Genomic DNA, 56,663 nt, shown 5'->3' with positions numbered 1-56,663 from the left:
CCCCGTCGTACAGGCGCGACACGGCGACCGACAGCACGAACTCGGCGGGCGCCGCGACGTCGAACTCGAGCAGGGCGGAGGCGTGGCGTCTCATGCCTCGATCCTGGCAGCCGCTGGCCCCTGCCGCGTGTCGCGCGTGTTACCACTCGGCGCACCGCCCGCAGGGCGGCTCAGTACCAGTTGACCGCCTGGCTGTGCGACCACGCGGCGCACGGGCTGCCGTACGCGCGGTCGATGTAGTCGAGCCCCCATACGACCTGGGTGGTCGCGTTCGTGGCCCAGTCCGAGCCGGCCGACGCCATCTTGCTGCCGGGCAGCGCCTGCGGGATGCCCGTCGCACCGCCGTTCGCGTTGTAGGCCTTGTAGTTCCAGCCGGACTCCTTCGTCCAGAGCGAGACGAGGCACGAGTTCTGGTCGGCGCCCCAGCCGTAGTCGGACGCGGCGAGTCGCTGCGCGGTGGCCTTGGCCCCGGCGACGGAGTTGCCCTCGGCCAGCGACGCGGCGGCGGCTGCGGCGGCAGCGGCCTCGGCGGCCGCCTTCGCGTCGGCAGCGGCCTTGGCGTCTGCCGCGGCCTTCGCCTCGGCGGCGGCCTTCTCCTCGGCGGCCTTCTTCTCCGCGGCGGCCTTGGCCTGCTTGTCGACCTCGGCGGCGGCGGCCTGCACGGTCTGCGCCGTGCTCGCGGCCTCAGCGACCCGGTCGTCGACCGCGTCGGCGTCGAGCGACCGGTAGTCGTCGAGTGCGGCCAGCGAGGTCTCGAGCGCGCTCGTGTCGACCTTGCCGGCGGACGCGGCGACGACCTGGTTCGCGATCGAGATCGTCGACTTCGCCTTCGCGTGGCTGAGCGACTCGGCGATCGCGGCCTCCTGCTCCTCGACGTCGGCCGCGTGGGAGGCGGCGGTCACGCCGGTCGCGGGCCCGGACGTCGTGTACACGGCGAAGCCGGTGCCGCCGACGAGGGCGACGGCGGCGATCGAGCCGATGGCGACCAGCTTGCGGCGGGCGGCCCGGCGACGCGCGGTGGCCAGGGCCCGGCGGGTGGGGGGCACGGCGGTGGCGGCGGTCTCAGGGGTGGGCGGGGCGGGGGTGGTGCCGGGTGTCTCGAGGGGCATGAGGTCCTAGTGCTCGGCCGACCCGCGCCTCCTCGGTGCTCGCGAGGAGTGCGCACCCCGGTTCTGACGACGGACTGGACACGTCGTCGACACCGGGGATCGGCGGTGGATTCCGTCGAGGCGGCTGAGCCTCGAGTCGTCCGCCCACGCTCCCGTGCGGACGGGCGTGCGCTCGGGCGAAGCGGCAAGTATGCAGAAGGTTCCTGATCATCCGCACAGAATCATCCTGCAGAGGGATGCGGGAGGCGCGGTGGAAGGATGCAGGAGGCGCGGTGAGGCACGACGGGGCGCCGCCGAGCAGGTCAGTGCCGGGCAGGTCAGTGCCGCTCAGGGCACCGCCGACCGGGTCAGTGCTCGCGCACGAACCGCGGCCCGTCGTACCCGTCGCGCTGGACGTTCGCGACGAAGTCGTCGAGCGGGCGCACCCAGAACGAGTAGTCGTCGTAGAGCTTCCGGTAGAAAACGAGCTGCTCTTCGGTCTCGCTGTGCCGCCCTGTGCCGACGACCTCGTAGAGCGCGCCCTTGAAGTGCCGGTAGATGCCGGGCGAGGGCGCGGCGCCGGGGGCGGGGTCGGGCTCGGGCTCGGAGACGGAGGTGGGCTCGGGGGTGATCGACTCGCTCATCACGATCACACTACGACCACCCCGCACGGACTCGACTACGGCTCAGGTCCGCGCTAGTTTCGACCCCGGCGAGCCGAGAGGTGCGGCCGCCGGCAGCAATGGCGCTGACGACGGCCGTGCCTCTCGGCGAGCCCTGCGCACGCTCGTCGCCTCGACGCGGAACCCCCGCATGAGCATCGAACCCCGACGTGACAGGGTGCGATGCTCACGCGGGGGTTCGACGTGGTGGGGTGGATCAGATGGCGGCGCGGATCTCCGCAGCGGCCGCGGCGACGTCGTCCGCACCGTAGATCGCGGCACCGGCGACGGCGACCTGCGCACCGGCGTCGCGGACCGAGCCGACCGACGACGCCTTGACACCGCCGGCGACGGAGAACGGCACGCCCGAGGCCTTGCCGGCCTCGAGCAGCTTCTCGAACGTGAAGCCCTCTTCGGCCTGCTCGTCGAGACCGGCGTGCATCTCGACGAACTCGGCGCCGAGCTCGACGACCTCCTTCGCGCGGGCGGCCTTGTCGCTGACGCCGATCAGGTCGACGACGATGCCCTTGCCGTGGGCCTTTGCGGCCTTGACGGCACCGGCGATGGTGCTGTCGCCGGCCACGCCGAGCACGGTCACCAGGTCGGCGCCGGCCTTGAAGGCCTCGCCCGCCTCGAGCTCGCCGGCGTCCATCGTCTTGAGGTCGGCGAACACGATCTTGTCGGGGTGCGCCTCTTTGATGGCGGTGATGGCGCGGAAGCCCTCGGCCTTGATCAGCGGCGTGCCCAGCTCGATGATGTCGACGCTCGGGGCGGCGGCGGCGGCGAGCTCGAGAGCGGCCTCGGTGGTCAGGGTGTCCATGGCGAACTGCAGCTTCATGTGGTGCTCCTTCTATGAGGTGGGGTGGAACGGGATCCGAGGAGGCGCGGTGCGACTACTCGAGGTTGGCGTGCCGCGGCCAGAGGTCGTCGGCGTCGATGCCCGAGCGCTTCCACAGCGAGTGGAAGATCGCGTCGCCGACCAGCACGACGACCTGCTCGAACAGGCCGCCCGCGTACTGCGCCGACGCGTCGCCCGAGCGGTCGAGCTTCTCGGCCGCGGGGACGATGACGACGGCGGTCGCCAGCTCGGCCAGGGGCGACGAGGAGGCGGTGGTCACCGCGGCGACGCGGGCGCCGGCCTCGGTCGCCGCCTCCGCCGCACGGACGATGCCGCCCGTCGTGCCCGAGCCGCTCGCCGTCAGCAGCACGTCGCCCTCGCGGATCGCGGGGGTGGTGACGTCGCCGACGACGTGCACGGTCAGCCCGAAGTGCATGAGGCGCATGGCCGTCATACGGAGGGCCAGGCCCGATCGACCGGCGCCGTGCACGAAGACGCGGTCGGCGTCGGCGAGCAGCCCCGCGACGGCTTCGAGACCGTCGGGGCTCGTCTCGATCACGGCGCGGAGGGCCTGGTCGACCTCGGCGCGCACGAGGTCGAGCGCGTCGGCGGGTGCGGCGGTGTCGCTGGTGTCTGCGGGAGGCATGGGTACCACCCTCCTCGCCCGCACCTCCTGATGCGCCGTGCATCCGACGGGGTGTGACTATCCGTTCGGGTAGGTGGGGTTGTGGAGGATAGGTTGAGGCCATGCCCGACACAGCCGCCGCAGCAGCCGACACAGCCGCAGCCGACACCGCCCAGCCCCTCGTCGATCTGCCGTCGCCCGCGAGCCGGTCGCTCGTCGTCGAGCACGCCCGGTCGGTCGCCGAGCTGGTCGACCGGCAGGCCCTCACCCTCGAGTCGCTGCTCGCGACGCTCCGGTCGTCGCGCCTCGACGACCGCGCCGCCCGCACCATGGCCATCGACATCGCCGCCTCGGCCATGGTCGAGATCCGCACCGAGACCGATCACCAGCGGTCCCTGCTGCTCGAGCCGGTCGTCGGGGCCTTCGCGCGCCTCCGGAGCGATCTGCGACCACTCGTCCGCTTCGGCGACCTCGACGTGCAGTTCGTCGAGCCTCCGGCGACGGGGCGCGCGCTGCCCGGCGAGGTCGCCCACGCCGCCCGCGCCATCGTGCGGAGCGCCGTGCTCGCCCTCGTCGACACCGGCGACGCGCGGCGCGTGCGGATCCAGTGGGACTGCGACGGGCTCAACCTGCTGATGAGCATCCGCGACGACGGGGCCGGCGCCCTCACCGTGCGCGACGACTCGCTGCGGCCCATCGCCGAGCGGGTCACGGCGCTCGACGGCTCGCTCTCGGTCGCCTCGACGCCGGGGTGGGGGTCGGACGTCGCCGTCTCGCTGCCCCTCGACCCGCCCGCCGAGAGCGGGACGCTCGACGAGACCGTGGCGCTGAGCGGGCGCGAACGCGAGGTGCTGCGGCTCGTGGCGTCGGGCGCGCGCAACCGGGCGATCGCCGACTCGCTCGGGATCAGCGAGAACACGGTGAAGTTCCACGTCTCGAACCTGCTGCGGAAGGCCGGCGCCCGCACCCGGGCCGAGCTGACCGCGCTGACGCGGTAGCGCGGGCCGCACCGGACTGCAGGAGGCGCGGTGCCGGCAGGAGGCGCGGCGCCGGCCGACCGCGCCGGCCAGCCGGCTCATCGCTACACCCGGTTTTCGGCGATACACCCCGATGAATGCGGGTGTCACGCCGAGAACGGGGTGTCGCGCGTGGGACCGGGTGTCGCGCCGGCGTGCGGGACGCGCAGCAGGCAGCGGCGCGCGGCGCTAGCGCTCGAGCTCGACGAGGCGGGCGCGGTGCGTGCTCCAGCTGCCGACCTCGGCGTAGCCGTCGCCCAGCAGCTCGCGCAGTCCCGACTTCGGCGACGTGCTGCCGTCGGCCGCGACGTACTCGACGAACCAGACCCGCGGAGCGTCGTCGAACCGACCGGCCGCGGCCGCCTCGGGCACCGTCAGCACGTCGTCGCGCCAGCCGTCGGCGTCGACGAACGGCGTCTTCAGCGTCACGTCGCGCAGCCCCTCGAACCCGTCGGGGTAGGTGTGCAGTGCGAGTCGCGGCTCGATCGACGGCTTGGGCGACTCGTCGAAGACGAGGGCGTCTCCGGCGACGGCGTGCTCGCCGACCAGGGCGCTGAGCTCCTGCCAGCCGGTCGCGTTCTTCGCGTACGGGCCGCGCTGGTCGAGCCACACGGGTGCGGCGAGCCCGACGACGACGGCGACGCCGAGGGCCGCGACGGCCGTCCGTCGCGAGGCGAGCACGTCGATGCCGATCGCGACGAGGATCGCCACGGCCGGAGCGCTGAACGACAGGTACCGGCCCGAGAACGCGGGCACGGCGAGGTTCAGCGCGAGCAGTGCCACCGCCGGCACGAACGCCAGGAGGAGCGCCGTCACCGTGAGGACGCCGCGCGGTGTCACCGAGAGGGCCGCCGACCAGCCGTCGCGGGCGCGGTGCAGCAGCCCGGCGGCGAGCGCCACGACGGCGACTGCGACGAGCGCCCAGGCGACGACGGCGAAGCGGGTGTCGCCGAACCACAGCTCGACGAGCAGGGCGCGCGGGCTGGTCGTGTCGCGCCGCGCGAGGAACGACACCTGCCCCCGCTGCGCCACCGAGAAGACGACGATCGGCGACACCGCGAGCAGCGCGACCACGACCGTCGCGACCCAGGCCCGCACGACGTCGCCGCCCTCGCGCAGGCGCGCCGCGCCTCCCTCGGGGTGCTGCGCCGCGCCTCCTGCGGGGATGCTCGCCGCGCCTCCTTCGGGAACATGCGCCGCGCCTCCTGCAGCAGCGGCCGGGCGGGCGTCGCGGGCCAGCGCGAGCAGCAGCAGCGCGTGCACGCCGACGATCAGACCGAAGTAGACGAACACGCCCACCCCCGCGCCGGCGAGCACGCCGTAGACGACCCAGTCGGCCCGGGAGGCGCGGTGCCGGGAGGTCACGATCCGCACGAGGGCCCAGGTGCTCCAGACCGCGAGGGCGGCCCCGATCGCGTACGACCGGGACTCGGTGCCCATCGAGGTGACGCGGGGCAGCACGGCCGCGACGATGCCGGCGATCACGGCGAGGCGACGGGTGCCGAGGCGGTCGACGAGGAGCACGACTCCGGCGACCATCGCTCCGACGGCGAGCGCCGAGGGCAGGCGGGTCGAGAAGGGGGAGGCGCCGAACAGGTCGATCCAGAAGTGCAGCCCCAGGTAGTAGAGACCGTGCACGGCGTCGATGTGCCCGACCATGTGGAACAGGCTCGGCAGGGGGCGCTGGGCCGACATGACGCTCGCGGCCTCGTCGCCCCAGAACGACGGGATCCACGAGCCGGCCGCGGAGATCGCCGCGGCCAGCAGGCCGAGCAGGATCGCGAGGCGGACCGGCGGGCGGGCGGTGGTGGCGGTGACGCTTGTGCTGCGGGCGCTGGTGGCGGTGCTGGTGCTGGTGGCGCTTGTGCTGCGGGTGCCGGCGCCGGCGTCGGCGCCGCGGGTGCTGCCGCCGGTGCTGGTGGCGCTTGTTCTGCCGGTGCCGGTGCTGGTGGCGTCGGCGCCGCGGGTGCTGCCGCCGGTGCTGGCGCCCCGATCAGCGCCGGCGGAGTGAGCCGAGGCGGGGGGGTCGGCGGCGGGGTGAGCCGATGCGGCGGCGCCCGGGGAGGGGGTCGATGCGGGGGTCACGGGTGCCTCTCCGACCCGGGGTCGGTCCGCGAGTCGCGGCCGAGGCGGCCGACGGGCACCCGCAGGCCGAGGGGCGGACCGCGGAGGCGGCGCCCGGCTCGTTCCGGACGGTCGACCGCACGAGACGGCCGCCGCCAGGGTATCCACGCCGGCTGCGGAGCTCCTGCGGAGCGCGCCTCCTCTGCGCTTCGCGGCCAGCGCCTCCTGCCGCGGTGCTCGCGCCGTGCGGCGACTCCCGCCCATGAACCGCGTTCGCGAAGAAGAACCGCGCTGTATCGCGGTTCATCTTCGCGAACGCGGTTCTTCGCGGGGCGGAGCAGGGCGGAGCAGAGCGAAGCAGGGCGAAGCAGGGCGGAGCCAGCACCGGCGGCGCCGCGCGCGCCCGCGCCGCTAGGCTCGGCGGATGGTCACCGTCGTGCTCCCCTGGCGTCCGCAGCCCAGCCGCATCGCGGCCTTCGAGGTCGTCCGCGACTGGTACGCCGAGGCCCTGCCCGACGCCGAGATCCGCACCGTCGACTCCCCCGACCCCGTCTTCAACCTGGCCCAGTGCCGCAACCTCGGCGTCGCGGCCCTCGCCGACGACGAGATCGCCGTCATCGGCGACGCCGACACCCTGCCCCAGCGCGAGCCCCTCCTCGCCGCGATCGACGCGGCCCGCGACAGCGGCCGCGTGCACCTGCCCTACACCGAGTATCACTGGCTAGGTCGGGAGGGGACCACGCAGGCGGCCGCCGGGACGCCCCTCGAGCAGTGCGACTTCGAGCTCGTGCGGGGGGCGTGCTCGGGGGTGTACGTGACCCGCGCCTCCTCGTGGCGGAGTCATGGCGGGCAGGACGAACGTTTCAGAGGCTGGGGCTTCGAGGACGCCGCGTGGTATCTCGCGCACAGCACGCTGCTGGGGGAGGCTCCGCGGCGGCACGAGGGCATGGTCTTCGCGCTGCATCACCAGGCGGAGGTGCGCGAGGGCCCGCAGTACGACGCGAACGCCGCCCTCATGGAGCGGTACCGCGAGGCCGCCGTCAGCCCCGAGGCGATGCGCGCGGTCGTCTTCGGCTGACGCCGCGCGCCCCGCCCAGCGCCGCGCCCCGCCCCGCGCACCCTGGTCAGAAGACGCCCCACTACGCCCGGTGAAGGGCCACTTCCGACCAAAGTGCGCCCAGCGCACCGCCCGCGCAACGCACCCTGGTCAGAACACGCCCCTCCGCGCCCACTGACGGGCCACTTCCGACCACCGTGGGCAGCGCACCGAGCGCACCGATCCGAGGAGGCGCGGGTCGCCCAGGTCAGCGCCCCGCGGTCAGCGCCGTCGCGGCTCGCACCCTCCCCGGCACCTCGTTCAGCGACGAAGCGAGCGCGGCCAGGCCCGCCGCGGCGTCGGGCGCGTTCTCGTGGAGGGCGAGCACGTGCCGCAGCGCCTCGACCAGCTCGCCCTCGGTGGCCGTGTTGGGCGGCAGCGCGACGCCGAAGCCGGTCCGCTCGAGCGCCGCGGCCCCCGCGAACTGGTCGGTCGAGAACGGCAGCACGACGAGCGGCACACCGGCGGTCATCGCCTCGGTCACGCTGTTGTTCCCCCCGTGCGTCACGGCCGCGGACGCCGCCCCGAGCAATCTGACCTGCGGCAGGAACTCCCGCACGAGCCAGTCGGACGGGATCTCGCCGAGGTCCTCCCGGGCGCCCGAACCCAGTGCGATCGCCGCTCGGACGCCGAGCGTGCGGAGCGCACCGGCCACGCGCCCGAGCACGTCCGAGCGCACCGAGAGGAAGCTCCCGAAGCTCACGTACACGAAGGGCTCGACGGGTGCGGCGGGTTCCTGTCGGCGGGGGCGGGTCAGCGCTGACCCGCCGCCGATGACGGGATCCCGCCGAACCGCCGCGCCCTGGGCCAGCCAGGCCTCGACCTCGGGGTCGGCGGGCTCGGTGCGCACCGCCGAGCCGAGCCATACGTGCGGCGGCAGGAGCTCCTCGCGCGCGGGGTCGGCCAGCTCGCCCGGGTAGTTGTAGAGCAGCAGCTCGCCGTGCTCGCCGAACGCGCTCGTCGACGGCGGCAGGTGCGGGGCCAGCTCGGCGAGCGCGGTGTTCCACTCGGCGGTGAACGACGCGTCGACCCGTTCGCAGAGCTCGCGCAGCCCCGCGATGCCGGCCGTTCCGTCGTCGCCCCGACCCGCGCCTCCTGCACCACCCGCGCCTCCCGCAGCACCGGCGCCGACACCCGCACCCGCGGCTCCCGCGGCACCCGCAGCGCCGGCACCGCCGGCCGCACCGCCGGCCTCCGCCGCGAACGCCGCAGGCCACTCCGGCGGGCAGCCGTAGACCTCGTCGCCGACGGGCAGCGCCGTCGGGTGCCCGAGCACGACGTCGGCGTAAGGCACTCCCCCGGCGACGAGTGCGAGGCGGGCGCTGAAGGCGAGGTGGTCGACGATGATGCGGTCGGGCGCGACCGACTCGACGACCGCGAGCACGGCGCGGGCGGTCTCGACGGGCTGCCACATGAGGTCGGTGAGCCGCTCGCGAGCCTGGTACGACAGGGTCTCGATCATGCCGACGCGGGTCGCGTCGAAGAAGCCGCGCAGCGAGGCGTCCTCGTCGGCGACCTGCTCCTCCGCGCGGATGACGCCCGGGTTCGAGCCGCGACCGAGCTGCAGGTGCGCTCGTTCGAAGCCGAACGACTCGACGATGGAGGCGGTGGCCGGCCCGGTCGCCACGACCACCCGTTCGCCGCGCTCGCGCCATTCGGTGGCCAGGGTCGCCAGCGGCAGCAGGTGCGAGGCGTAGTCGGGGCTGATGACGAGCAGGGTCATCGGCTGCTCACGCTCCATTCGCGTTGTTCGAGCTCGTCGTGGTGCACGGTCTCGTACACGCCGGTCAGTGCTCGGGCCATGGCCTGGATGGTGAACGACCGCTCGACGGTGTCGCGTGATCGGCCGGCCCGCGCCTCCGTCGTCTCGTCGCCCGCGGCCTCGAGCGCCTGGCCCATCGCGCTGCGGAGGGCGTCGACGTCCCAGGTGCGGGTGAGGTAGCCGGTGTCTCCCTGGCGCACGTAGGTCGACGGCCCGCCGCCCTCGGGCGCGACGACGAGCAGACCCGAGCCCATCGCCTCGAGCAGCGCGATGCCGAACTCCTCTTTGAGGCTGCCGCAGACGTAGACGCCGCGGGGGGCCGCGAGCCCGGGCACCCCGAAGCGCGCGGCGGCGACCCAGCGGGCGACGGTGTCGTTCGGGCGATGCCCGGGCAGCAGCAGGCCGGAGGCGCGGTGCCGGTCGGCGGGGATGATCCCGTCGATGAGGTCGAGCTGCTCGCGCTCGTCGGCGCTCGGGTGCCGCAGATCGCCGCCGATCAGCAGCAGGTTCGCCCGGTCGCGCAGCGGCCCGGCAGCGTCGGCGCCCGCACCGCCGCCGTCGGCCGCGCCCGCACCACCGCCGCGCGCACCTCCGCCGGCCCACGCCTCGACGATCGTCGCCATGCCCTTCACGCGGTGCAGCCGCCCGACGCTGACCAGCAGCGGCAGGTCGCGCCGCTCGGGCGGCAGGGTCTCGAGCAGCTCGCGCAGCTCGGCGAGCGGCGGGGTCGGCGGCAGCCCCGCGGCGTGCTCGGCGGCCTCGGACACCGCGCGGTCGACCACGTCGAGATCGATGCCCTCGGGCACGACCGTGTGGCGTTCGGGGTGGGCCGTGATGTCGATGCCGACCAGTTCGCGCATGTCGCGCTGCAGCTCGGGTCGGGGGAACAGCACGGTGTGCGACGCGTTGGCCGCGAGCTGCTGCACCAGTCGGGTGCGGAACCAGAAGTGCTCGCGCTCGTCGACGTCGCCGAAGGTCTCGCGGGTCAGACCGCCGGCGAGGTCGAGCGACTGGATGACGGCGTGCGGATCGGGCGCCACCGTGAACACCACGGGGATGTCCAGCTCGCGCGCCACGTCGGACGCCGCGAGACTGCCGACGTCGGCCATGCGCAGGTGCAGCAGGTCGACCCCGCCGCTCGCGCGCAGGATGCGCCGGATGCCGCGTCGGGCCGCGACCCGCAGCGGCCAGGCCGTGGCCGACGAGACCGGCTCGCTGAGCAGGGGCACCCGTCCGTAGGTGTGACCGGTCGTGGTGGCGGCGATCCGTTCGACGCTGTCGAGCGCCCCGGCGGCCGAACCGCGCGAGAGGGTGACCACGCGGCCGACGTGACGGGTATCGGGCTCGCGACCCGCGCCTCCTCGGCTGTCGGGCTCGGTCTGAGCACCGAAGCCCGCGCCGAAGCCGCCGCCCGCATCGGAGCCGCCGCCCGCGCCGAAGCCGCCGCCCGCGTCGGAGCCGGCCGACGCCCCGGCGGCGGAGCGCCCCGCCAGCGCGTCGCCGAGCCGCACGAGCAGCGTCGCGATCCCGCCGTTGTCGCCGCTGCCCGCCTGCGTCAGGTCGGCGTCGATGTCGGCGTGCAAAAACAGCTGGGCGACGGTCAGGTCGCCGGTCGGTGCGCGGAGCTCGTCGGGTCGTGCCGAGAGATCGACGACGGCCAGCCGTGCGACGTCGCCGAGGAACCCCTCGTGCCGCGCGAGCCCGTCGACCGCCGCGGCGACCGCGGAGTCGCCCTGCCGCTGCCCCAGCGCGGAGACCGCGGCGACCCGGACGCGCTCGTGCTCGCCGGGGTCGAGGGCGATGGTCAGCAGCGGCCGGGTCGCGATGGCGGCGCGTACCAGCCCGAGCGTCTCGACCAGCCGGTAGCGCGCATCGGGCTCGTGCACGCCGAGCAGCGCGCCCTCGAGCCCGACGGCGACGAGGGCGGGCGACGACGACGTCCACTGCTCGAGCGTGCGCTGCGCGACCATGCCCGTGAAGCCGCCCGTCGCGACGAGGCCGATCAGCCGCCCGATCGTGTCGTAGCGAGGGAGGCGCTGGCTGAGCGCCGAGGCGGCGTGCTCTCTCAAGAAGGTGCGGTCGCTCGACAGCAGCCCCGAGAGCACGACGTCGGCCGCATCGTCGAAGACCTGCGCGAGGGCGTTCGTGGCGGCGATGGCGACCAGCTGGTCGTCGCTCGAGAGGGCCGTGCGCAGCACGCGGATGGTGCGGGGCCCGCCGGTGCGGGCGGCGTCGAGGGCCAGCTCGTCGGCGAGGCGCATGGAGTCGACGAGACGCTCGGCCTCGTGGATCGCGTCGAGCGAGGTCTGGATCCCCATGTGGTGCCTCTCGAGGTCGTGTGCCGTGCCGCCGGTGCGTCGCGCCCGGACTCCCCGGGCAGAGGGGAGCCTATCGCCGCCCGGTGACACTCTCGCGCGGGCCCGATCCGCGCGGGCGCGGCCCCTGGCGGTGGGGCGGGTCCGTGTCATCGGCGGCGGGTCAGCGCTGACCCGCCCCGGAGGACACGAACCCGCCGCAGCCCGTGCCCGAACCCCCGCAGCTCGCGTCCGAACCCGCCGCAGCGCGTGTCCGAACCCCCGCTCCGCCGTCCGGTACCGTCGTCTCGGCGCGGAACCGCGACCCCCCATCACCACCCCCGGAGGCCCCGTGCGCATCGTCACCATCGGAGACGTCGGCGTCGTCGACGACATGATCCACATCGGCGACGAGGCCATGTTCGACGAGTTCGCCGCGCAGCTGCGGGCCCGCGGCGCCTCGATCACCGGGGTCTCGTCCACCCCCGCCGAGACCGCCTCCCGCTACGGCATCGAGGCCGTGCCCGCGCTCGATTTCTCGCCGGCCACGACCGGCGGCCGTGAGGGTCAGCTGGAGCGCAGGAGGCGCGTGCTGGCCGCCGCCGACGGCGACCGTTCCGCACTCCCCGCCTCCGACACCGCGTGGCAGGCGATCGAGGCGATCCGCGCCTCCGACGCCTTCGCCGTCGCCGGGGGCGGCAACATGGCGTCGCTCTGGCCGATGCACGTGTTCGAGCGGTCGACGCTCGCCGAGCTCGCGCGCCGCGCGGGCAAGCCGTACGTCGTGACCGGGCAGACCATCGGGCCCGTGCTCGACGGCGACGACCGCGCGCTCGTCGCCGAGCTGCTGTCGGGCGCCGAGCTGGTCGGATTGCGCGAGCGCGCCTCGTTCGAGCTGGTCCGCACGCTCGGCGTGCCCGAGTCGCGGCTGACGGCGACGATCGACGATGCGAGCTTCGTCGGGGTCGAGGCCGACGCCGCAGCGCCCGCAGCCGGCACCGCCACAGCCGCAGCCGCAGCCGCAGCCGCAGCCGGCACCACCCCCGCGGCCGGCACCGCCGCGCCCGCGGCCCCGTACTGCGCGGTCAGCCTCTCCGCCCACGTGGGAGCCGCCGACCGCACCCTGTTCGCGGAGGCCGTGGCGCACCTCCTCGATCGGGTCGTCGACGAGACGGGACTCGAGGTCGTCTTCCTCGCGCACTGGGCGTCGTTGCGGGCCGACGACGAGCGCGGCGACTCGCTGCTGCACCGCGCCGTGATCGACCGGATGACCCGGCCCGCCCGCGTCGAGCCGACCACCGACACCCCCGCCGCCGCGCGCTTCGCCCGGGAGGCGGCCCTGCACCTCACGAGCCGGTACCACCCCGCGGTCTTCGCCGTCGCGGCGGGCGTCCCCACCGTCGGCATCGCGGTCGACGACTACACGACGGTCAAGCTGACCGGGGCGCTGGCGAACTTCGGTCAGTCGAGCGTCGTCTCGGCCGAGCAGGTGCTGGCCGGCTCGGCGGACCGGGTCGTGCTCGACGCCTGGGGTGCGCGCGACGCGGTGCGCACCGCCTGGGAGGCGCGGGTCGACTCCGCCCGAACCGCCTCCGCCGCGTGGTGGGACCGCGTCGCCGCCGCCCTCCGCGCGTAGTTCGCGCCGCTCCCGCGCCCGTGCCGCGCCGCACCCGTGCCGCGCGTAGCCCGCGCCGCGCCGCTACACCCGCAATTCGGCGCTGCACCCCGGTAAATGCGGGTGTAGCGCCGAAAACGGGGTGCCACGCGAGCGAGGCGGCGGCGCGCCGGCTCGCGAGCGAGGCCGCGCCTCAGCCCCGGTCGAGCGTGATCGTGTCGCGCGCCCCCGCCGCGGCGTCCGCCGCCAGGGTGCCGGTGCGGGCGAAGTCGGCCCAGATCTGCCGCACCCGGCGCCCGCGGCGGTCGACGTCCTCCCACGAGCTCGAGCCGACCAGCCGGGTGTGCCCCCACGACTCGCGGCCGCCGAGCAGCAGCGGCACGTCGGTCACGTGGGCCGCACCGAACTCGGCGCCCTCGGGGGCCCAGGTCATCCGGTACCGGACGGCCCTCCCGCCGGAGGCGCGGTGCCGGTCGGCGAACGCCCGAGCGTCTCGGCCGTAGATCACGTGGGTCGTCCCGCCGACCAGCACCCTGCGGACCAGCCCGCCCACCACCGGCAGCGCGGCCAGGCGACGGAGCGCGGGGATGAACGCCAGGAACAGCCCGGTCTCCTCGCTCGTGGTGCCGATCAGCAGGTCGATCTGCGGGGCGACCCGGCGCCAGGCGGCATCGCGGTCGGCTTCGGCGGGCAGGGGCGCCTCGTCGTACTGGAGCCCGAACGCCATGCCGCCGCGCAGGCCGAACCGTCGTGCGGCCCGCTCGGCGACGGCCTGCCGGGCGAGCACCTCGTCGACTGGGGCGTCGCGCGACGGGGTGCCGACGGCGGCCACCATCGCGGCGGACATCTTCGAGCGCCCGGAGGTGATGCCGAGCGGGGCGCTCTGCACGATGGCCCGCTGGAAGAGCCCTGCGGCGCCGTCGCTGATCATCAGGTGGGCGATGGCGTCACCGCCCGCGGACTGCCCGAAGAGGGTGACGCGGTCGGCGGCGCCGCCGAACGCCTCGATGTTCGCGTGCACCCAGCGGAGCGCCTCGAGCTGGTCGAGGAGCCCGAGGTTGGCGGGGATCCGGTCGCCGTCACCGAAGAAGCCGAAGAGGCCGAGGCGGTAGGTGACGGTGACGACGACGACGCGCTGCTCGGCGACGAGCGCGCGGGGGTCGTAGACGGAGAGGTCGCCGGCGCCGGTGACGTACGAGCCGCCGTGGATCCACACCATGACGGGCAGGCGCTCGCCCGGGCGGAGGTCGACGGGGAGGGTGACGGAGAGGAACTGGCAGCTCTCGTCGGCGACCATGCCGTCGGCGGCGCCTTCGATGAGGGCGCTCAGCGTCTCGGAGGGCAGCTGCGGAGACCCGGGCGAGCGGTCGAAGGCGAGCACGGGCTCGGTCGAGGGCGGCACCGGGCGTGGTGCGGTGAAGCGGTCGGACTCGGCGTAGCGGATGCCCGTCGCCCGCACGACGTCGCCGTCGACCCGGCCGACGATCGGGCCGGCCGGTGTCTCGAACCGTCGCCGCGCCTCCTCGGGGATCGATGCTGCAGGAGGCGCGGTGCGAGAGCTCTGTTCGGTCACCCCGCCACGCTAGGCCCGCCCCCTGCGCCCGGCCCGCGAGCCGCCGCCCCGGCCCCGATCCGCCAGGTGGATCGAGTGGTCAGAAGATGTCCTTCAGGCTGAGCGGAAAGACAACTTCTGACCACTCGAGTGCGAACCCGCGAGCCCGCGAGCCCGCGAGCCCGCGAGCGGACCCCTACAGGCCCCGCGCGAGGCGGTGGTACGCGGCGTTCCAGGCGACCTCGTGGCGGAAGTCGCGGATGCGGGTGTCCTCGTCGATCACGAGCAGCTCGGTCTCGACGATGCGGGCGAGGTCCTCGAAGGCCTCGAGCCCGACCGCGGTCGACATGACCGTGTGGTGGGCGGCGCCGGCCGTCAGCCACGCCTCGGCCGACACGGCGAACGACGGACGGGGCTTCCACACCGCGCGCCCCACCGGGAGGTTCGGCAGGTCCTCGTCGGGGTCGACCACGTCGACCACGTTGACCGTCAGGCGGAAGCGGTCGCGCACGTCGCTCATCGCGACGACGACGGCCGGGCCGGGGTCGGCGGAGAAGACCAGGCGCACCGGGTCGTCCTTGCCGCCGATGCCGAGCGCGTGCACCTCGAGGGAGGCGCGCCCCGACGTCAGCGCCGGGCTGACCTCGAGCATGTGCGCCCCGAGGATCTTCTCCTCGCCGGGCACCAGGTGGTACGTGTAGTCCTCCATCAAGGAGGCGCCACCCGGCAGACCGGCGCCCATCACGTTGGCCGCACGCACCAGCACCGAGGTCTTCCAGTCGCCCTCGGCGCCGAAGCCGTAGCCCTCGGCCATCAGACGCTGCACGGCGAGACCGGGCAGCTGCTTGAGCGCACCGAGGTCTTCGAAGTTCGTCGTGAAGGCGCTGAACCCGCCCGCCTCGAGGAACGACCGCAGACCGATCTCGATCGCCGCCCCGTCGCGCAGCGACTGGTGACGCTCACCACCGGCGCGCAGCGCCGGGACGACGTCGTACTCGGTCTCGTAGACGGCGACCAGCGCGTCGATCTCGGACTCGGTCGCGGCGGCGACGGCCTCGGCCAGCTCGTTGACGCCCCAGGTGTTGACCTGCACGCCGAAGGCCAGCTCGGCCTCGGTCTTGTCACCCTCGGTGACGCCGACGAAGCGCATGTTGTCGCCGAAGCGCGCCAGCTTGAGCGAGCGCATGGCCGAGGCGCCGGCCGCCGCGCGCATCCACGTGCCGACCTGCTTCTGCACGCGGGGGTCGCTGACGTGACCGACGACCGTCTTGCGCGGCACTCCGAGGCGGGTCTGCATGTAGCCGAACTCGCGGTCGCCGTGCGCGGCCTGGTTGAGGTTCATGAAGTCGAAGTCGATGTCGGCCCAGGGCAGCGCCACGTTGGCCTGCGTGTGCAGGTGCAGCAGCGGCTTGCGGAGGGCGTCGAGCCCGCCGATCCACATCTTGGCGGGGCTGAAGGTGTGCATCCACGCCGTGACGCCGATGACGGAGTCGTCGAGGTTGGCCTCGAGCATCGTGCGGCGGATCGAGTCGGCGTCGGTCAGGACGGGCTTCCAGACGAGACGCACGGGCACGTCGGAGGCGGCGGCCAGCTCGTCGGCGATCGCCTTCGACTGGTCGGCGACCTGCTTCAGGGTCTCTTCGCCGTAGAGGCCCTGGCTGCCGGTGAGGAACCAGACCTCCTTCGAGGCGAGGAAGGCGACGGGGTCGAGGGTGTCGTTCACGAGAGTTCTCCTGCTGGCGCTTGGCCGTAGACGTTCTGGTACCGGTCGAACAGAGCGTCGATGCTCTGCTGAGGGATGGGGATGGGCTCGCCGAGCTGGCGGGTGATGTGCACGGTGCGGGCGACGTCCTCGGTCATGACGGCGGCCTTGACCGCGTCGCGGGCGTCCTTGCCGATCGTGAAGACGCCGTGGTTCTGCATCAGCACGGCGCGGCTGCGGTGGCCGGTCAGCGTCTCCACGATGCCCTCGCCGATCGACTCGTCGCCGATGATGGCGAACGGCCCGACGGGGATCTCGCCGCCGAACTCGTCGGCCATCGCCGTGATCACGCAGGGGATCGCCTCGCCGCGGGCAGCCCAGGCCGTCGCGTAGGTCGAGTGCGTGTGCACCACTCCCCCGACGTGCGGCATGTTGCGGTAGACGTAGGCGTGCGCGGCGGTGTCGCTCGACGGGCTGCGCTCGCTGCCCGGGGTGCCTTCGAGCACGGTGCCGTCGAGGCGGCAGACGATCTGGTTCTCGGGGGTGAGGTCGTCGTAGCCGACGCCGCTCGGCTTGATGACGAAGAGGTCGGTGCCGGGCACGCGACCCGAGACGTTGCCGCCCGTCCAGACGACGAGGTCGTAGCGCACCAGCTCGGCGTGCAGCGCCGCGACGTCCTCGCGGGTCGCGTCGATGGCGGCCTGCGTCGCGCGATCGATCCAGCCGCTCATGCGGAGGCCTCGATGCTCGCGTCGGCGGCGGTCTGCTCGACCGAGTCCGCGCCTCCTCGGCCGTCGCCGTCCGACCCGGGAGCAGGAGCCGAGGAGGCGCGGGTCGCCTCCCGACGCATCGCCCGCAGGCGGTGCATCACGTCATTGCCCCCACGACCGAACCAGTCGTGCAGCAGCAGGTACTCGGCGTAGAGCGCGTCGTAGGCGTCGGCGTTCGCGGGGTCGGGCGTGTAGGTGGCCCGCTCGACGCTGCCCATCGCCTCGGCCGCGGCGCGGATGTCGGCGTACGCACCGGCGGCGACCGCGGCGTGGATGGCCGAGCCGAGGGCCGGGCCCTGCTCGCTCGTGATCGTCGAGATCGGCAGACGCAGGACGTCGCTGTAGGTCTGCATCAGGTGCTTGTTCTTCAGCAGACCACCGGCGGCGATGAACTCGGTGACGGGCACGCCCGACTCGTCGAAGGCCTGCACGATGCGGCGCGTGCCGAAGGCGGTGGCCTCGAGCAGCGCGCGGTAGCCGTCGGCGGGCGAGGTGGCCAGGGTCTGACCGACGATGACGCCGCTCAGCTCGTGGTCGACGAGCACCGAGCGGTTGCCGCTGTGCCAGTCGAGGGCGACGAGACCGTGGGCCCCGACGGGCTGCTCGTAGGCGACGTCGGTGAGGTGCTGGTGCACGCTCTTGCCGGCGGCCGCGGCCGCGTCGACGGCCGACTGCGGCACCTGGTTCTTGACGTACCAGGCGAAGATGTCGCCGACGCCCGACTGCCCGGCCTCGTAGCCGTAGAGCCCGTCGACGATGCCGCCGTCGACGACGCCGCACATGCCGGGCACCTCGGCGAGCTTGTCGCCGTTCATCACGTGGCAGGTGCTCGTGCCCATGATGGCGACCATCTGACCGGGCTGCGTGGCCTTCGCGGCGGGGGCGGTGACGTGCGCGTCGACGTTGCCGACCGCGACGGCGATGCCCTCGGGGAGGCCGGTCCAGCCGGCGGCCTCGGCGGTCAGCGTGCCGGCGGCGTCGCCCAGCGCGCCGATCTCGTGCACGACCTTCGTCTCGGCGAAGTCGGCGAAGTCGGGGTTCAGCGCACCGAGGAACTCGCGGCTCGGGTACTCGCCGTCCTGGTAGATGCCCTTGTAGCCGGCGGTGCAGGCGTTGCGGACGTAGCGCCCGCTCAGCTGCCAGACGATCCAGTCGGCGGCCTCGACCCAGTGCTCGGTCGCGGCGTAGACCTCGGGGTCCTCTTCGAGCAGCTGGAGGCCCTTCGCGAACTCCCACTCGCTCGAGATGAGCCCGCCGTAGCGGGGAAGCCAGCTCTCGCCGCGCTCGGCCGCGAGCTCGTTGATGCGGTCGGCCTGGCCCTGCGCGGCGTGGTGACGCCAGAGCTTGACGTAGGCGTGCGGGTGGCCGGCGAACTGCTCGAGCTCGTTGAGCGGCGTGCCGTCGGCGGTGGTCGGCACCATGGTGCAGGCCGTGAAGTCGGTGCCGATGCCGACGACCGACGCGGGGTCGACGCCCGCGGCGGCGAGTGCCTCGGGCACGGCCTTCTTCAGCACGTCGACGTAGTCGGACGGCACCTGCAGCGCCCAGTCGGCGGGGAGGCGCTCACCCGTGCCGGGGAGGGTCGTGTCGACGACGGCGTGCGAGTACTCGTGCACGCCGGTGCCGAGCTCGGCCCCGTCGGAGACCCGCACCACGACGGCTCGGCCGCTCAGCGTGCCGTAGTCGACGCCCACCACGTAGGTCTCGGCGGGTGCGGCTGAGCCGGGGGCGGTCGGGGGAGCGTGATCGACCATGATGACCTCTTCGTCGTCGGGGTGGGCGGAGTGATCCGCACCGAAAGTGAGCGCTCACATCATGCCATGTGAGCGCTCACTCTCGCCACCCCGCGCCCGGCTCCGCGCATCGATGCGACTCATTCGGCCGATCGGACGGGGCCGACCGCGCAGAACGAGTCACCTCGACGACTCACGCGCAAGCCGCGCCTGTCTCCGCGCGTCGATGCGACTCATTCGGCGGATCCGACGGGGCCGACCGCGCAGAACGAGTCACCTCGATGGCACAGCGCAGCGGCGCGCAGCGCGTCAGCTGTAGTCGTGCCCGGCGACGCCCGTCGCGCGGTAGACGACCGGGTCGGCGTCGGCGGTCTCGGGGTCCAGCTCGTACGTGATGTCCTCGCCGTCGGCCGCGCCGGGCCGGGTCAGCGACTTGACCGGTGCGCCGTCGATCGGCTGGAGCTGCTCGGTCGACACCTCGGCGCCGTCTTCGCCGACGAACGACGCGGTGTACGTCGACTCGTCGCTCATGCCTGGACGTCTCCGCGCCATGCGCCCGTCTCGGAGCCCTTCGACTCGATGAACTCCTTGAAGTTCTTGAGGTCCTTCTTGATGGCGTGGTTGTCGGCGCCGAGCGTGTTGCCGATCTTCTCGAGGAATCCCTCGGGGGTCCAGTCGATCTGCACGGTGATGCGCGTCTCGGAGTCGCTCAGCTTATGGAACGTGACGACGCCGGCGTGGTCGACCTCGCCGCCGGTGCTGTTCCAGGCGACGCGCTCGTCGGGGTGCTGCTCGGTGATCTCGGCCTCGAACGTCTTCTCGACCGGTCCGACCTTGACCTTCCACACCGTGAGGGTGGGCGTGGTCTGGGTGATCGACTCGACCTCGTCGAGGAACTTCGGGAAGTCCTCGAACTGGGTCCACTGGTTGTAGGCGACGCTGACGGGCACGCTGACGTCGACGGTCTCGATTGCTTGCGACATGTTTCGTCCTTCGTTCTGCTGGAGGTGCTCGGTCTGCAGTGGACGGTAGGTCCGCGCCCGGCGCCGCGTCCGCGCTTCCAGCGGATTGGCAGGGCCGAGGAGGCGCGGGTCAGGTGGTCGCGCGCCGCACCAGCTCGGTCGGCAGCGTCATCGCCGCGGGCTTCTGACCGTCGATCAGCTGCAGCAGCAGCCGCACCATCTCGGAGCTGATCCGGTCGAACGGCTGGCGCATGGTGGTCAGCGCGGGTTCGGTCGACGCCGCGATGCTCGAGTCGTCGAAGCCGCCGACGGCGACGTCGTCGGGCACCCGGCGGCCCGCCGCGGCGAGCGCGTCGAGGGCGCCCGCGGCCATGCGGTCGTTGGCCGCGAAGACGGCGTCGACGTCGGGCGACGCCGCGAGCAGGTCGGTCATGGCGGCCTCGCCGCTGGCCCGCGAGTAGTCGCCGTGACGGATCAGCGACTCGTCGAGGTCGTCGCCGAGCTCGGTGCGGTAGCCGTCGAGCCGGGTGATGCCGCCGGGGGTGTCGAGCGGGCCGGCGATGGTCGCGATGCGGCGGCGGCCGAGCGAGCGGAGGTGCGCCACCATCTCGCGGGCGCCCTCCTCGTCGTCGGCGGCGACGTACCCCATGCGCCGCTGGTAGCCGAGCGGGATGCCGCACGCGATGGCGGGCACGCCCGACCCGACGATGTCGGCGAGCAGACGCTGCCCGCTGTGCGCCGAGACGAGCAGCACGCCGTCGACGTGGCCCGCCTCGATGTAGGCCACGGCGCGCTTCTGCTCGGCCGACGACCCCGCCATGATCAGCACGAGCGACATGTCGCTCTCGGCGAGCGCCGCCGCGGTGCCCTTGAGCAGGGCCGAGAAGTTCGGATCCTCGAAGAGCTGCTGGTGGTCTTCGGTGAGGAGGAACGCGACCGAGCCGGTGCGGTTGGTCGCGAGGCTGCGGGCGTGCGGGTTGACCCGGTAGCCGGTCTTCTTGATCGCGGCGTCGACGGCGGCCTTGGCGTCGGGGCTGACCCAGCGACCGCCGTTCAGCACCCGCGACACGGTGCCCCGCGAGACGCCCGCCTGGTCGGCGACGTCGTTGATCGTGGGCCGCTGGCGACCGGGAGTGCTCGTCACGCGGCCAGCCTAGGGGGCTGCCGACCCGCGCCTCCCACTACTTGACGGCGCCGGCGGCCAGGTCGACCCGCCAGTACCGCTGCAGCACCAGGAAGATCAGGATCAGCGGGATGACCGACAGCAGCGCCCCGGTGATGACGAGCGTGTACAGCGCCGGCGCCGACGCGCCCTGGTTGAGCAGCCCGTTCAGGCCGACCGTCAGCGGGAACAGCGAGTCGTCGCCGAGCATGATGTACGGCAGCATGAAGTTGTTCCAGATGGCGACGAACTGGAACAGGAAGATCGTGACGAGCCCCGGGCCGAGCATCGGCACGGCGATGCGGTGGAAGATGTGCAGCTCGCCGGCGCCCTCGGTGCGGGCCGCCTCGATCACGTCGGTCGGCACGGCCGCGGCCCCGTAGATGCGGGCCAGGTAGATGCCGTACGGGCTGATGATCTGCGGCAGCAGCACGCCCCAGAACGTGTTGGTCAGGCCGACGTTCGCGAGCAGGAAGTACTGCGGGATCGCGAGGATCACCCCGGGCACCAGCACCCCCATCAGCAGCACGTTGAAGACGACCTTCTTGCCGGGGAACTCGAACTTCGCGAGCACGTAGCCCGACAGCGCCGACACGTAGGTCGAGGCGAGGGCGCCGATGCCGGCGTAGAGCGCGGTGTTGAGCATCCAGCGCCAGAACAGGCCGTCGCGGTACTGACTGAGTGCGACGAGGTTGTCGAGCAGGTGGGTGCTGGGCGCGAGGGTGAAGGTCGAGAAGAGCTCGCCGCCGTCTTTCGTGGACGCCATGACGACCCAGAGCACGGGGAACAGGCAGTAGACGGCGCCGATCAGCACGATCGCGGTCGAGACGAGGCTGCGGCGCTCGGTCAGCGAGCTGCCGCCGGGGCGACGGGTGCTGCGGGGCCGACCCGCGCCTCCGGAAGCGGTCGCCGAGGAGGCGCGGGTCGAGTCGGCGACGGAGAGGTCGCCGCGGCGGGTGGCGCCGTCGAGGTCCGTGGTGGTCATGGTCAGTCCTCCTGGCCGAAGGCTCGCTTCTGCACGACCCGGAGGAAGAAGAAGGAGACGATGAAGGTGGCGAGGGCGATGACGACCGAGGTCGCCGCAGCCGAGTAGATGTCGTCGCGGGTGAACGCGTCGCGGTAGACGAGCATCAGCGGCGACCAGCTGGTCGACAGGCTGTTCGTCAGCGGACGGAGCGTGGTGGGCTCGGCGAAGACCTGCAGCGTCGCGACCATCGAGAACAGCGCGGTCATGACGAGCGCGGGAGCGACCATCGGGATCTTGATCCGCAGGGCGATCTGCACCTCGGAGGCCCCGTCGAGTCGGGCGGCCTCGTAGATGTCGCTCGACACGGCCTTCAGCGACGTGTAGATGACGATCATGTTGAAGCCGACGCCGCCCCAGAGCGCGATGTTCGCGATGGCGAAGAGCACGGTGCCCGAGCCGAGCACGCCGGGGACGTCCCAGCCGAGCCGTTCGAAGACGTAGTAGAAGGGGCTGACGGCGGGCAGGTACAGGAACCCCCAGAGCAGCGAGCTGATGACGGCCGGCACGGCGTACGGCAGGAAGATCGCGATGCGCGAGAACGACGTCGCGCGGGTGCGCTTCGAGTCGAGCAGCAGGGCGAAGAGCAGCGCGAGACCGAGCATGCAGGGCACGAGCACGAGGCCGTAGAGCAGCACGCGACCGACGCTGGCGCCGAACTCGGGGTCGGTGAGCGTGCCGATGTAGTTCTCGAGACCGGCGAAGCCCGTGCCGCGCGAGGCCGAGCCGAGACCGAGGCCCGAGACCTGCTTCTTCTGGAAGCTGAGGAACAGCGTGTAGACGATCGGCGCCGCCATGAACAGCACGAACAGGATGATGCCCGGGGCGAGCATCGCGTAGGGCGTGAGCACGCGGCTGCGGAAGCTGCCCGTGCCGTGCCGGCCGACGGGCGCGGTCGCGCGACGGTCGGGTGCGGCGACCTCCGCCGGGGTGAGAGGGGTGAGCGTGTCGGCCATGACGGTTCCTCGCTGGTCGCGGACGGTGAAGGGGGTGGAGGGCGGGAGGGGCGGCTCAGGGCGCCGCCCCTCCCGAGGCGCTCGGCTACTCGACCGAGAAGCCGCTCTTCACGAGGTCGTCCGTCGTGATCTCCTGCATGGCGTCGACCGCGTCCTCGAACGCCGCCTGGGTGCGGGCGTCGGCGGCCTTGGCGAACTCGTCGTTGTACGCGCTGAACGCGACGTTGACGTTGGGGCCGTAGGTGAACGGCGCGACGGTCGACGACGCCTCGGCGGCGATGTCGTAGAAGTCGCTCTGCTGGCTGAAGAACTCGGGCGAGGTGGTCAGCGCGTCGGCCGCGGCCTCGGTCGCGGCGGGGTAGACGCCGGCGATGTCGGCGAGCGCGGCGACGGCCTCGGGGTCGGTGTTCAGCCAGGTGGCGAACTCGACCGCCGCCTCCTTCTTCTCGGACTGCGTGGTGACGGCCGTGGTCGACCCTCCCCAGTTGCCGTCGGAGGGGTTCGCGGCGTCCCACTGCGGCAACGGCGCGGCGGTCCACTTGCCGGCGGTGTCGGGTGCGTTGCCGCTCAGCACGCCGGGGGCCCAGACCGAGCTGATCCAGCCGACCTGCGAGCCGTCGTTCAGACCGGCGTTCCACTCGGGGGTGTACATCGGCTTGTTGTCGATGGCGCCGCTCTCGACGAGTCCGCCCCAGTACGAGGCGACCTGCTCGGTCGGGCCCTCGGCGATGTCGACGCCCCAGCTCTGGTCGTCGATGGACCACCAGGAGGCGCCGGCCTGCTGCGAGAGACCGGCGAACCAGCCCGCGTCGTTGGCCGAGAAGGTGCCGAGGTACTTGCTCGGATCGGCGGCGTGCAGGTCTTCGGCGACCTGGGCGTACTCGTCCCACGTGGTGGGGACGCTGAGGCCGTACTGGTCGAGGATGTCGGTGCGGTAGTAGGCCATCATCGGGCCGCTGTCCTGCGGGATGGCGTAGACGCCCTGCCCGTCGAGGGTGACCGACGACCAGACGCCCTCGCTGAAGTCGCCCTCGAGGTCGCCGGCGCCCTGATCGGTGAGGTCGGCGAGCGCGTCGGACGAGACGAGCGTCGGGATCTTCTGGTACTCGGCCTGGATCAGGTCGGGGGCGCCGCTGCCGGCCTTGATGGCGGTGAGCAGCTTGGTGATCGCGGGGTCGCCGCCGTCCTGCTTGTTGACGGTGACCTGGATGTCGGGGTTCTCCTCGTTCCAGATGTCGACCACCTTGTCGAGGTTGGGCGCCCAGGCCCAGTAGGTGAGCCCGACGGGTCCGTCGGACGAGCTGCCACCGCCGCCGGAGCAGCCGGTGAGGATGAGGGCCGCTGTGGCGACCGTGACGACGCCGATGCGGCGGAGTGAGCTGTGCATTCGTCCTCCTTGAGGAAAGCAAGAGCTGGTGAGCGGACAGCGCGAGCCGGGAGAACCACCACGCTGTGCCTGTGAGCGGTAACAGTTACGCACACGACTTTTCGCTTGTCAACACGCTGCGGGTCACGGTTCGACATAGTCGTTAAGCCTTCTGCAGACTCAGCACGTGTGCTAGAACTGGGAGCGCACACAGTCAAAGGAGATCACCGCATGTCACTCGACCTCGACGCCCCGGCCGTCACGCCGACCCCCGAGTCCGACCCGCGTCGCACGACGAGCTGGCTGCCCGGTCGTGCCGACATCCGCTACGGCGGCGACTACAACCCCGAGCAGTGGCCCCGAGAGGTCTGGCTCGAGGACATCGCGTTGATGAAGCAGGCCGGCATCAACCTGGTCAGCGTCGGCATCTTCTCGTGGGCGCTGCTCGAGCCCCGCGAAGGCGAGTACGACTTCACGTTCCTCGACGACATCCTCGGGCTGCTGCACGACGCCGGCATCGACGTCGACCTCGCCACGCCGACCACCGTGCCGCCGGCCTGGTTCTGGACCGCCTACCCCGACTCGCACCCCGTGACCCGCGAGGGCCTCACCCTCGGTCGCGGCTCGCGAGGCATGGTCAGCCCGAGCTCGCCCGACTACCGTCGCGCGGCGACCGCCATCACCGAGAAGCTCGCCGAGCGCTACGCGACCCACCCCGCGGTCGTGCTCTGGCATGTGCACAACGAGTACGGCGCCCCGATCAGCGACGACTACGGAGTGCACTCGGTGCGCGCCTTCCGCGCCTGGCTGAAGACCCGGTACGGCACGCTCGACGCGCTGAACGCGGCGTGGGGCACGCTCTTCTGGGGTCAGACCTACGGCGAGTGGACCGACATCGACGCGCCCCGCGTCTCGGCCACGGTCGTGAACCAGACGCAGCGCCTCGACTTCGCGCGGTTCACCTCCGACGCCCTGCTCGCCTGCTTCGTCGCCGAACGCGACGTGATCAAGCGACACGCACCGCACCTCCCCGTCACCACGAACTTCATGTCGACCAACTGCCCGTCGATCGACTACTGGAAGTGGGCCCGCGAGGTCGACGTCGTCGCCAACGACCACTACCTGGTCGCCGAACGCCACGACAACCACGTGCTGCTCGCCATGGACGCCGACCTGAACCGGTCGCTGGCCGGCGGCGAGCCGTGGATGCTGATGGAGCACTCGACGGGCGCCGTCAACTGGCAGCCGCGCAACATCGCGAAGCGCCCAGGCGAGCTGGCCCGCAACAGCACGACGCACCTGGCCCGCGGCGCCGACGCGATCCTGTTCTTCCAGTTCAGGGCGTCGCGGTACGGCGCCGAGAAGTTCCACTCGGCGATGCTGCCGCACGCCGGCACCTCGTCGCGCATCTGGCGCGAGGTCGTCGAGTACGGCGCCGACCTAGGTCGCCTGGCCGACGTGCGGGGATCCCGGGTGGAGGCGCGGGTCGCCATCCTCTGGGACGTCGAGTCGTTCTGGGCCCACGACCTCGAATGGCGCCCCTCGGTCGAGCTCGACCACCGCGAGCGCATCGTCGCCTTCTACACCGCGCTCTGGAACCTCGGCGTCACCGTCGACTTCCGCCACCCGCACGACGACCTGTCGGCCTACGACCTCGTGCTGGCGCCGTCGCAGTACATCGTCGACGCCGAGACGTCCGAGAACCTGACCTCGTACGTGCGATCGGGCGGCCGCTTCGTCGCGTCGTACTTCTCGGGGGTCGTCGACGAGAACGACGCCGTACCGGCCGGCGGCGCCCCCGGCGGCCTGCGCGAGGTGCTCGGTCTCTCGGTGCCCGAGTTCCTGCCGCTCTACGCCGACCAGGTCGTCACGCTCGACTCGGGCGCCACCGGCACCGGCTGGTCGGACGACATCGTGCTCGAGGGCGCCGAGGCCGTGGCGCGCTACACCACCGGCCCCGCGGCCGGCGGCCCGGCCGTCACCCGCAACGCGCTCGGCGACGGGACGGCCTGGTACGTCTCGACGCGCCTGGCCGGCGACGACCTCGCGGCCTTCGTCGGCGACGTGCTCGACGAGGCCGGGGTCGTCGTGCCCGGCGGCCACGTCGAGGGCCTCGAGGTCGTCGTCCGCCACGGAGACGACGCGACCTTCACGTTCTTCGTCAACCACGCCGACGCCGACGCCGACGTGGTCGCCGAGGCGGGGGTCGAGCTGCTCGGCGGCGAGGTCGTCGACGGCCCGCTGACGGTGCCGGCCGGTGGCGTGCGCGTGGTGCGGAGCCCGCGGGGCTGACCCGCGCCTCCTCGGTCCATCCATCGAGCCGAGGAGGCGCGCCGGGCGGAGCGGGCGGGCTGCGGGTGACCTCTCGGCCGATCCCTTGTCGGCGGAACCGGCACCGGCTACACAGGGTCCATGAAGCACATCACGTTCGCCGCCAAGTCGCTCTTCGTCGATGACGAGGCGGCGGACACGCTGCTCGAGTACGCCGCCCTGCTCGCCCAGTCGGGCGACGCCGACACGGTCGAGCTGAACGCGATCAACGCCGACGGCAACCAGGTCGTCGCGACGTTCCTGCTCGACTCGGGTTCACCCCTGATGGCGGAGACGACGACGAGCTCGCTCGAACCGCCCGAGAACGGCGAGGCGATCGCCTACATGCGGACCGAGATCGGGCACGCGTTCTCGGCCCTGCTGCCCGATGAGCAGCACCGGAGCCGGGACTAGCGCACCGGCCAGGCCATTCTGCGAGTCTTGTTTTGAATTCCTCAAAACAAGGTCTAGAGTCGTGGACATGACCTCGACGCACACCACCACCTCCACGGCCCAGCTGCACCCCCTGGGCGGCCAGTACGTCTCGCGCATCGACACGGGAGCCGGCGTCGGCGTCGGCTCGTACACCGGCTCGAGCGCTCACGACGCCACGATGATCGGGTCGTACGTCACGACCGTCGCCGAGCGCAACCTCGCCGTCGGTCGCTACACGCGCAGCGAGCGACGCGGCGTCTCGGCCTGGACCACCGCGGTCCGCACCCTCACGGGGTCGATCGTCACGTACCGTACGGCCGCCTGACCGGGGGCTGCGCGCCCCGCTCGACGGGCTCTGACGCGGCGCGGCCCTGGCGCGACCCGGCCTCGCGCCGCCGGGCCTCGTACCACCCGGCCTCGTGCCACCCGGCCTCGTGCCACCCTCCCCCGAACCCCGTTCGCGAAGATGAACCGCGTTATATCGCGGTTCATCTTCGCGAACGGGGTTCATGGCGTCACCCGGCACCGCGCGCAGCCCAGCCGCGCCGCGCAGCTCAGCCCGGCACCGCGCGGAGCGTCGCCCAGCCCAGCCCAGCCGCGCAGCGCTCAGCGCCGCGGAGCGCCGCAGCCCAGCAGCTGGCGCCGCAGCCCCGCTACCGGTGCAGCGTCGCGGACGGCTTCTCGCCGAATCGCTCGCCGTACGACGCCGAGAACCGGCCCAGGTGGGCGAAGCCCCAGCGCGTCGCGATCGCGGCCACGGTCGTCTCGCGCGGCCCCAGGTTGAGCAGATCCGAGCGAGCGCGGTCGAGGCGGATGCCGCGCAGGTAGTCGGTCGGCGTCGTGCCGAGCTGGCGGCTGAAGGCGACCTGCAGCCCGCGGAGGCCCAGGTCGGCGTGCTCGGCGATCATGGTCGGGGTGATCGGCAGCTCGGCGTTGGCGTGCATGTACTCGACGGCCGCGCGCAGTCGCGCATTGCGCGGTGCGAGCAGCTGCTCGGGCAGCTGCGGCCCCCGGTGCTTGAAGGTGCTCAGCAGCGTGACCGCGGCGAGCCGGTTGACCTCGGAGCGCAGCAGGGGCGTCGCCTCGCCGCCGAGCACGCTCTTCGCCACCGTGGTGATCGTGTTCTTCCACTGCAGCAGCGCCGTCGCCTCGGGGATCGCCGTGTGATCGAACTCGAGCGTGCCCGGCAGGGTGCCCTCCTCTTCGGCGGCGACCCGCTCGAGGAACCCGGCGTTGAAGTGCACGAGGTTCTGGCGGTAGTCCTCGAACTCGAACTCGAACTGCTTGCCGGTGGGGAACATCGCCGGCCGGCCGATCTGCAGGGGCAGCTCGTCGCCGTTCAGGTCGTAGACGCCGGAGCCCCCGGTGATCCACGACACGACGTACTCGTTCTCGGGCTGGATGGCGCCCTTGATCGACCCGAGGAACATCGACGACCGCAGCGTCATCTCGTCGTCGCCCGTGATCGTGTACCGGTACGCGAAGTCCGACTGGCTGTGCTCGGTGTCGAAGCCCTTGCCGTTGTAGCCGTCTTCGTACATGGCCCGTGCCTGGTCCATGTCGCGACCCGCGATCTCCGACCTGATCGGCGGCTCGGTCTCACGGGTCATGCCCAGATGGTCCCACAGATGGCCTGATGGTGCCGCCTCTCGGGCCGCAATGCGAAGACGGCAGGAGGCGCGGGTCGACGACCGCGACGGTCAGCGGTCTTCGGAGTCGCCCAGCACCTTGAGCAGGGCCGTCCGCAGCACCGAGCGGAACGCCTTGGGCACCCTGATGCGGTACCGCCGATCGCCCTGCAGCGTCAGCACGACGTTCGACCCCTGCACGACGAGCGCCCAGCCGGTCACGGTAGCGAGCCGGAGGGTCGCCGACCCCCCGACGATCTCGGGTCCTTCGATCGCGATGCGGTCGGGGTACACGTAGACGGCGTTGTGGTCGCCCGAGAGCGTGGCCGAGCATTCGAACACCAGCTCGGGGTCGAGTTCGCCGAAGAAGTCGGCCCAGTCGTCGTCGGCGGTGAGTTCGGGGGCGGCCGGGCGGCGGTCGGCGATGGCGGCGGGTCGACCGTCGGCCCCGCTGAACGCGTCGAGGAGGGCGTTGCCCGCGTCGGTCGTCGAGTCACGCCGGGCGGTCGGGTCGGGCTGCTGCTGCTGCACCACGACGCACCACCTCTCACCTCGGCCTGATCTCTTGTTCCGTCAGTCAATCAGTCGATCATGCTGCGATGCGAGGAGGTCGCAGGACTCCCAGGCCGTCTTGCGAGCCCCTGCAGCCCCCGATCCGCGGAGGGACGCGGATGCGGAGGGATGCTGGGCCGCCGACCGATTTTCGTGCACAGTCCGCTAAACGAACACCCATCCCTCCAGACCCCCGAGGCGCAGCCCGCCCTCGACCGCACCTGTCGCCTGGCGACGATCGGACAGCCGAGGAGGAGCGGCCCGCAGGAGGCGCGGGTCAGCCCGAGACGAGCGCCATCGACCGGCTGCGCATCAGGCCGAGCATGGCCGCGGCGTCGACGGGAGCCGACACGGAGACGTCGACGACCGCGGCCTGCGCGGCGGCGCCCGAGGTCGGCCGGCCCTGCGGCTCGGCCGTCGGCGTCGGTGACGCAGGAGGTGTCGGCGAGACCGTCGCTGGCTCGTCGACGACGGTCTGATCGATGGGGGCCGAGCGCGGAGTCGGACCGAGCGGAGCCCGGCCCCAGACGACGGTCGCGACGAGGAGGACCATGCCGATGGTCGTGAGCATCATCGTGCCGTGCAGTGCACGGCGCGTGACGTGGCGATGTTCTCGACGCATGACTCCCCCTCCGGTCGATGCGACGTTAGGGGGTCAGCATCACCGCCTGCTGGGTCGTCGCCGTCAGAAGGCTGACAGCCGGGATCTCGCGCCGATGGTGATGCTCTCGACGAACCGCAGCGCCAGCGCCTGCGCCGCCGCGTCGTAGTCGTCGTATTCGGGCAGCCCCTGCACGAGCAGCGACAGGCAGACCACGACCTCGACGCCGCGGAGGGTCTTGTCGACCGTGCCGTCGTGGCGACCGCGCGCCACGAGCAGATCGATGCGACGCCGGATCTCGTCGTCGAGGCGGGCGACCTCGGTGGGCGGCAGGCCCGGGGCGCCGAACCCCGGCAGCATGAGGCTCTCGCGGCGATCGATCGCCTCGGCGAAGAGGCTCTCGAGGCCGACGATGCCGTCGAGCTCGAGACCCGCGATGTGGTCGAGCAGCGAGATGGTCTCGCCGTAGGCACGCACCATCACCCCCTGGGCGGCGGGGGCGGCATCGGCGTCTGGGCCGTCGGGCACGAGGCGTGGCGGAAGTCGAGTCACGATATGTAGCCTACGAAACACCGGCGTCGAACGCGACCCCGGATCGCGACTCCGAGCGAAATCACACCGAGCAGACCCCTCAGACGGTGTCGGGAGCCTCCGTGAAGCGGACGCTGCACTCCCACAGGCCCCGGGCCAGCTCGGCGTCGTCCGCCGACCGGTGCAGGCGCCCGGGGGCCTGCAACCGGTCGAAGTAGTTCCCGCTCGGTGCCGGGACCCGTGCGGCGCCCGCCAGCCGCACGAGCGGCTCGGCGCCCTCCTCCGTCGTGACGGCGAGTCGCTTGCCAAGGGTCATGAGGCCGCCCGTCCCTCCGAAGCCCGACGCGACGAACCCGGGGTGGAACGCGAACGCCTCGACTCCCGTGCCGCGCAGGCGCCGGGCGAGCTCTCGGGTGAACAGCACGTTCTCGAGCTTCGACGCCCCGTAGGCCCGCATGCCGCCGACCCAGGGGCCGGTGGCGGTGCCGAGGTCGTCGAGCCGCACCCCGCCCATCCGGTTGCCCGCGCTCGAGGTCTGCACGATGCGGACCGCGCCGGCCGGCGAACTCTCGGCGGTCTCGAGGAGGCGCGGCATCAGCAGCGAGGTCAGCAGGAACCCCGCGAGGTGGTTGCTCTGGAAGGTCGTCTCGAAGCCGTCGCGGCTGCTCGTCCGCTCCGCGAAGATGCCGCCGGCGTTGTTCGCCAGCACATGGATGCGCGGGTGGTCGGCGAGGAGGGACGCCGCCAGATCGCGCACCTGCGCCAGATCGGCGAAATCGGAGACGTAGGCGCGACCGCCGACCTCGGCGGCGACGGACGTGGTGCGGTCGGGGTTGCGCCCGACGACGGCGATCTTCGCCCCGAGACGCGACAGCTCGCGAGCGGCGCTGCGGCCGATGCCGGAGCTCGCGCCGGTGATGACGATGGTGCGGTCGGTCTGGTCGGTGGCTTCAGGCAGGGTCACGGTCATGACTGCACGCTAGGCGCAGGCGCCTCCGAAGGGACCGGGGAACGGCAGGAGGCGCGGTGCCGACCGGCACCGCGCCTCCTGAAGGGATCGTCTCGGCTCTACAGCGTCGCGAGCGCGGCGTTCAGCGTCGCCGACGGGCGCATGACCGCTTCGGTCTTGGCGGCGTCGAGGCGGTAGTAGCCCCCGATGTCGACCGCGGTGCCCTGCGGCGCGATGAGCTCGGCGGTGATTACCTCTTCGCCCTCGCCCAGGGTCGCGGCGAGCTCGGCGAACGAGGCGGCCAGCTCGGCGTCGACGGTCTGCGCGGCGAGCTCGTCGGCCCAGTACTTCGCCAGGAAGAAGTGGCTGCCGCGGTTGTCGATCGAGCCCAGCTTGCGACCCGGCGACTTGTTCTCGTCGAGGAACGTGCCGGTGGCGCGGTCGAGCGTGTCGGCGAGGATCTGCGCCCGGGCGTTGCTGGTCGTGGTCGCCAGGTGCTCGAAGCTGACGGCCAGCGCGAGGAACTCGCCCAGGCTGTCCCAGCGCAGGTAGTCCTGCTCGACGAGCTGCTGCACGTGCTTCGGGGCCGAGCCGCCGGCGCCGGTCTCGAAGAGCCCGCCGCCGTTGATCAGCGGCACGACCGAGAGCATCTTCGCCGAGGTGCCGAGCTCCATGATCGGGAACAGGTCGGTGAGGTAGTCGCGCAGCACGTTCCCGGTGACGGAGATGGTGTCTTCGCCGCGGCGGATGCGCTCGAGCGAGAACGCCATCGCGTCGACCGGCGACATGATCTCGATCTGCAGGCCCTCGGTGTCGTGCTCGGCGAGGTAGGTGCGGACCAGCTCGATGAGGGTCGCGTCGTGCGCACGGGTCTCGTCGAGCCAGAAGACCGCCGGGGTCTGGCTGGCGCGGGCCCGCGTGACGGCGAGCTTGACCCAGTCGCGGATCGGGACGTCCTTCGTCTGGCAGGCGCGCCAGATGTCGCCCTGTGCGACCTCGTGCTCGAGGAGGGTCGTGCCGGCGGAGTCGACCACGCGCACGGTGCCGTCGGCCGGCAGCTCGAAGGTCTTGTCGTGCGAGCCGTACTCTTCAGCGGCCTGGGCCATCAGCCCGACGTTCGGCACCGAGCCCATCGTGGCCGGGTCGAAGGCGCCGTTCGCGCGGCAGTCGTCGAGCACGGCCTGGTAGATGCCGGCGTAGCTCGAGTCGGGGATGACCGCGAGGGTGTCGTGCTCGCCGCCGTCGGGGCCCCACATGTGACCCGAGGTGCGGATCATCGCGGGCATCGAGGCGTCGACGATCACGTCGGAGGGCACGTGCAGGTTCGTGACGCCCTTGTCGGAGTCGACCATGGCGAGGTCGGGGCCGTCGGCGATGCCCTGGTCGAAGGCGGCCTTGATCTCGGCGCCGTTCGGCAGGGCCGCGAGACCCTGCAGGATGCCGTTCAGGCCGTTCGCGGGGTCGAGCCCGGCGGCCTTCAGGTCGGCGCCGTACTGCTCGAAGACGCGGGGGAAGAACGCGCGGATGACGTGACCGAAGAGCAGCGGGTCGCTGATCTTCATCATGGTGGCCTTGAGGTGCACCGAGAACAGCACGCCCTCGGCCTCGGCGCGGGCGATCTGCGCGGCCAGGAACTCGTGCAGGGCCGCGACGTGCAGCACGGTCGCGTCGACGACCTCGCCCGCGAGCACGGGGATCGACTCGCGCAGCACGGTGGTCGTGCCGTCGGCCGCTGCGAACTCGATGCGCAGGGTGTCGTCGGCGGCGACGACGACGGTCTTCTCGTTCGACCGGAAGTCGTCGACGCCCATGGTCGCGACGTTCGTCTTCGACTCGGCCGACCAGGCGCCCATGCGGTGCGGGTGCTTGCGGGCGTAGTTCTTGACCGAGAGCGGAGCGCGGCGGTCGCTGTTGCCCTCGCGCAGCACGGGGTTGACCGCGCTGCCCTTGACCCTGTCGTAGCGGGCCTTGACGTCGCGCTCGGCGTCGTCCGCCGGGGCGTCGGGGTAGGCGGGCAGGTCGTAGCCCTGCGACTGCAGCTCGGCGATGGCGGCCTTCAGCTGCGGCATCGAGGCCGAGATGTTCGGCAGCTTGATGATGTTGGCCTCGGGCGTCTGCGCCAGGGCGCCGAGCTCGGACAGGGCGTCGCCGATGCGCTGCTCGTCGGTGAGCCGCTCGGGGAACTGGCTGATGATGCGTCCGGCGAGCGAGATGTCGCGGGTCTCGACGTCGACCCCCGCGGTCTTGGCGTACGCCTGGATGATGGGAAGGAACGAGTAGGTCGCCAGCAGCGGCGCCTCGTCCGTGAGCGTGTAGATGATCTTGGCCATGACGGCGGGTTCTCCCTCGTGTCGCTCGTGCGTGTGTTCCGCCTCAGGCTAGCGCTCGGAGATGTCTCGATGTCGAGAGACTTCGAGCACCCGGCGCGCGGCCCGCTCGACCGACTCGACGTCCACGCCCTTGAGACGCAGCAGCTCCGCGCCCGAGCCCGACTCGCCGAACCCGTCGATGCCGACGACCTCGCCGTCGAGCCCGACGTACCGATGCCAGGGCTGCGTGCTGCCGGCCTCGACGGCCACGCGAGCCCGCAGGGCGGACGGGAGCACCGCCTCCTGGTATCCGGCGGACTGCTCGTCGAACCACTCGAGGCAGGGCATCGAGACGACGCGGGCCGCGACACCGTCGACCGCGAGTCGACGGGCGACCTCGACGGCCACGTGCACCTCGCTGCCGCTGGCGATCAGCGCCAGGTCGTCGCCGCCGCGCTCGGCGTGCACGACGTACCCGCCGCACGCCGCCCCGACGTCGGTCGCCTCGCCGCCACCGAGGTCGGGCAGGGCCTGACGCGAGAGCACGAACGCGGTCGGGCCGCTCCCGTCGTGCTCGAGGGCCGGGCCGTCACCCTCGCGGGTCGAACCGTCGCCCTCGCGGGTCGCACCGGCCGCAGCCGCCGCCGAGGAGGCGCGCTCGGCTCCGCGACCCAGCACGCGCCTCCAGACGGAGACGACCTCGCGGGCGTCGGCCGGGCGAACCACGTCGAGCCCCGGCACGGTGCGGAGCGACGCGATCTGCTCGACGGGCTGGTGGGTCGGGCCGTCCTCGCCCACGGCGACCGAGTCGTGCGTGAAGACGTAGAGCGCGGGCAGCCGCATCAGCGCCGCCAGCCGGATGCTCGGTCGGGCGTAGTCGCTGAACGCGAGATAGGTCGAGCCGTACGGGCGCCAGAGGCCGTGCAGTGCGATGCCGCTGAGCACGGCCGCCATCGCGTGCTCGCGGATGCCGAAGTGCACGAAGTCGCCCCCGGGCGTCGCGCGATCGACGGCGGCCCCTGCGACGGCAACGTTCGTCGACGCCGACAGGTCGGCCGAGCCGCCCCACAGCCCGGCGAGGTCGTGCACGGCGGCGAGCACGGCGCCCGACGTCGTGCGGGTCGCGGCGCCGTCGTCGACCGGGACACCTGCCAGCACGGCCTCGAGACGGGTCGGGTCGGGCGCGGCCCGGGCGGCGTCGCGGCGGGCCGCGAGGTCGGGGTGCTCCCGCCGCCAGCGCTCGACCGCCGTGCTCCACTCGCGGTGCCGTCGGACGCCGCGGTCGCGCGCCGTGAGACCCGCCGCCCGCACGTCGTCGGGCACGAGGTCGTGCAGACCCGCGTCGGGCGCGTAGCCCAGCGCCACCTTGACCGCCGCGACCTCGTCGGCGCCGAAGCCGCCGGAGTGCGCCGCCGGGGTGCCGCCGCGCAGGGTCGACGGGGCCCCGATCACGGTGCGGAGGGCGACGAGCGTCGGGCGCCCGTCGCGCACGCGCGCCGCCTCGAGGGCCCGCTGCAGCGCGTCGAGATCGGTGGCGTCGTCGGCCGCGACGTCGATCACCGACCAGCCGTAGGCGCGGTACCGCGCCCGGACGTCCTCCGAGAACGCCAGCTCGGTCGTCCCGTCGATGGTGATGCCGTTGTCGTCCCACACGACGACGAGGTCGTCGAGCCCGAGCGTGCCGGCGAGGCTCGACGCCTCGGCCGAGACCCCCTCCTGGAGGCAGCCGTCGCCCGCGATCACCCACACCGTGGGGTCGAACAGGCCGGTGCCGCCGCCGTGCAGGGCCTCGTCGCGGCGGGCGGCGAGCGCGATGCCGACGGCCGAGGCGAGCCCCTGGCCGAGCGGCCCGGTGCTCATCTCGACGCCCGGGGTGTGGTGCAGCTCGGGGTGCCCGGGGGTGCGCGAGCCGAGGCTGCGGCTGCGGGGCAGCTCGTCGAGGTCGAGGTCGTAGCCGGTCAGCACGAGCTGCGTGTAGAGCAGCAGACTCGCGTGGCCCGCCGAGAGGACGACGCGGTCGCGCCCCTCCCACCCCGGGTCGGACGGGTCGTGCCTCAGCACGCGCTGCCAGAGCACGTGGGCGAGCGGTGCGAGGGCCATGGCGGTGCCGGCGTGGCCGTGGCCCTTCGCCTGGACGACCTCGGCGGGGATCGCGGTGGCCGCGGCGACCAGGCGCTCGTCGAGCCCGCGGCTAGGGTCTGTCGGGTGGATGTCGGGGACGTCGTTGGCCATCCGTCCACATTCGTATACAAATAGACAGAAGTCAACCGACCAAGGCCCACCGGACCGACCGGGACCGACCGACACGACCCACCGAGACCCACCGACCGAGAAGAGCGCATCGTGGCCCGAACCCCCAAGACCCCCTCGACGGGGTCCGGCGTGGTGCTCGACCTCATCCGTCGCGGCGAGGCGGCCACGCGCTCCGAGCTGATCGACCGTCTGGGCTGGTCGCGCGTCACGCTCGCCCGCCGTCTCGACGACCTGCTCGAGGCCGGCTTCATCGTCAGCGCCGGGCAGCTGAGCTCGAGCGGCGGCCGCCCGCCCGAGGAGTTCGCGGTCGACGCGTCGGCCGGAGTGATCCTGTCGATCGACATCGGCGGCTCGCACACCCGGGTCGGGGTGACCGACCTCGTCTCGACGGTGCTCAGCGAGGACGAGGCCGACATCGGCCTGCACGACGGACCGGACGAGATCTTCAGCTGGGCCATCCAGGTGTTCGACTTCCTGCTCGCCGACCTCGGTCGCGGTCGCGGCGACGTCCGCGCGATCGGCATCGGCGTGCCCGGGCCGGTCGACGCGGTGACGGGTCGACTCGGCAGCCCGCAGCTCGACTCCCGCTGGGAGGAGGTGCGCGTCGACGACTACTTCACCGGCTTCGACGCCGTGTTCGCGGTCGACCGCGACGTCAACATCCTGGCCGTCGGCGAGTCCCGGCTGAGCTGGCCCGAGTACTCGCACCTGACCGTGGTCAAGGTGGGCATGGGCGTCGGCTGCGCCTTCGTGCTCGATGGTCACGTCTACCGAGGGGCCCGAGGAGGCGCGGGTCAGCTGAGCGCGCCCCGTCACGACGGCAGCCCGCTGCACCGTCTCGAGCTCGAGGCGAGCGGTGCCACCATCCGCCGCGAACTCCGCTCCCGGGGCCGCGACATCGCGACGAGCGCGGACATCGTCGCCGCCGCCCGGGCGCACGACCCCGTGGTGCTCGACCAGCTCGAGCAGGTCGGCACCCGGATCGGCGAGGCCCTCGCCGACGTCGTCGGGCTGCTGAACCCTCAGGCGGTGATCATCGGCGGCAACCTGGCCGAGACCGGCGAGCGCCTCGTCGCGGGCATCCGCTCGGCGCTGCTGACCGGCACCCACGACTTCTCGCGCCGCGGTCTCGTCGTCGAGCGGGCCCGCCTCGGCGACAAGGCCGGCGTGCGGGGGGCCTCGCTGATGGCGCAGGACGCCCTCTTCGACATCGGCCGGGTGAGCGCCGCGACCAGCCGGCGGTCCCCTGCGTCGTGACCGGCGCCTCCTGACCGGGTCTCCCGCGCCTCCTGCGGGGACTTTCGAACACGAGTGGTCAAAAGCCGTTTTTCGGGTTAGGCTCGGGCACCAGTCGACGAGGCCCCTCTTCGACGACAGCTGCCGCCCAACGAGGCGCCGAGCGGAAGAGCGCGACATGCCCGTCGACCTGGCCGAAGAACTCCCCGTCGAATCCGTCGTCACCGGCGCGCACGCCGCCGACTGGCGCGAGGCCCTCCGACTGGCCGGCGACGGTCTCGTCGCCTCGGGCGCCACGACCTCCGCCTACACCGACGAGATGATCGCCGCCGTCGACGAGCTGGGGCCGTACATCGTCATCGCCCCGGGGCTCGCCCTGGCGCACAGCCGCCCCTCGCCCGCCGTGTCGCGCACCGGTCTCTCGTGGGTCGGCCTCGCCGAGCCGGTCGAGTTCGGGCACAAGACGAACGACCCGGTCGATCTCGTCATCGGGCTCGCCGCACTCGACCACGACGGCCACATCGAGGTCATGTCGGCCCTGGCCGGCGTGCTCGCCGACGAAGACGGGCTCGCGGCCCTCCGCGCCGCCGGGTCGCCCGACGAGGTGCTGCGCACGCTGCACGCGCTCTCCGACGCCCAGAACGCCTCCTGACCACCACCGCCACGCACCACCACCACGCACCGCTCGAAAGGAACGCACCATGAAGATCATCACCGTCTGCGGCATGGGGATCGGCACCTCGGTCCTGCTCAAGATGAACGCCGAGAAGGCCCTCCGCGCCCTCGACGTCGACGCCGACGTCGAGGCGGCCGACATCGGCACCGCCCGCGGCGCCGCCCGCACGGCCCAGATCGTCCTGACCTCGGCCGACCTCGTCGAAGAGCTCGGCGAGGTCCCCTCGAAGGTCATCGTCATCGACAACTTCACCAGCGTCGCCGAGATCCAGGCGAAGCTCCAGGAATCGATCGCCTGACGCTCCGCGTCGGCTGATCCCACGAACGAAACCCAGAAGGAGTCCCAATGGAGTGGCTGGTCGTCGTACTCGACTTCATCGGCATGCAGATCCTCAACGTGCCCGCCTACCTGATCGGCATCATCACCGCGATCGGTCTGATCGCGCTGCGCCGCAACGCCGGGCAGGTCGTGGGCGGTGCGCTCAAGGCCGCTCTCGGGTTCCTGATCCTCGGGGCCGGCGCGACCGTCGTCACCGGGGCGCTCGACCCGCTCGGCACGCTGATCCTCGCCGTCACCGGCGCCCAGGGCGTCATCCCCACGAACGAGGTCATCGCGGCCGTCGCGCAAGAGCAGTACGGCGCGCAGAGCGCCTACGTGCTGGTGCTCGGGTTCCTGGTGATGCTCGCCCTCGCGCGCTTCACCCCGCTGAAGTACATCTTCCTCACCGGGCACCACATGGTCTTCATGTCGGTGATGCTGACGGTCGTGCTGTCCGTCGGTCTCGGCGAGGGTCTCAGCTGGCTCACCGTCGTGCTCGGCGCGGTGCTGCTCGGCGTGATCATGGTGGTGATGCCCACCCTGGCGCAGCCCTTCATGAAGAAGATCACCGGCGACGACTCGATCGCCATCGGCCACTTCGGCACCCTCGGCTACCTCGCGGCGGGCGCGACCGGTTCGGTCGTCGGCGGCAAGAGCAAGTCCACCGAAGAGATCAAGTTCCCGCAGGGGCTGAAGTTCCTCCGCGACTCGATGGTCGCGACCAGCCTCTCGATGGTGCTGATCTACCTGGTCTTCACCGTCTGGGCCCTCATCGTGCTGCCGCGCGACCAGGCGTTCGACATCTTCGGCGTCACCGACGCTGGCGCGTTCATCATGGCCGGCTTCGCCCAGGCGCTGCAGTTCGGCGTCGGCGTCGCGATCATCCTCTACGGCGTCCGCACCGTGCTCGGCGAGCTCGTGCCGGCGTTCCAGGGCATCGCCGAGAAGGTCGTGCCCGGCGCCAAGCCGGCCCTCGACATCCCGCTGATCTTCCCGTACGGGGCGAACGCGGTGCTGATCGGGTTCCTGTCGTCGTTCGCCGGCGGTCTCGTCGCCCTCGCGGTGCTGGCGTCGTGGCTGAACCCGGTGTTCGGCCTCGCGCTGATCCTGCCGGGCATGGTGCCGCACTTCTTCACCGGTGGTGGAGCGGGCGTCTTCGGCAACGCGACCGGCGGTCGCAAGGGCGCCGTGCTGGGCGGTTTCGTCAACGGCCTGATCATCACGTTCCTGCCCGCGATCCTGCTGCTCGTGCTCGGCAACCTGGGCTTCGCGAACAGCACCTTCGGCGACGCCGACTTCGGCTGGTTCGGCACGCTCATCGGCGTCAGCTTCCTGGGCGGCCCGCTGATCGGCGTCGTCATCAGCCTGGTCGTCGGCGCCGCGCTCGTCATCGGCGCGTCGATCTACCAGATCAAGCTCGTCGACGGCGGCTGGGTGCCCGGCGCGAAGCGCGATGCGCGACTGGCGGCCGAGCAGGCCGAGGTCGATGCGGCGAAGGCGACCACCGCCTCCTAGGCGGCCGCTCCGCGAGAACGACGAAGACCCCCGTGCGCTGTGCACGGGGGTCTTCGCTCCGCCGGGTGCCGGGCCTGAGGAGCGGAGCGCAGGAGGCGCGGGTCGCGACGACCGCGCCGGCCGGCTACCGCGGGATGACGGAGAACAGGAACCGCTTCCGCACCATCCACCACACCAGCAGGATGACCGCGGTGTGGATGATCGTGCCGGTGATCACGTTCGTCCGGTCGAGGCCGGGGATCGACGCCACCGCCAGGGCGAAGAAGACCTGCCAGATGAACACGTAGAGGCTGGCCTGCCCGAGCGGGATCCACAGCCAGCCGAGGGCGGCGGCGATGGGCTTCCAGAACACCGTGAGGATCGCGTAGACGCAGACGACGACCAGGGCGGTGTCGACCAGGCGGCCCCACTGCATGTCGACGCGCTGGTAGCCCGTCAGGTACAGCGAGTCGTAGATCGACGAGGGGATCGGCCCCAGGTCGAAGCCGTAGGTGCTGCCGGCCCAGATCAGGGCCAGGAACCCCGCGTAGCCGACCACGCCGACCCCGACCAGCACCTTGCCGACCGTCGTCGTCAGCGCCGAGACGATCTGCCGCCGGTAGTTGCCGATCACGAGACCGTGGGTGAACAGCACCTGCCAGGCGAAGAGCGGGAACACCGGCTCGAACTGCGAGGGCAGCAGCGAGAAGTCGGGGAAGAGCACGCCGACCGCGTAGACGGCCCAGCTGCCGACGAGCACGACCCACCAGAGACCGCGCTTCACGAGCCACATGAGACCGGGGATCGTCAGGCTGAGCACGACGAACAGCCCCATGATGTTGAACGGCCAGGGACCCATCTCGAGCAGCAGCAGCTGCCGGACGGCGTACCAGGGCGGCGGGTAGTCGAGCAGGCGGTCGGCGTTCGGGTAGAGGTCGTAGACCCGGCCCATCGCGCCGGCGCCGGTGTCGCCCGTGCCGCGGTCGGTGAAGGTCGTGATCTCGTCGGTGTTCACCAGCGGCACGAAGCTCAGGGCGAAGACGACGAGGATGACGACGAGCGTCACGACGTACTGCTTGCGGGCCCGCACGAAGGCGCCGATCGCGGCGGTCTTCTCGCCGAACTTCTTGACGCCCAGCGGGTAGACCATGCCGAGCACGAGCCCGCTGAGGAACACGAACATCTCGGCGCCGGTGATCGCGCCGACCGCCTTCAGCGTGACGAACGAGTACGGGCCGGCGACCTCGATGTGGGTGATCACCACGGCCAGGATGATGAACCCGCGGAAGAGGTCGATGCGGAGGTCGCGCCCGGGCTTGCCGTCGTCGGGGTAGCGCCAGCGCGGCAGCACGCGCCCCACGACGCCGCTCAGCAGGAACGCCAGCGCGAGGGCGACCGCGCAGCCCACGATCCAGCCCATCTCGTCGCCGCCGCCGCCGTCGCGCACCTGCACCGTGGCGGCGTCGCCCTCCTCGGGTGTGACGGGGTCGGTGAGAGGCCCGAAGACGATGGCCCCGCTGTCGACCAGGTCGGCGCGGAACGCCGCGGCGATGGCGTCGTCGTCGGTGGCGCGCCAGTCGACCTCGCGGTCGCCGGCCTCGGCCTCGTCGCGCACGGTCTCGAGCCAGGTGACGCCGGCCACGAGGGGCTGGTCGTCGAGCGCGGTGAGCATCTGACGCCACCAGCCCTGCTTGACCGCGAGCTCGGTGGCACCGTCGAGCCCCTGGTCGTAGAGGGCGCCGGTGTCGAGCAGCAGCGGGTGGTCGGTGCCGACCGCGAACCGGTCGTAGAAGGTCGCCTCCTGCGGCTGCGAGTAGCCCCAGGTCTCGTCGAAGCGCGCCTGCACCTCGCCCTCGGCCGGCGCCTGGTTCGCGACGAGCGGCACATCGGTGCCGGCGGCCGTCGAGGCGTCGCCCTTGCCGAAGAAGAACATGGTGAGACCGACCCAGTCGACGGCGTCGTCGCCCGGGTAGTACGGGCCGTACGGGTCGTCGGCCTCGGTGACCGTGCCGTCGCCGTCGGTGTCGAGCAGGGCCTCGTCGCGGGCCCCGGTCGCGGGCAGACGCCCGTCGGCCTGGGCGAACGGGTAGCCGGCGCCGTACGAGGGCGCCCAGACCATGTCGGCGGTGGACGTGCCGTCGTGCACGGCGTCGGCGATCTGGCCGAAGGCCCGCACGAACTCGGTCGGCTGCTGCCCCCAGCGCTGCCAGTTGCCGTTCATCTCGGGGGCGAAGCGCACGAGCTGCGCGATGCCGTACTGGTCGTGGAACTCGGTCAGCAGCTCGTCGGCCCGGGCGGCCTGGTCGGCGTCGAGGTCGGCGAGCGGTCGCGACGGCTCGAGGCTGACGACCAGCGCGGCGCCCTGAGCCGCCGCCGCGCGGGCCGATCGCCGCCACTGATCGGCGGAGCCGTCGTCGATCGGGTAGTCGATGTTGACGGAGTACGTCGAGGGGGTCTCCCCCAGGCGATCCGCGTAGCCGTCGGGCCCGTCGGAACCCCAGTCGAGGTCGGGCCCGACCCAGGCCCCCTCTGCAGGAGGCGCGGTGTCGGCGGTCGCCGGCGCCGCGCCTCCCAAGACCAGGGGCACCACGGCCACCGCCGCCGCGAGTGCGGCGAGGGCGCGCAGTGCCGGTCTTCTCACCGACGGCACACGAGAGTCCAGATGTTGCGGCCGCCCTCGCGGGTGTAGTCGAGCGACTCGAGGCTGAGCATGGCGAGTGCCAGACCGCGGCCCCCCTCGTCGTCGAGATCCGCCATCGACACGTCGCTGAGGTCGATCTCGGCGGGCAGGCCGTTGTCGTTGAAGACGGCCGTCAGGCGCTCGTCCTCCGCGCGGAGCTCGAGGGTGAAGCGGCGACCCTCGATCCCCTCGGCGCCGTCGGCCACGATCGAGTGCTCGATGACGTTCGCCGCGATCTCGACGATCGCCGTCTCGAACGGGAACCGCACCTCCATCGAGTCGATGCCGAGGGCCGTCCACCAGGCCTCGAAGGTGTTCTGGACGAGATCGATGCTCTCGGGGACGGCCGCGACGTCGATGACGCTGACGCCGTCGCTCTCAGTCATGGAGCGCTTCTTCGACCGAAGCGCGGGGCTGGAGGATGCGGTCGAGGTTCGTGAGCTTCAGCACCATCGACACCTGCTCGGTCGGCGCGACGAGCCGCAGGTCACCACCCGCCTGGCGCGCGGACTTGAGGCACGACACGAGCGCGCCGAGCCCCGACGAGTCGACGAAGGTCGTCTGCGACAGGTCGACGATGATCAGCCGGTCGCCGGCCTCGATGCGTGTCGCCACCTCCGTCCGCAGCTGCGGGGTCGACACGACGGTGAGGCGCCCCTGCGGGGAGATCACGCATCCGCCCTCGACGGTCTTCACTTCTACGGTCATCATGGGGATTCCTTGTCTCGGGGCTCCGGCCCCGTGTAGAGAACGGCGCGGACGACGATGCTGAAGATCACCAGGTCGAAGACGACCCAGAGGATGTTCACCAACGGCGCGATGCCGTCGGCCTGTCCGGTCGCGTAGCGGATGCCGACCAGCACCAGTGCTGCGGCGAGGCAGCCCATGGCGACGAGTTGCGGCTTCACGAGGTCCCAGCGTGGCCCGTTCGAGGCCTGCTTGGTCTTGGGCGTCACCGAGAAGCCGAGCGCACGGCCCCGGTAGACGTTCTGGAACGCCGTCGTCACCGACGCGATCCAGACGGGGAAGAGCGCCAGCGAGTACTGCTGCCCGCGCCAGGTCGGCCGCCCGGCGGCCACGACCCAGAACAGCACCTGGTTCAGCACCAGGAACGGGATCAGCCGGGCGAAGAAGTCGACGCTGTACGCGGTGACGGGCACGACGCCGAACGAGAGGCAGAGCACGGGCGCGCCGATGTAGACGAGGGCGGCGAAGCCCGAGAGGTAGCTCCACATCGTCGAGAAGTACATCAGGCGCTGGCCCAGCGAGAGGCCCTTCTGCACGAGCGGGTTCTCGCGGAAGAAGACCTGCATCGTGCCCTGAGCCCACCGCAGGCGCTGGGTCATCATGGTGTTCAGGTCTTCGGGGGCGAGGCCGATCGCGAGGATCTCGTCGTGGTAGACCGACTTCCAGCCGAGGCCGTGGAGGCGCATGGCCGTCGCCATGTCCTCCGTCACCGAGATCGTGGCCAGCGGCATGATCGCCTGGGCCTCGTCGCCGCGGTCGACGTCGAGCGCGCCGACGAGCATCGAGATCGACTCGATGGCCTGCAGCGGCGACGCCGAGCGGTCGCTGAGCAGATCGAGGGCTGCCTGGTCGAGCGCGTCGAAGGTGCCGGGGCCGACCGACATGGCGGCGAGCTCGGCGATGTCGTCCTGCATGGCGGCGACGTCGGCGTCGGCGAACCGGTAGGCGATGGTGTCGATGCCGCGCTGGAACCGGTACGTGACGTCGCCGAGCGAGTCTCCGCGGGCGAGCTCGACCCGGGCGCGCTCGACGATCGTCTCGGCCTCCTCGAGCACTTCGAGAACGCGCGGCTGGTCGACGGCCTCGAGACGGGCGTGCTCGATGAGGCGGCTCGACGTCTTGACGGCGCGACGCACGGCCGACTCGACCTCGGCGACGTACCGCGACACGCCCAGCTGCATCAGCGCCTCCCGACGCAGGACGGCGTTCGAGCCGCAGAAGAACGCGCTGTTCCAGCCGTCCTTCGACTGCTGGATGGGCCCGTAGAACAGCGGGGCCTGACTGCCGAGCGGGTCGGACTCCGGCACGTTCTCGAACCACTGCGGCGTCTGGACGAGCGCGGTCTTCTCGTCTTTGAAGTACCCGAGGGTGCGGTGCAGGATGCTCGGCTCGGGCACCTGGTCGGCGTCGAGGATCAGCAGGAACTCGCCCTCGGTCGTCAGCAGCGCGTTGTTCAGGTTGCCCGCCTTGGCGTGCCGCGGGCGGTCGACCCAGTCGGACGACCGGGTGATGACGCCGATCCCCGCGCCCTCGGCCGCCTCGCGGATCTCCGCCCGCCCGCCGTCGTCGAGGATCCACGTCGTGTGCGGGTACTCGATGGCCTGCGCGGCGAGCGCCGTGCGCATCACCATCTCGACGGGCTCGTTGTAGGTGGTGACGAAGACGTCGACGGTGACGACGGTCTCGGGCGAGTCGGGCGACGGCGGGGTGGGCGGCTCGCCCCGTTCGCGGAGGCGCCAGGCGCCGAGGCCGAACAGCAGCGAGTCGATCACGCTGTACGTCTCGGCGACGACGAGCGGCACGGCGATCCACCACGAGGTCCAGTTCACCGAGACGGCCCAGCGCCAGATGATGTAGTTCAGGCCGGCGAGCGATGCGAGCAGCACGACGACGCGGATGGGCACGATCCGACGGGCCGGGGTCGACCGGCCGAGGAGGCGCTGGTCGCGTCGGGTGAGGAGGTCCGTCACGGACGTCGGTCCAGTACGAGGAGGGTCACGTCGTCACGGGCGATGCGGTCGCGGGCGAGCAGGGCGATGGCGTCGACTAGATCGGGGGCGTCGGAGCGTTCGGCGTCGCCGGAGCGGGCGACGATGCCGCCGACCTCGGCCAGCCAGCCGTTCTCGTCGTCGAGCACGTCGAGCACGCCGTCGCTCATGACGACGAGCCGGTCGCCCGGCAGCAGCACGATGGTGTGGGTCTCGTGCGTCTGCGCCTCGAGCCCGAGCGGCAGGTCGGATCCCATCAGCTGCTCGACGGAGCCGTCGGCGCGGACGACCAGGGCGAGACCGGAGCCGGCGTCGACGTACGAGAGCTCGTCGGTGTCGAGATCGAGCACGGCGTGGAAGTACGTGACGAAAGAGCCGGTGCGCTGCAGATCGCCGATGACGGCGCGCTCGATGCGGTCGACGGCCGTGCCGAGGAGGCGGTTGTCGGTGACCGTGGGGACGGCGGCTCGGCAGGCGGCCCGGACCGACGACCCGAGGATGGCCGCGCCGACGCCCTTGCCCATGACATCGCCCACGGCGACGTGCACCTGTCGGCCGACGACGCCGTAGTCGAAGTAGTCGCCGCCGACGCTGAGGGAGGGGAGGCAGACGCCCTCGACGTGGACGTCGTCGATCTCGAGCGGCTCGGCGGGCAGCAGCGCCTGCTGGGTCGCGGACGCCGAGGCGGCCTCGGCGTCCGCCAGCAGCTCGCTCTGAGCCCAGGCCGCGAGGTCTTCGAACTCGGACATCTGCTCGGCGTCGAGATGACGCGGTTCGAAGCCCATGACGCAGAACGAGCCCACGACGTTGCCCGACCCGTCGAGCAGGGGGTGACCGAGGTAGAAGCCGAGGCCGTTGGCGCGGAACGGCTCGATGTGGTCGAAGCGGGCGTCGGCGGCGGCGTCTTCGGCGGAGATGATCTCGCCCGAGTCGATCACGAGGTGGCAGGGGGTGTCGTGCCGACCCACCACCGGGACGTCGAAGCCGTCGCGACCGAGGAAGAGCGCGCGCTGATTGTCGAGCACCGTGACCGACGACATCGGCACGCCGAAGATCGCCCTGGCCATGCGGGTGATGCGGTCGAGGCGGGGATTGCGGTCGGAGTCGATGACGCCGAGGCTCTCGACCGCCCGCTGACGCCTGATCTCGCGAGTCGACTCCTGCATCGCTGCACCCCCTCTCTGTGGACACTCTAAACAGATGGAGCGGTCTACGGCGGCGATCGGGCCGCCGCCGGTGGCCCCATTTCTGGTCTGGCCGGGGTGTGGAGGAGCCGGTTGACGAGCCGTAGGGTCAGCGCTGCGCGAGAGCAGCCGCGACGGACGCGGCCGACTCGGCGTCGTCGATGGTGACGGCGACCGCGCTGCCGTCGCGGCGTCGGACGACGATGCCGGGGCGGCGGCCGGTGACGTAGGCGGTGCCGCGCTTCGAGACGCGCAACCCCCAGCCGCCCCACGACATCGGGTCGAGGGTCTCGGTCTCGACGCCGGCGACGTCGGTCAGGCGCACCCGCAGCAGGCGGACGCCGAGCAGCGCCGAGACGAGGCGCACCCCGCGCTGGTCGACGGTCAGTCGGACTCGCCCCAGAGCGAGGACGGCGGCACCGGCGAGCAGCAGCACGGCCGAGTAGACGACGACCGAGGAGGCGCCCATCACGAAGAGCACGGCGCCTACGACGATCGCCAGGGCCATCACGACGGACCCCATCACGACGAAGACGGGGCTGCCGGTGGTGCCCGACCACGCCAGCCGCTCCCCCGGTCGCAGATCCGCCGGGCGGACGCTCGCCCGGTCGTCGAACTCCACGTCGGGCAGCGCCCGGACGCCGCTGCCGGTCGCCAGCCAGCCGACGACGACGCCCCAGGCGAGGCCCGGGAGCGTGAGCGCGGGCGTCCAGCCGGCCACCGCCTCCTCGGGGGTCGGCGCGGCCGCGGTCGCGAGGGCGGTGGCGACCCAGGTGCAGGCGGCCAGGCCGGCGAAGGAGGCCGCGCCTCCGGCGATCAGACGTGACGGGCGCCCGCGCCGGGTCAGAGCGGCCACGATCGACACTGTGGTCAGGGCCGCGACGATCGCCGCGACGACGGCGAACGACGACCATGTGCCCGAGAACCCGTCGGCGGCGCCGTCACCCGACCAGTGACGCGCGATGGTGTCGCCCAGCCGCGGACCGAGCACGAGGGCGACGACCACGAGGAGGGCCGCGGGCGCGAGGGCCGCGACGACGGCCGAGGAGGTGCGGAGCAGGACCACCCCGTCCACCTCGGCGGGCACGGGGTCGGCAGGCACGGGCGTGGTGCCGGTCTCGGGCTCGTCGGGCGTGCTCGGGGCGGGTCGGTCGGCGGTCATGTCATCCCCCTGATGATCGTGGCGAGGTCGGCGGGTGCGATGCCGAGGCGGGCGGCGTCGCGCACGAGCGCGGCGGCGGCGGCGTAGAGGGCCGTGGTCGGGGCGTCGGCGCCCGCGATGACGACCGCCCCGCGACCGCGACGGAGCTCGATCAGGCCGGCGGTACGGAGCGAGTCGTAGGCCCGCAGGACGGTGTGCATGTTGATCGCGAGGGCGGCCGCGAGGTCACGAGCCGAGGGCAGTCGCTCGCCGACCTCGATGTCGCCGTCGGCGATGCCCCGGCGGATCTGCGTCACGATCTGGTCGGCGATCGGCATCTCGGATGCCGGGTCGAGCCTGATCAACATGTTCTAGTTCTACTAGTACAAGTGGTTGCTCGCAAGGGCCCCCGTGCGCTTATCGGCTAGCCGATGCTCGAGCTCGAGCACGAGACTCTCAGGAGGCGCACAGTGGATGTACCGCTAAGCCTCGATTTGAGGCTCCTGAGCTCGTCACCATCTCGGTGGTGAGGGGGTCAGGCGGTGCCAACTTGTCGTCAACTGCTCGAAAGGTCTCTCATGAGCTTCCTCGCCTTCCTCCTCCTCGGCCTCATCGCCGGCGCCATCGCCAAGGCCATCCTCCCGGGCCGTCAGGGCGGCGGCTGGATCGCCACCCTCGTGCTCGGCGTCATCGGCGCCCTGCTCGGCGGCTGGATCGGCGGCGCGCTCTTCGGCGTCGACTTCAACGGCTTCTTCTCGATCGAGTCGTGGCTGATCGCCATCGTCGGCGCGGTCGTCGTGCTGTTCGTCTACGGCCTCATCACGGGTCGCAGCAAGCGCTGACCCTCCGGGTCTAGAAGAAGGGGCGGGCGCAGTGCGCCCGCCCCTTCGTCGCGCTCGGGGTCAGCCGATGTTCGCGTGAAGACGAGGCCGCCTGCACTGTGCATCGCATCCACTGTGGTCTCGAGCAGGCGTTCGCCGACGCGGCTGTCGACATCCCCACCGGTGATGCCGACGGCAACCGACGTCGCATCGGGCATCGCGAGATCGACGCCCTACGTGCAGGTGTCGATCGCATGACCCCTTGACATAGCATCCGATATCTCTTACGGTCGTTCGTATTGACATGAGAGGAGGGAAACTATGGATATCGCGACCATCGTCCGTGAGCTCGAGAACACCACGGCAGTCTTCAGAATCAGCCAGGTCGGCTGGCGTCACTAGAACCATCAGGCGGGTGCAGAACGAACTGCACCCGCCTTTCTCGTCTTTGGAAGTGCACCGATGCTCGAAACAACTCTGACCCGACTCGCTGATCACCTGTCCTCTGTTGATGGCGCGGTCACGCCAGCGCTTCGTGAACGTTCCGCCATCGCACGCTTGGCGGCGGTTCCCCTGACCCGCACGCACCGGGCCCCGAACTACGCGAGTGATCTCGGACTCCGCCGGAGCGACGACCCCGGGCAATACCTCGTCGACGCGGCGAGGCTAGTGGGGGTCGATGCGATTGAGGCACGGAGCGCTTTCCGGCCGGACAGCGTCTCCCGCGCTTGGATCGCCGGCGAGCTGTCCGACGCAGACCTCGCCGGGCATCTGGACTGCATGATCAACTTCGCCGGGCTCTGGGACGATGCCGGTGCTCTCGCCCAATTCATCGTCGATTCCGACAAGCTCCCCGCAACCCTCCGTTCGCTGACGTATCTGGGCACAGCCCTGGCGGCGATCCGAGACGACCGCACCGAGCGAGTCTTCGCTCATCTCACCGCGGCGACATGGGTCACCGACGCCGAGTCCTGCATGAGCACGGTGCGACGCGCCGCTTGGCTGACGAAGCGGCGAGGGCAACACGAGCAGGCCGCTGCGATCCTTCGGGCCGAACGACGCCGTCTCGACCGCGCAGTCCAACAACGTCGACTCGCCCCCGCCGACAGAAGCGCGCTGGCAGGAGTCACGTTCAATCTTGAGGCGCTGACGTCGGTGCACCGTGGTGCCGAGGTAGAGGCGGCCCGTCTCCTCCTGGAAGCAGAGGCCCACCTCGACGAAGGCGATGTCGTCATGGTCGACGACGACCACCGTCGCCGGTACCTGGCTCAGGTCCGGGTCAACAGGGCTCAGTTGACCGCGCAGGACGAACACCGTCTGCAAGTCGCCAGCCTGAAGCTCGATGAGCACCTGGCCTGGACACGTGCGCACCACAATGAGTCGATCTCAGAGGCGATGGCGCTGGCGGGTTATCTCCACTACCGATGTGGTCGATGGTCTGACGCCGCAGCACTCCTGACCGAAGCAGAAGCCATCATCATCGACGAGGGGGCTCCGAGCCGGTTGACCAGCGTCCGACGGAACCTGGTGGCCGCTCATGCCCGCGCCGGCGACGATGCGGCCGCTCAGGCGGTTCTTGAACGTCTGTCGATGGACCCGTCCGGGGTCCTCCGGCTAAGCGCATGAGCGACCCGATCCTCGACGTGCGAGAGGCACGACGCAGCTTCCGGACGTCGGCAGGATCGATCGAGGCTGTCCGCGGGGTCGACCTCTCCATCGGCGCCGGCGAAGTCGTCGCCGTCCTCGGCCCGAACGGCGCCGGCAAGACCACCACGGTCAAGATGGCGGCGACGTTGCTCGAGCCCACGCGCGGCTCCGTCCGAGTCGCAGGCATCGATGCTGTCGCCGACCCTCGCGCAGCTCGCCGTCACCTGGGGCTGGTGCTCGGAGGCGACCGGGGCTTCTACATGCGGGCCAGTGCCGTCGAGAACCTCCGTTTCTTCGGGGAGCTCCAGGGAGTACACGGACGCGCCCTACGGCAGCGGATCGTCGAGGTGCTCGCCCGCGTCGGCCTCTCCGATCGTCGAGACAGCAGGGTCGAGACCTACTCCAGGGGCATGAGGCAACGCCTGCATCTCGCGAGAGCGCTCCTCGCAGAGCCCGAGCTCATCCTCCTCGACGAGCCGTCCATCGGGCTCGACCCTGAAGGCGCCGAAGACCTCCGCGGGCTGATCCGTGAGCTGCGGGCCTCGGGCAAGGCGGTCCTTCTGACCACGCACGATCTCACCGACGCCGACGACCTCGCTGATCGCATCGTGATCATCTCGGATGGTCTCGTCGTCGCGGAGGGGGCCCCCTCCGACATCGCGGCCCGCGCGGGGATCGGCACCGTGACGACCCTCACCGTCGAGTCGCGGGCAGATCCCCGGCCTATGTTCCGGTCCGTCCTCGGAACAGCGGACATCATCAGCGAGGAGCGGCGGGGACTCTGGTACGTCGACCTCGTCTGGGAGCACGGCCGTGATCCCGCCGCACCGGCCTTCCTCGCCTCCCTGGCCGACGTCCGGGCCTCCGTCACGAGACCGACGACCCTGGAGGAGGCGTACCTGGCCTTCCTGCGGACGCATCGAGAACGAGTCGGGACATCAGCGCCGTGAACGGGCTTCGAATCACGCTGTTCCACGCCCGGCAGCTCCTGCGGACGCCCTTCTTCCTGCAGCAGGCGCTCGTCGCACCATGCATCTTCGTCGCCCTCCGTGTCCTCGGCTCCCTCGGTGCCGACACCCCCCTGACGGCCTCGCTGTGGCTCGAGGGCTCCATCGCCGGCATCTGGGCGACGACCACGACCGCTGTCGGCATCATCAGCTACCAGCGCTTCCAGGGCACCCTCGAGCACATGGCCTTGAGCACCCTCCGCCCGGGCGTGGTCTTCGGGAGCCTGTGTGCGGCGGCGGCGACCATCGGACTCCTCGGCATCCCCCTCGCGCTCGGGTTGCAGCTCGCCGTGACGGGTCACGTGCACGTGGATCTCCGCGACCTGGTCTCGTTGGCCGCGTCGTTCCTTGCCTGCATGAGCTCCGCCCTCGTCCTGGCCGCGTTCTTCCTGGTCTCACGCTCGGCGACTGTGCTGGAGCCGCTGCTCCTGACCCCGATCTGGCTGCTCAGCGGGATCGTCGTCCCCTTGTCGTCATTCCCGTGGTGGATCGTTCCGGTAGCGGCGATCCATCCGCTCGTGGGGGCGGTCGCCGTCGGGCACTCGACGGGGTCCGTCGCTCTCGTGTGGCTCCTCGAGTCGGTGGGGATGTCCGCGCTGTGGGCTACGGCCGCGTGGGTTCTGCTGATCACGGCGCTCCGTCGAGCGCGTCGAGACGGAACGCTGGCGCTGGCATGACGGGCGCAGGTTCGACCTACCGCGCGGCGATGGTCATCGCATGGCGGGCGCTGCCCGAGTCGATCAGTCCGACCGTTCGAGCGGTCCGCCTCGGGGTGATCCCGCTGCTGACGTCGATGTTCTACCTCGCCATGGCGAGCGGTGCCGGGGCCGCCGATCCTGATGCGGGCGACGCCCTCGCCGCGTCGGTCGGCGTCGGTTCGGTCGCCGCGAGCGTCGCCGTCGCCACCCTGGTCGCAGAGGATCGCTTCGAGGGGACGACCCCGGTCCTCTTCATCGCCCCGCACGGAACCGTCGCCTCGTGGCTGGGTCGCTTCACCGTCGTCGCCGGCCTGGGCGTCCTGGTCGCGACCGTCGGTCTCCTCGCGACCCTCATGGTGGTCCAGCCGTCGGGCCGCTCAGACAGCTGGGGCATCATCGCCCTGGTGCTCATCGGCGTCGCACCGGCTGCCATCGGCATCGGCTTCCTCATCGGTGCCGCCAGCCTCTCCCTCCGCGACAGCTTGCTTCTGTCCAACATCGCAGAGTACGTGCTGCCCCTGGCGGCCGGGGTCGTCGCCCCCCTGAGCGTGCTGTGGCACCCGATAGATCTCGTAGCGCGTGTCATTCCCCTCGCGAACCTCATCGAAGCCGGGAGGACCGGCGTCGACGAAGGGATGTCGGAGGGGTTCTGGGGCGACTACGCCCTCGCTCTCGGCACCGGAGTCGTCTGGGTCATCGCGGCGGTCGTCGTCTGGGGGCGTTTCGAGCGACGCGCCCGTCGCGTCGGGACCCTGGAATCGTCGGCGTTCTGAGGCGCGTAGCTAGGCTTCGACGTGATGAGCGACGACGACGTCTCCCGGCCCCGCGCTGCCGCCCCGGCCCCCGGAGGGCGCGGTGCGGTCCTCACCATCGCGCTCATCGTCGGCATCTCGCCGTTCGCGACCGACATGTACATCCCCGGTCTGCCGGCCATCGCCCGCGACCTCGGAGCCTCGACCGCGCAGGTGCAGCTCAGCCTCACGGCCTTCCTCGTCAGCTTCGCGCTGGGGCAGATCGTCATCGGCCCGCTCAGCGACGGCACGGGTCGCCGGCGCATCGTCCTCGTCGGCATGTCGGTGTTCGCGCTCGCCTCGGTCGCCTGCGCGGTGGCACCCGACGCGAGCACCCTCGTCGTGGCCCGGGTGCTCCAAGGACTAGGAGGCGCGGCGGGCTCCGTCGCGGCCCGCGCGATGGTCGGCGACTCGACGACGGGCACCACCCGGAGCCGCCTCTTCGCCACCCTGGCGGCCATCAACTCGGTCGGCCCGGTCGTGGCCCCGCTCGTCGGCGGCGCCGTGCTGGCGGCCGGGTCGTGGCGCATCACGTTCGTCGTGCTGGCGGTCTTGGGGTCGGGGCTGGCCATCGCGGCGGCGCGACTGCTTCCGGAGACCCTCACCGCGCCTCCTGAAGGCGGAGCCTCGTTGGGTGCGTCGCTGCGAAGGATGCGCGGTCTGCTCGGGATCGCACGGTTCCGCTGGTATCTGATCACCGGGTGCGCGGCGACGATCGGCTTCTTCTCGTACATCTCGACGTCGTCGTTCGTCTTTCAGCAGGAGTACGGATTCGGCGAGGGGCTCTACACGCTCGTCTTCGCCTCGAACGCGTCGTGCATGATCGCGTCGACGCTGGTGTTCCGACGGCTCATCGGGCGATTCGACGAGGACCACCTCTTCACCGTCGGGCTCGCGGTCTGCGCGACGGGGTCGCTGCTGGTGCTCGTGGGGGCTCTCTCGGGTGCCGGGCCGGCGCTCGTGTGGCCGGCGCTGGCGATCGTCACGGCGGGGTGGGGGTGGGTGATCCCCGGGTCCATCACGCTGACGCAGGCGCTCGGCCATCGCTCCCCCGGCACGGCGGCGGCCCTCGTCGGCGGGCTGCAGTTTGGCCTGGGCGGAGCGGCCACACCGCTCGCCGGTTCCCTCGGCGGCACGGCCGTCGTGATGGGCGCCCTCATGCTGGGGTTCATCGCGGTCGGTCTCGGCGCGCAGGTCTGGGCGTCGCGGCGGGTCAGGTGACGGTGCCGGCGCCGGTGCCGGTGCCGGCTGAGCCGTGGCCGGGATCGAGGAGTCGCACGATCACACGGCCTGGATCACCCTCGTGAACGCGAGTCGTGTCGACCTACGGGAGGTCGAGGGACCCTTCGTCGCGGCGAGGGTCGGTCTGTGCCTGCAGACGGTCGAAGACGGGAGCGCAGGCCGCTCGGAGTTCGTGCCACGTGGCCTCCATGAGGCCCGTCAGCGGGATGTCCACGCTGTGCGCGTAGCCGTGCTGCGCGCGCGGCACCGCATCTCCGGGCAGGACGAGAGACTGCACGAACGCCCCCGTGTCCTGGTCGAACGTCAGCGTGTGCGAGGCGACGTTCCGCCCCCAGTCTTCGGAGGGCCAGGACACGAACGCCACGTGACGGGGTGGGGCGGCCGGGTCGGTCGCGGAGACGTAGCTCCCGTAATGCTCCTCGCCGGGCGAGAGGATCTTGTACGCGCCGTTGTCCAGGTAGATCAGCAGAGCCTCGGGGAACGGCTTCGCTCCGTACATGGCCGTGTACCGCAGCGCCTGGACGAACACGGGAGCGCCCAGCGGCACCTCGAGTGCTCGCCGTGGTGATGAGTGCTCTTGCTCGATCATCGTGTCTCCTCTCGGTGAAAACGGGTCGACAGGGGTGCCCAGATTAGGCGATCTCTTCAGTACGTAGGCGTCTCCGGAGCCGCTGGGCTGATCGGCCGGTAGCGTCGCCGTCATGGGGATCTGGTCTCGGCTCGTCGGCGCGGCGTCGAGCGACGTGCCCGCGGAGTTCGTCGTCGTCGTCAACCGGGAGAGCGTGTCGATGGGCGACGACGCCCAGTCGCACCATCGCGAGCTGCGGGTCCGGGCAGGGTCGCTCGTCGGCGATGTGGTCGAGCGCAGCAGCCCCGACGTTCGCGTACAGGGCTGGTCATGGGTGGCCGTCGTCGACGGAACGGTCGTCGCGGTGTGGTCGCTCGACCACGGCGTCGCCCTGCTCGCCCCCGACAGGCCCCTCACCGTGTCAGACCCAGCCGGGGTCGTCCAGGTGCGCTTCCTCTACCTCGGTCGGCTCGACCCGGCGTGGCTGCACGCGCGCCTCGCCCAGGGTGCGCCGCTCGACCGGGAAGCACTCGCCGCCGAGCACGCTCCGCTCGCCCGTGCGGTGCTCGAGCGTGAGCGCCGGGAGCGCGAGGCCGCGACGACCGCGCGCCTGCTCGGCCCGACGTGCGTGCGGGCGCTGGAGCATCTCGGGGCGGTCGTCGACCTCCACTCTGACGTGCTCTGCCGGTTCGACGTCGGCGGTGTCGCCTGGCAGGTCGAGCGCAGCGACAGCATGATCGTCGTCTTCGGCCGGGGGCGCCGGTCTCCCCTGGCGTCGCTGCGCCCGGTCGGCCTCGCGGAACGCTGGGTGCTGGCGGCGCTCGCCCTCGACCGGCGCGTCGCCGACGGTCTCGACCCGCTGCCCGACGCGCCCGTGCGCGCCGGGGCCGAGCCGGTCCAGCTTATGGTCGCGGGCAGGGCCCGGGCTGTCGAAGGCTCGTCGGGCGCGGTCATCGCGCAGCTGAGGGACGAACGCGACGTCGCGTCTCTCGACCTCGTCCTGGGTCGCGACCTCGACGAGGTGGTCGCGCTGTTCAGCCTCGCCGAGCCGCGCGCCTGAGGCACCCGTCGCGGCTCAGCCCGTGGCACCTCCGGCCGGCCCGACCGCGGGCTCGATGAGCTACGCGCGCACGGTGACGGCCACGACGGTGCCCGATCCGACGACGCCTGCCTCGGAGTCGGCGGTCCGGAGGTCCGCGGCGGCCCAGGCGAGCACCTCCGGTCGGCGAGCCGGTGTGCCAGAGCGGCGCTTCTGTGGGCAGTGTTGGCCACGTTCACACTCATGCTTGCTGTGTTCATGCTCACACACGGGGACGTTTTGTGGTTGGGCTAAGTCGGCGCAACCGCGGTACCCGTCTTGATCGACGCTTCTGCGCTCATCTACGGCGCCAGCTATCGAGTGCACCGCGTGCGGGAGTCGCGAGGGGAGTAGCAGAGCGTCTCGGTGGCCCATCCCCTATTGAGACGGGTTACGAGCTGTTCGGATTGAGCACGGTGACGATGGGGCGGTGGTCTGAGCCTCGGGTGGCCTGAGAGTAGAGCACTGCAAAGGCGACGGGCTCCCAACCTGGGCCGAAAAAGGTGTGGTCGATCGGGGCGCCCAGAGACGCTGGCAGAGCGGAGGGCCAGGTGCCTGTCGACTCAAGGCCCAGAGCAGAGGCCGCATCCTGACAGGGGCCGAGCTGGTCGCCGCCGAGATTTGCCAGGGTGGCGTTGAAGTCGCCGACGGCGACGATGTTCCGTCGGTCCGCGCACTGTTGCCGCGCCCAGTCGACGTGGCTCTGCCAGATGCTTGAGTCGACCAATGAAGGACGCTGCAGATGCGCCACGAGCAAGGCGGGGGCGCGGGGATTGTCTGAGGTCGCGACGAACCCAGCCCATGCCGGTGTCGTTTCTTGGTCGGCAAGCGAATATGTGCCGAGATGCTTCGAGATCAGCAACGTCGCCGAGGATGAATCGGTCCCGATGATCTGCATGTCGTGCTCTTGGGCGAGCCCGGCGAGAGTTCCATCGGCCACGGCCGTGAAGTACTCAGGCAGAGCAACGACGTTCGCTTGCTCGGTTTTGATCAACGCGCCCAACTGCTCGGTTGAGACGTCTTGTTGGTTGGTGTTCCACGACAGGATTCGTAGCTGCCCCGCCGACGAGGATCCGGTGGGCACCGTTGTCGATGGTGCCGGCCTTCCCGCCGTCAAGACGATTCCGAGGCCAGCACTAACGACGAGGACAACTAGCCCTGCGGACGTGGCGAGTCGGAGGCGACCCCTGATCGCCGCGATGACCACCGCCATGGAAACGAGGGCCACCCCGAAGAATGCAAGCTGCGGGAATGCTGCCGCGACGAACACCAATGGCGTCGCAGACGCGGTCTGCGTCGCCAAGAACACTGCAGCCGTAGCTCCGGCGGCGGCCACCACCATCACCCACACCAAGACTCGCCGCACATTGCCCCCGTCGTCATCGACAGCTTCCCAGACGCGACGCATCGGGCAGAAGCGACACGTGCCCGCCGATCGATCCCCTATCGGACGATGACGCGCCATGCGCCGTTTTCGGTGCTCGCGACCGAG

At 71.7% G+C, this 56,663-nt stretch carries 51 protein-coding genes (1 of these 51 running past the window's edge); 17 read left to right on the top strand and 34 right to left on the bottom strand.

What is annotated here, in order from left to right; genetic code table 11:
• The 5 genes from IFT51_RS09930 to hxlB all read right to left on the bottom strand — a co-directional run.
• A protein-coding gene (locus IFT51_RS09930) for a transglutaminase family protein (RefSeq protein WP_192060939.1) crosses the window boundary here: on the bottom strand, positions 1-94 show its 5' portion. The gene continues 704 nt to the left of window position 1, outside the view; the window shows 94 of its 798 coding nt (coding positions 1-94); the start codon lies at positions 92-94; the stop codon falls past the left edge of the window.
• A 76-nt stretch (positions 95-170) separates the two neighbouring features.
• Positions 171-1,109 carry a phospholipase gene (locus tag IFT51_RS09925; protein WP_244637183.1) on the bottom strand — a complete coding sequence of 313 codons (939 nt, stop codon included), beginning with the start codon at positions 1,107-1,109 and terminating at the stop codon, positions 171-173.
• Positions 1,110-1,456: 347 nt separating this feature from the next.
• The gene (locus tag IFT51_RS09920) at positions 1,457-1,732 is read right to left on the bottom strand and encodes a DUF1653 domain-containing protein (RefSeq protein ID WP_192060938.1); all 276 of its coding nucleotides are present in this window, start codon (positions 1,730-1,732) and stop codon (positions 1,457-1,459) included.
• A 235-nt stretch (positions 1,733-1,967) separates the two neighbouring features.
• On the bottom strand, positions 1,968-2,588 hold the full coding sequence (gene hxlA / locus IFT51_RS09915) for a 3-hexulose-6-phosphate synthase (protein ID WP_192060937.1): 621 nt from the start codon (positions 2,586-2,588) through the stop codon (positions 1,968-1,970).
• A 55-nt stretch (positions 2,589-2,643) separates the two neighbouring features.
• The gene (gene hxlB / locus IFT51_RS09910; protein ID WP_192060936.1) at positions 2,644-3,234 is read right to left on the bottom strand and encodes a 6-phospho-3-hexuloisomerase; all 591 of its coding nucleotides are present in this window, start codon (positions 3,232-3,234) and stop codon (positions 2,644-2,646) included.
• Between the two features lie 101 nt (positions 3,235-3,335).
• Between hxlB and IFT51_RS09905 the strand changes: the two genes are divergently transcribed.
• The gene (locus tag IFT51_RS09905) at positions 3,336-4,211 is read left to right on the top strand and encodes a LuxR C-terminal-related transcriptional regulator (RefSeq protein ID WP_192060935.1); all 876 of its coding nucleotides are present in this window, start codon (positions 3,336-3,338) and stop codon (positions 4,209-4,211) included.
• A gap of 207 nt (positions 4,212-4,418) precedes the next feature.
• On the opposite strand, the gene IFT51_RS09900 is transcribed toward IFT51_RS09905, so the two are convergent.
• Positions 4,419-6,314: a glycosyltransferase family 39 protein gene (locus tag IFT51_RS09900; protein ID WP_192060934.1), complete on the bottom strand. Its 1,896-nt coding sequence runs from the start codon at positions 6,312-6,314 to the stop codon at positions 4,419-4,421.
• A 403-nt stretch (positions 6,315-6,717) separates the two neighbouring features.
• Here IFT51_RS09900 and IFT51_RS09895 point away from each other — a divergent pair, with 403 nt between their 5' ends.
• Complete coding sequence (locus IFT51_RS09895; protein WP_192060933.1) at positions 6,718-7,371, top strand: galactosyltransferase-related protein; 654 nt, start codon at positions 6,718-6,720, stop codon at positions 7,369-7,371.
• A gap of 226 nt (positions 7,372-7,597) precedes the next feature.
• On the opposite strand, the gene IFT51_RS09890 is transcribed toward IFT51_RS09895, so the two are convergent.
• Positions 7,598-9,112 (bottom strand): glycosyltransferase, encoded by a 1,515-nt coding sequence (locus tag IFT51_RS09890; protein WP_244637180.1) that lies wholly within the window; start codon positions 9,110-9,112, stop codon positions 7,598-7,600.
• A complete protein-coding gene (locus tag IFT51_RS09885) occupies positions 9,109-11,469 on the bottom strand; it encodes a glycosyltransferase (protein WP_192060932.1) in 2,361 nt (786 codons plus the stop codon). Before IFT51_RS09885 ends, IFT51_RS09890 begins: the two co-directional genes overlap by 4 nt.
• Before the next feature lie 328 nt (positions 11,470-11,797).
• On the opposite strand from IFT51_RS09885, the gene IFT51_RS09880 reads away from it, so the two are divergent.
• Positions 11,798-13,081, top strand: a complete 1,284-nt coding sequence (locus IFT51_RS09880) for a polysaccharide pyruvyl transferase family protein (protein ID WP_192060931.1) — start codon at positions 11,798-11,800, stop codon at positions 13,079-13,081.
• A 172-nt stretch (positions 13,082-13,253) separates the two neighbouring features.
• Here IFT51_RS09880 and IFT51_RS09875 read toward each other — a convergent pair whose 3' ends face one another.
• From IFT51_RS09875 to IFT51_RS09830, 10 genes are all read right to left on the bottom strand, one after another.
• On the bottom strand, positions 13,254-14,633 hold the full coding sequence (locus IFT51_RS09875; protein WP_371740753.1) for a carboxylesterase family protein: 1,380 nt from the start codon (positions 14,631-14,633) through the stop codon (positions 13,254-13,256).
• A 175-nt stretch (positions 14,634-14,808) separates the two neighbouring features.
• Positions 14,809-16,335, bottom strand: coding sequence for an L-arabinose isomerase (gene araA, locus IFT51_RS09870; protein ID WP_192060930.1), 1,527 nt, complete (start codon positions 16,333-16,335; stop codon positions 14,809-14,811).
• A complete protein-coding gene (locus tag IFT51_RS15150) occupies positions 16,332-17,045 on the bottom strand; it encodes an L-ribulose-5-phosphate 4-epimerase (protein ID WP_192060929.1) in 714 nt (237 codons plus the stop codon). The genes araA and IFT51_RS15150 overlap by 4 nt, the downstream gene beginning before the upstream one ends.
• The gene (gene araB / locus IFT51_RS09860; protein ID WP_192060928.1) at positions 17,042-18,838 is read right to left on the bottom strand and encodes a ribulokinase; all 1,797 of its coding nucleotides are present in this window, start codon (positions 18,836-18,838) and stop codon (positions 17,042-17,044) included. The genes IFT51_RS15150 and araB overlap by 4 nt, the downstream gene beginning before the upstream one ends.
• Before the next feature lie 288 nt (positions 18,839-19,126).
• A complete protein-coding gene (locus tag IFT51_RS09855) occupies positions 19,127-19,348 on the bottom strand; it encodes a hypothetical protein (protein ID WP_192060927.1) in 222 nt (73 codons plus the stop codon).
• Complete coding sequence (locus IFT51_RS09850) at positions 19,345-19,800, bottom strand: SRPBCC family protein (RefSeq protein WP_192060926.1); 456 nt, start codon at positions 19,798-19,800, stop codon at positions 19,345-19,347. The genes IFT51_RS09855 and IFT51_RS09850 overlap by 4 nt, the downstream gene beginning before the upstream one ends.
• 109 nt (positions 19,801-19,909) lie before the next feature.
• Positions 19,910-20,923 (bottom strand): LacI family DNA-binding transcriptional regulator, encoded by a 1,014-nt coding sequence (locus tag IFT51_RS09845; RefSeq protein ID WP_192060925.1) that lies wholly within the window; start codon positions 20,921-20,923, stop codon positions 19,910-19,912.
• Positions 20,924-20,960: 37 nt separating this feature from the next.
• Positions 20,961-21,926, bottom strand: a complete 966-nt coding sequence (locus tag IFT51_RS09840; RefSeq protein WP_192060924.1) for a carbohydrate ABC transporter permease — start codon at positions 21,924-21,926, stop codon at positions 20,961-20,963.
• A gap of 2 nt (positions 21,927-21,928) precedes the next feature.
• A complete protein-coding gene (locus tag IFT51_RS09835; protein WP_192060923.1) occupies positions 21,929-22,921 on the bottom strand; it encodes a carbohydrate ABC transporter permease in 993 nt (330 codons plus the stop codon).
• 85 nt (positions 22,922-23,006) lie between these two features.
• A complete protein-coding gene (locus IFT51_RS09830) occupies positions 23,007-24,308 on the bottom strand; it encodes an ABC transporter substrate-binding protein (protein ID WP_192060922.1) in 1,302 nt (433 codons plus the stop codon).
• A gap of 210 nt (positions 24,309-24,518) precedes the next feature.
• Between IFT51_RS09830 and IFT51_RS09825 the strand changes: the two genes are divergently transcribed.
• The 3 genes from IFT51_RS09825 to IFT51_RS09815 all read left to right on the top strand — a co-directional run bounded on the left by IFT51_RS09825 (position 24,519) and on the right by IFT51_RS09815 (position 27,357).
• Positions 24,519-26,579: a beta-galactosidase gene (locus tag IFT51_RS09825; RefSeq protein ID WP_192060921.1), complete on the top strand. Its 2,061-nt coding sequence runs from the start codon at positions 24,519-24,521 to the stop codon at positions 26,577-26,579.
• Between the two features lie 120 nt (positions 26,580-26,699).
• A complete protein-coding gene (locus IFT51_RS09820) occupies positions 26,700-27,011 on the top strand; it encodes a hypothetical protein (RefSeq protein WP_192060920.1) in 312 nt (103 codons plus the stop codon).
• A 67-nt stretch (positions 27,012-27,078) separates the two neighbouring features.
• A complete protein-coding gene (locus tag IFT51_RS09815) occupies positions 27,079-27,357 on the top strand; it encodes a hypothetical protein (RefSeq protein ID WP_192060919.1) in 279 nt (92 codons plus the stop codon).
• 328 nt (positions 27,358-27,685) lie between these two features.
• Here the strand turns inward: IFT51_RS09815 and IFT51_RS09805 are convergent, their stop codons facing one another.
• The 7 genes from IFT51_RS09805 to IFT51_RS09775 form a co-directional block, all read right to left on the bottom strand.
• Positions 27,686-28,642 (bottom strand): helix-turn-helix transcriptional regulator, encoded by a 957-nt coding sequence (locus tag IFT51_RS09805; RefSeq protein ID WP_192060918.1) that lies wholly within the window; start codon positions 28,640-28,642, stop codon positions 27,686-27,688.
• 90 nt (positions 28,643-28,732) lie between these two features.
• On the bottom strand, positions 28,733-29,194 hold the full coding sequence (locus IFT51_RS09800) for a hypothetical protein (protein WP_192060917.1): 462 nt from the start codon (positions 29,192-29,194) through the stop codon (positions 28,733-28,735).
• 295 nt (positions 29,195-29,489) lie between these two features.
• Complete coding sequence (locus tag IFT51_RS09795; protein WP_192060916.1) at positions 29,490-29,834, bottom strand: hypothetical protein; 345 nt, start codon at positions 29,832-29,834, stop codon at positions 29,490-29,492.
• A gap of 63 nt (positions 29,835-29,897) precedes the next feature.
• On the bottom strand, positions 29,898-30,365 hold the full coding sequence (locus IFT51_RS09790) for a hypothetical protein (protein ID WP_192060915.1): 468 nt from the start codon (positions 30,363-30,365) through the stop codon (positions 29,898-29,900).
• 79 nt (positions 30,366-30,444) lie between these two features.
• Positions 30,445-31,314 carry an SDR family NAD(P)-dependent oxidoreductase gene (locus tag IFT51_RS09785; RefSeq protein ID WP_192060914.1) on the bottom strand — a complete coding sequence of 290 codons (870 nt, stop codon included), beginning with the start codon at positions 31,312-31,314 and terminating at the stop codon, positions 30,445-30,447.
• 98 nt (positions 31,315-31,412) lie between these two features.
• A complete protein-coding gene (locus tag IFT51_RS09780; RefSeq protein ID WP_192060913.1) occupies positions 31,413-33,623 on the bottom strand; it encodes an NADP-dependent isocitrate dehydrogenase in 2,211 nt (736 codons plus the stop codon).
• A 48-nt stretch (positions 33,624-33,671) separates the two neighbouring features.
• Positions 33,672-35,834 carry a transketolase gene (locus IFT51_RS09775; RefSeq protein WP_192060912.1) on the bottom strand — a complete coding sequence of 721 codons (2,163 nt, stop codon included), beginning with the start codon at positions 35,832-35,834 and terminating at the stop codon, positions 33,672-33,674.
• Positions 35,835-35,945: 111 nt separating this feature from the next.
• On the opposite strand from IFT51_RS09775, the gene IFT51_RS09770 reads away from it, so the two are divergent.
• The 4 genes from IFT51_RS09770 to IFT51_RS09755 all read left to right on the top strand — a co-directional run bounded on the left by IFT51_RS09770 (position 35,946) and on the right by IFT51_RS09755 (position 39,600).
• Positions 35,946-37,112: an ROK family protein gene (locus tag IFT51_RS09770; RefSeq protein WP_192060911.1), complete on the top strand. Its 1,167-nt coding sequence runs from the start codon at positions 35,946-35,948 to the stop codon at positions 37,110-37,112.
• A 157-nt stretch (positions 37,113-37,269) separates the two neighbouring features.
• Complete coding sequence (locus IFT51_RS09765) at positions 37,270-37,743, top strand: PTS sugar transporter subunit IIA (RefSeq protein ID WP_192060910.1); 474 nt, start codon at positions 37,270-37,272, stop codon at positions 37,741-37,743.
• Between the two features lie 49 nt (positions 37,744-37,792).
• Positions 37,793-38,065, top strand: a complete 273-nt coding sequence (locus tag IFT51_RS09760) for a PTS sugar transporter subunit IIB (protein ID WP_192060909.1) — start codon at positions 37,793-37,795, stop codon at positions 38,063-38,065.
• A gap of 47 nt (positions 38,066-38,112) precedes the next feature.
• Positions 38,113-39,600 (top strand): PTS ascorbate transporter subunit IIC, encoded by a 1,488-nt coding sequence (locus tag IFT51_RS09755; RefSeq protein ID WP_192060908.1) that lies wholly within the window; start codon positions 38,113-38,115, stop codon positions 39,598-39,600.
• Between the two features lie 124 nt (positions 39,601-39,724).
• On the opposite strand, the gene opgC is transcribed toward IFT51_RS09755, so the two are convergent.
• The 7 genes from opgC to IFT51_RS09720 form a co-directional block, all read right to left on the bottom strand.
• Positions 39,725-42,220 carry an OpgC domain-containing protein gene (gene opgC / locus IFT51_RS15610; protein ID WP_192060907.1) on the bottom strand — a complete coding sequence of 832 codons (2,496 nt, stop codon included), beginning with the start codon at positions 42,218-42,220 and terminating at the stop codon, positions 39,725-39,727.
• Positions 42,217-42,645, bottom strand: a complete 429-nt coding sequence (locus IFT51_RS09745; protein WP_192060906.1) for an ATP-binding protein — start codon at positions 42,643-42,645, stop codon at positions 42,217-42,219. The genes opgC and IFT51_RS09745 overlap by 4 nt, the downstream gene beginning before the upstream one ends.
• Positions 42,638-42,967, bottom strand: coding sequence for an STAS domain-containing protein (locus tag IFT51_RS09740; RefSeq protein WP_197981978.1), 330 nt, complete (start codon positions 42,965-42,967; stop codon positions 42,638-42,640). The genes IFT51_RS09745 and IFT51_RS09740 overlap by 8 nt, the downstream gene beginning before the upstream one ends.
• The gene (locus IFT51_RS09735) at positions 42,967-44,910 is read right to left on the bottom strand and encodes a glycosyltransferase (protein ID WP_371740761.1); all 1,944 of its coding nucleotides are present in this window, start codon (positions 44,908-44,910) and stop codon (positions 42,967-42,969) included. The genes IFT51_RS09740 and IFT51_RS09735 overlap by 1 nt, the downstream gene beginning before the upstream one ends.
• 62 nt (positions 44,911-44,972) lie before the next feature.
• Positions 44,973-46,160 carry a SpoIIE family protein phosphatase gene (locus IFT51_RS09730; protein WP_192060904.1) on the bottom strand — a complete coding sequence of 396 codons (1,188 nt, stop codon included), beginning with the start codon at positions 46,158-46,160 and terminating at the stop codon, positions 44,973-44,975.
• A 127-nt stretch (positions 46,161-46,287) separates the two neighbouring features.
• Positions 46,288-47,340, bottom strand: a complete 1,053-nt coding sequence (locus IFT51_RS09725; protein ID WP_192060903.1) for a hypothetical protein — start codon at positions 47,338-47,340, stop codon at positions 46,288-46,290.
• Entirely contained in the window at positions 47,337-47,687 is a 351-nt protein-coding gene (locus IFT51_RS09720) for a GntR family transcriptional regulator (RefSeq protein WP_192060902.1), read from the bottom strand. Before IFT51_RS09720 ends, IFT51_RS09725 begins: the two co-directional genes overlap by 4 nt.
• 210 nt (positions 47,688-47,897) lie before the next feature.
• Here IFT51_RS09720 and IFT51_RS09715 point away from each other — a divergent pair, with 210 nt between their 5' ends.
• From IFT51_RS09715 to IFT51_RS09690, 6 genes are all read left to right on the top strand, one after another.
• Entirely contained in the window at positions 47,898-48,161 is a 264-nt protein-coding gene (locus IFT51_RS09715) for a GlsB/YeaQ/YmgE family stress response membrane protein (RefSeq protein ID WP_192060901.1), read from the top strand.
• 441 nt (positions 48,162-48,602) lie between these two features.
• Entirely contained in the window at positions 48,603-49,766 is a 1,164-nt protein-coding gene (locus tag IFT51_RS09710; protein ID WP_192060900.1) for a hypothetical protein, read from the top strand.
• A complete protein-coding gene (locus IFT51_RS09705) occupies positions 49,763-50,737 on the top strand; it encodes an ABC transporter ATP-binding protein (protein WP_192060899.1) in 975 nt (324 codons plus the stop codon). The genes IFT51_RS09710 and IFT51_RS09705 overlap by 4 nt, the downstream gene beginning before the upstream one ends.
• Positions 50,734-51,471 carry a hypothetical protein gene (locus tag IFT51_RS09700; RefSeq protein ID WP_192060898.1) on the top strand — a complete coding sequence of 246 codons (738 nt, stop codon included), beginning with the start codon at positions 50,734-50,736 and terminating at the stop codon, positions 51,469-51,471. Before IFT51_RS09705 ends, IFT51_RS09700 begins: the two co-directional genes overlap by 4 nt.
• A gap of 29 nt (positions 51,472-51,500) precedes the next feature.
• Entirely contained in the window at positions 51,501-52,265 is a 765-nt protein-coding gene (locus IFT51_RS09695) for a hypothetical protein (RefSeq protein ID WP_192060897.1), read from the top strand.
• Positions 52,266-52,289: 24 nt separating this feature from the next.
• Positions 52,290-53,504, top strand: a complete 1,215-nt coding sequence (locus IFT51_RS09690) for a multidrug effflux MFS transporter (protein ID WP_192060896.1) — start codon at positions 52,290-52,292, stop codon at positions 53,502-53,504.
• A 103-nt stretch (positions 53,505-53,607) separates the two neighbouring features.
• On the opposite strand, the gene IFT51_RS09685 is transcribed toward IFT51_RS09690, so the two are convergent.
• Positions 53,608-54,114 carry a hypothetical protein gene (locus IFT51_RS09685; protein ID WP_192060895.1) on the bottom strand — a complete coding sequence of 169 codons (507 nt, stop codon included), beginning with the start codon at positions 54,112-54,114 and terminating at the stop codon, positions 53,608-53,610.
• Between the two features lie 112 nt (positions 54,115-54,226).
• Between IFT51_RS09685 and IFT51_RS09680 the strand changes: the two genes are divergently transcribed.
• Positions 54,227-55,153 (top strand): hypothetical protein, encoded by a 927-nt coding sequence (locus tag IFT51_RS09680; RefSeq protein ID WP_192060894.1) that lies wholly within the window; start codon positions 54,227-54,229, stop codon positions 55,151-55,153.
• 409 nt (positions 55,154-55,562) lie between these two features.
• Here the strand turns inward: IFT51_RS09680 and IFT51_RS09675 are convergent.
• On the bottom strand, positions 55,563-56,663 hold a 1,101-nt coding region (locus IFT51_RS09675; protein WP_206758086.1), incomplete at its 5' end, for an endonuclease/exonuclease/phosphatase family protein.

This window comes from Frigoribacterium sp. CFBP 13712 (assembly GCF_014842255.1).
Taxonomy (GTDB): domain Bacteria; phylum Actinomycetota; class Actinomycetes; order Actinomycetales; family Microbacteriaceae; genus Frigoribacterium.
Note: the sequence above shows the minus strand (reverse complement) of the source record. Positions and strands in the feature narration are given on the sequence as shown.

What these genes read in the sequence shown, in the direction of transcription:
- IFT51_RS09825 (WP_192060921.1), top strand. Translation starts at nt 24,519, where the DNA reads ATGTCACTCGACCTCGACGCCCCGGCCGTCACGCCGACCCCCGAGTCC.
- IFT51_RS09840 (WP_192060924.1), bottom strand. Translation starts at nt 21,926, where the DNA reads ATGACCACCACGGACCTCGACGGCGCCACCCGCCGCGGCGACCTCTCC.
- IFT51_RS09685 (WP_192060895.1), bottom strand. Translation starts at nt 54,114, where the DNA reads ATGATCGAGCAAGAGCACTCATCACCACGGCGAGCACTCGAGGTGCCG.
- IFT51_RS09830 (WP_192060922.1), bottom strand. Translation starts at nt 24,308, where the DNA reads ATGCACAGCTCACTCCGCCGCATCGGCGTCGTCACGGTCGCCACAGCG.
- IFT51_RS09720 (WP_192060902.1), bottom strand. Translation starts at nt 47,687, where the DNA reads ATGTTGATCAGGCTCGACCCGGCATCCGAGATGCCGATCGCCGACCAG.
- IFT51_RS09695 (WP_192060897.1), top strand. Translation starts at nt 51,501, where the DNA reads ATGGTCATCGCATGGCGGGCGCTGCCCGAGTCGATCAGTCCGACCGTT.
- IFT51_RS09780 (WP_192060913.1), bottom strand. Translation starts at nt 33,623, where the DNA reads ATGGCCAAGATCATCTACACGCTCACGGACGAGGCGCCGCTGCTGGCG.
- IFT51_RS09715 (WP_192060901.1), top strand. Translation starts at nt 47,898, where the DNA reads ATGAGCTTCCTCGCCTTCCTCCTCCTCGGCCTCATCGCCGGCGCCATC.
- IFT51_RS09705 (WP_192060899.1), top strand. Translation starts at nt 49,763, where the DNA reads ATGAGCGACCCGATCCTCGACGTGCGAGAGGCACGACGCAGCTTCCGG.
- IFT51_RS09895 (WP_192060933.1), top strand. Translation starts at nt 6,718, where the DNA reads ATGGTCACCGTCGTGCTCCCCTGGCGTCCGCAGCCCAGCCGCATCGCG.
- IFT51_RS09725 (WP_192060903.1), bottom strand. Translation starts at nt 47,340, where the DNA reads ATGACCGCCGACCGACCCGCCCCGAGCACGCCCGACGAGCCCGAGACC.
- IFT51_RS09905 (WP_192060935.1), top strand. Translation starts at nt 3,336, where the DNA reads ATGCCCGACACAGCCGCCGCAGCAGCCGACACAGCCGCAGCCGACACC.
- IFT51_RS09765 (WP_192060910.1), top strand. Translation starts at nt 37,270, where the DNA reads ATGCCCGTCGACCTGGCCGAAGAACTCCCCGTCGAATCCGTCGTCACC.
- IFT51_RS09730 (WP_192060904.1), bottom strand. Translation starts at nt 46,160, where the DNA reads ATGCAGGAGTCGACTCGCGAGATCAGGCGTCAGCGGGCGGTCGAGAGC.
- IFT51_RS09775 (WP_192060912.1), bottom strand. Translation starts at nt 35,834, where the DNA reads ATGGCCAACGACGTCCCCGACATCCACCCGACAGACCCTAGCCGCGGG.
- hxlA (WP_192060937.1), bottom strand. Translation starts at nt 2,588, where the DNA reads ATGAAGCTGCAGTTCGCCATGGACACCCTGACCACCGAGGCCGCTCTC.
- IFT51_RS09815 (WP_192060919.1), top strand. Translation starts at nt 27,079, where the DNA reads ATGACCTCGACGCACACCACCACCTCCACGGCCCAGCTGCACCCCCTG.
- IFT51_RS09925 (WP_244637183.1), bottom strand. Translation starts at nt 1,109, where the DNA reads ATGCCCCTCGAGACACCCGGCACCACCCCCGCCCCGCCCACCCCTGAG.
- IFT51_RS09760 (WP_192060909.1), top strand. Translation starts at nt 37,793, where the DNA reads ATGAAGATCATCACCGTCTGCGGCATGGGGATCGGCACCTCGGTCCTG.
- araB (WP_192060928.1), bottom strand. Translation starts at nt 18,838, where the DNA reads ATGGTCGATCACGCTCCCCCGACCGCCCCCGGCTCAGCCGCACCCGCC.
- IFT51_RS09885 (WP_192060932.1), bottom strand. Translation starts at nt 11,469, where the DNA reads ATGGGGATCCAGACCTCGCTCGACGCGATCCACGAGGCCGAGCGTCTC.
- hxlB (WP_192060936.1), bottom strand. Translation starts at nt 3,234, where the DNA reads ATGCCTCCCGCAGACACCAGCGACACCGCCGCACCCGCCGACGCGCTC.
- IFT51_RS09820 (WP_192060920.1), top strand. Translation starts at nt 26,700, where the DNA reads ATGAAGCACATCACGTTCGCCGCCAAGTCGCTCTTCGTCGATGACGAG.
- IFT51_RS09805 (WP_192060918.1), bottom strand. Translation starts at nt 28,642, where the DNA reads ATGACCCGTGAGACCGAGCCGCCGATCAGGTCGGAGATCGCGGGTCGC.
- IFT51_RS15150 (WP_192060929.1), bottom strand. Translation starts at nt 17,045, where the DNA reads ATGAGCGGCTGGATCGATCGCGCGACGCAGGCCGCCATCGACGCGACC.
- IFT51_RS09745 (WP_192060906.1), bottom strand. Translation starts at nt 42,645, where the DNA reads ATGACTGAGAGCGACGGCGTCAGCGTCATCGACGTCGCGGCCGTCCCC.
- IFT51_RS09680 (WP_192060894.1), top strand. Translation starts at nt 54,227, where the DNA reads ATGGGGATCTGGTCTCGGCTCGTCGGCGCGGCGTCGAGCGACGTGCCC.
- IFT51_RS09740 (WP_197981978.1), bottom strand. Translation starts at nt 42,967, where the DNA reads ATGACCGTAGAAGTGAAGACCGTCGAGGGCGGATGCGTGATCTCCCCG.
- IFT51_RS09835 (WP_192060923.1), bottom strand. Translation starts at nt 22,921, where the DNA reads ATGGCCGACACGCTCACCCCTCTCACCCCGGCGGAGGTCGCCGCACCC.
- IFT51_RS09690 (WP_192060896.1), top strand. Translation starts at nt 52,290, where the DNA reads ATGAGCGACGACGACGTCTCCCGGCCCCGCGCTGCCGCCCCGGCCCCC.
- IFT51_RS09850 (WP_192060926.1), bottom strand. Translation starts at nt 19,800, where the DNA reads ATGTCGCAAGCAATCGAGACCGTCGACGTCAGCGTGCCCGTCAGCGTC.
- IFT51_RS09855 (WP_192060927.1), bottom strand. Translation starts at nt 19,348, where the DNA reads ATGAGCGACGAGTCGACGTACACCGCGTCGTTCGTCGGCGAAGACGGC.
- IFT51_RS09785 (WP_192060914.1), bottom strand. Translation starts at nt 31,314, where the DNA reads ATGACCGTGACCCTGCCTGAAGCCACCGACCAGACCGACCGCACCATC.
- IFT51_RS09755 (WP_192060908.1), top strand. Translation starts at nt 38,113, where the DNA reads ATGGAGTGGCTGGTCGTCGTACTCGACTTCATCGGCATGCAGATCCTC.
- IFT51_RS09920 (WP_192060938.1), bottom strand. Translation starts at nt 1,732, where the DNA reads ATGAGCGAGTCGATCACCCCCGAGCCCACCTCCGTCTCCGAGCCCGAG.
- IFT51_RS09890 (WP_244637180.1), bottom strand. Translation starts at nt 9,112, where the DNA reads ATGACCCTGCTCGTCATCAGCCCCGACTACGCCTCGCACCTGCTGCCG.
- IFT51_RS09795 (WP_192060916.1), bottom strand. Translation starts at nt 29,834, where the DNA reads ATGCGTCGAGAACATCGCCACGTCACGCGCCGTGCACTGCACGGCACG.
- IFT51_RS09710 (WP_192060900.1), top strand. Translation starts at nt 48,603, where the DNA reads ATGCTCGAAACAACTCTGACCCGACTCGCTGATCACCTGTCCTCTGTT.